Origin of the sequence: Allobranchiibius sp. GilTou38 (assembly GCF_017565325.1) — a bacterium.
Classification (GTDB): Bacteria; Actinomycetota; Actinomycetes; order Actinomycetales; family Dermatophilaceae; genus Allobranchiibius; species Allobranchiibius huperziae.
This window is the reverse complement of the sequence record NZ_JAGEKN010000017.1, coordinates 1-57,671: the sequence shown is the minus strand read 5'-3', so window position 1 is coordinate 57,671 and position 57,671 is coordinate 1. Positions and strand designations below refer to the sequence as shown.

Here is a 57,671-nt window from a genome sequence, read left to right as displayed (position 1 = left end):
CCTGAAGGGGCTTCGCGCGTTGTTGCGCGACCGGGACACCGGCACCCTCACCATCAAGAAGCGCGGGGTCTCCTTGGACGCCGACCAGCTGCGCCGACAACTGCGCCTGCAGGGCGATCGGACGACCACCATCGTCATCACCCGGGTCGGCGGCGCGCAGGTCGTGCTGGTTGTGACGCCGCTGTGACCGGCCGCCGCCGTCTCGCACCGCTCGCACTGCCCGTGGTGCTCGCGCTCGCCGCGTGTTCCGGTGGCGGCGACGCGGCATCGTCGGCGCGCGACTCGGCCGCCCAGGTCCGCACGACGAGCGCGACCCCGTCGGCTCAGGCGACACCGTCGACCTCCTCGACCTCGGCGGCACCTTCCACGTCCCGCGCCCACGGGTCGTCGTCCGGCACCCCGACGCGCACACCCACCCGCACCTCGACACCGTCGACGCGCGCGAGCGCGCGGTCCGAACCGGCCACCTGCATCGACTCGATCGTGGACCGGATGACGCCCGCGCAACGTGCCGGTCAACTGGTGATGGTGGGGATGACGACCGGCGGTGCCGGCGCCGTGCGGCGGGCGATCGCCGTATCGCACGTCGGTTCGGTCTACTACGCCGGCGGGTGGCAGGGGTCCGCGGCGGTGAGCGCCGCGTCGGCAGCCGTGCAGGCGCAGGCGAGCAGCACCGGCTCCCCCGGCCTGCTCATCGCCGCCGATCAGGAGGGCGGGCAGGTGCAGGAGCTGCGCGGCAGCGGATTCCCGGCCATCGCATCGGCCACGGCCCAGGCCCGGATGTCCCCGGCTGCGCGTACGGCGTACGCCGCGTCGTTCGCCCGGTCCCTGCGGGCCGCGGGTCTCAATCTCGACCTGGCACCCGTGGCCGACACCGTGCCCGCGGCGATCGGCACCCGGAACGCACCGATCGGCGCGTTCCACCGCGAGTACGGCAGCGACCCCAGGGTCGTCGCGGGGGCCGTCGGTGACGTGGTGCGCGGGATGCGGTCCTCTCAGGTGGCCGCCACGCTCAAGCACTTCCCGGGCCTCGGCCGGATCACCGACAACACCGACACCAGCTCGACCGGCATCACCGACCCGGTCGCGAGCACCACCGACCCCTACCTCGGGCCGTTCGCCGCGGGCATCAGCGCGGGCGCCCAGGCCGTGATGGTCTCCTCGGCGCGCTACCCGCGCCTGGACGCCCGACAGTCCGCCGTGTTCTCGCGCGCGGTGGTGACCGGGCTGCTGCGCGGCAGGCTGGGTTTCGCCGGGCTGGTCATCACCGACGACGTCAACACACCTGCCCTGGCGGTCACCCCGGTGGGCGAGCGGGCCGTGCGGTTCGTGCAGGCCGGCGGCGACGTGTTGTTGACCGCGGCGCCCGGCCTCGCCCCCGGGCTCACGCGCGGACTGCTGACGCGGATGACGGCGGACCGGGCGTTCGCCGGCGTCGTGCAGACCGCCGTACGACGGGTGCTCGCCACGAAGGCCGGCCTGGGCCTGCTCCGCTGCCGCTGAGGAGATCTCCGGACGGTGGGACTAGAGCGCCTGGACCATCTCCACCGGCATCGAAGAATCGGCGGGCAGCGCGAACGAACTGGGCGCGTGTCCGCGAGAGACGACCTGCGCGCCGAGTGCCGCGACCATCGCGCCGTTGTCGGTGCACAACCGCACCCGCGGCACCCGCAGGCTGATCCCGGCGTCGGCGCACCGCTGCTCGGCGAGCGCGCGCAGCCGGCTGTTGGCCGTCACTCCGCCGCCGATCTGCAGGTCGTGGATGCCGTACTCCAGGCAGGCGTCGATGGCCTTGCCGGTCAGCACGTCGGCCACCGCCTCGTTGAAGCTGGCGGCCACGTCGGCGATCGGGATCGGCTCCCCCGCCCGCTCGCGCTCCTGCACCCACCGCACGACCGCCGTCTTCAGCCCCGAGAAGGAGAAGTCGAATCGGTGCCGCTCCAGGTCCTTGCGCGCGGTCAACCCGCGGGGGAACGTGATGGCCCGCGGATCTCCTTGCGCCGCAGCCTGATCGATGCTCGGCCCGCCGGGGTAGGGCAGCCCGAGGAGCCGCGCGACCTTGTCGAACGCCTCCCCTGCCGCGTCGTCGACGGTCGCGCCCAGCGACTGCACGTCGTCGGCGATGTCGCGCACCAGCAGCAGATTCGTGTGGCCTCCGGAGACCAGCAGCGCGACCGTGGGCTCCGGAAGCGGGCCGTGGTCGAGCACGTCGGCGCAGACGTGAGCGCACAGGTGGTTCACTCCGTAGAGCGGCTTGCCGAGGGCCCACGCCACTGCCTTCGCGGCCGCGACGCCCACCATGAGGGCACCGGCGAGACCCGGACCCGAGGTGACAGCAACCGCGTCGACGTCCGCGAGGCGCGACCCGGCCTCGGCGCACGCGCGCTCGATGGTCGGGATCATCGCCTCCAGGTGCGCCCGGCTCGCCACTTCGGGCACCACGCCACCGAAGCGGGCGTGCTCCTGCACGCTGCTCGCGACGGCGTCGGCGAGCAGCGTGGTGCCGCGTACGAACGCGACGCCGGTCTCGTCGCACGAGCTCTCGATGCCGAGCACCAGGGGTCCCTCAGTCGACACGTGTCTCCTCCTGGCGCAGATGGCGCCGCATGACCAGCGCGTCGATGTCGCCCGGCTGGTAGTAGCGCCGGCGTACGCCGATCTGCTCGAAACCGTTGCGCTCATACAGTTTCCGGGCAGGGTCGTTGTCAGATCGCACCTCCAGCAGCACTACCGACACCGCGGCGGCGCTCGCCTGCGCGACCAGCTCCTCCAGCAGCAGCCGCCCGACGCCGGTGCCCTGCGCGCCGGGAGCCACGGCGATGGTCATCACGTCGGCGACGTCGCCGGCCACCGACAGCCCGGCGTACCCGACGACGCGGTCGTCGTCCTGCGCCACCAGGTAGACGCGTTGCGGGCGCCCGGCGAGCTCGCTCCACCAGGTGCGCGCGGACCAGGCGTCGTCGACGAAGAGGCGCTGCTCCAGCTCGACGAGGGTGTCGATGTCGGTCCAGCTCATCGGGCGCAGCCGCGCCGTCACGGCAGCACCGACTTCTGCTTGGCCGACGGCTGGGCATCCGGCTGCCGCAGGTAGAGCGGTGTGGGGGGCAGCAGTTCGCCGCCGTGCTCGAGCCGGTGCACCACGAGGCCGGCGAGCGCGCCGGCGTCGACGTCGGCCACCGGGACGACGGGGCCGAACTCGGCCGGATAGAGCAGAGGTCCACGTCCGGCGGCGGGCAGGGCGCGTAGGGCAGGGTCCAGCTCGGCCGGCACGCTGACCGCGGGCTCGCCGTGGCGCACGACGGCACCCGCCTGGACCGTGTAGCGCGCCCAGTAGACCTCCTTGCGCCGGGCGTCGGTGGCCACCAGAAACTCGCCATGTCCGCCGTACCCGGCTTGCGTGGCGATCTGGTGGGCGATCGCATCCAGGCTGCAGACCGCGTGCACCGGGATGCCGAGCGCCAGCCCGAGGGTCGTGGCCGTGACGATTCCGACCCGCAGGCCGGTGAACGGCCCAGGACCGACGCCCACGGCCACCGCGTCCAGGTCCTGGGGAGTCAGACCCGCATGCGCCATCACCGAATCGATGGTGGGAGTAAGGGTTTCGGCGTGACGACGAGCGTCCGGTACCGATTCGCTCGCGAGCGTCCGTGTCCCGTCGTGGACGGCGGCGGTGACGGCGGACGTCGCGGTGTCGATGGCCAGCAGCACGTGGCTCACGGTAACTCGGCGAGAAGCTGCTCGAACCGGGGACCGACCGCGCGGGCGCCCACGCGGCGGTCGAGGTCCCCGGTCAACTCCAGCTCGAGCCGCTGTGACGACAGGCTCTCGGCGATGCCGCCGCCCCACTCCACGACGGTCACGGCGTCCTCGAGCTCGGTGTCCAGGTCGACGTCGTCCAGCTCGGCCGGGCCGCTCAGACGGTAGGCGTCCACGTGCACCAGAGGCGGTCCCCCCACCAGCGAGGGGTGGGTGCGTGAGATGACGAACGTCGGCGAGGTGATCGGTCCGCGTACCCCCATCCCGCGGGCGATCCCCTGGGTGAGCGTCGTCTTGCCCGCTCCGAGACCGCCGGTGAGGATCACCAGGTCGCCGGCGCTCAGCAACGTGCCGAGACCGGCCCCCCACTCCTGCAGCGCGTCGGCCGTGGCGAAGGTCCACGTGCTCATGTCGCCGAGTTGCCCCGGGCCTTCGTGGCCGGACTGGGCCGGCCGGGCGCCGCCGGCACCCGTTGGACGACGCGGCGCGGGCGCTTCTTGGGGCGCGCCTGTCCGGCCAGGGCGCGGCAGGCGCGGTCGATCATGTCGATCAGGTGCTCGTCGACGATCTCGGGGTACTCCAGCGGCAGCACGTGCCCGGCGTTGCGCACCAGCACGTACTCGGCGCCGGGGATCGCGTCGACGATCGCCTCGGAGTGCGCGTCCGGGGTGATCCGGTCGTGGTCGCCGTGCATGACCAGGGTCTCGATGCCGATGAACTCGCGCAGGGCGTCGCGCTCGTCGTGCAGCATCAGGGACGACAGGTAGGCCGAGGTGGTGGACATCTTCGTCGCGAAGATCATGTCCGCCACCAGCCGCACGATCGACATCGGCACCGGCGAGGCGAAGGACCACCGGTGCACCAGGTAGCCCTCGAGGTCCTTGCCGGCGTGCCGGGTGCTGGTGACCAGCGCCTCCTGGTCCGACAGCCGCAGCATCGCGGCCGGTCCGAGCCGGTGCACGATCGTGCCCAGCTGTCGGCCCAGGCCGTAGTTGACGCTCGCCAGGTCGCCGGCACTGCTGGAGATGAACGCCGCGCCGATCACCCTCTCCCGCAACACATCCGGGTAGGCCGAGGCGAACGACATCATCGTCATGCCGCCCATCGAGTGACCGACCAGCACGATCGGCCCGGTCGGCGTGGTCTGCGCGATGACCGCGCCCAGGTCGCGCCCGAGCTGCCGCACGGTGTACGTCGAGTCCTCGGCCTCCTCGCTGCGGCCGTGACCTCGGACGTCCCAGAGCACCACGCGGTAGCCGGCGGCCCGCAGCATCCGGCGCTGGAACACCCAGACCGTGAGGTTGTGGGTGTAGCCGTGCGACAGGATCACCGTCGGGCGACTCTCGTGTCCCTCCGGCTCGTCGATCTCGACGTGCAGCGGCACGCCGTCCTCGGCGATGACGACGCGCTCCTCGTCGGGCACCTCGACGTAGTCGCCGGCGACGCCGAGGGAGATCGCCGTACGCCGCGCGCGCCAGAGGCGGTCGGCGGCGACCCCAGCGGCTGCCGCCACCGCCGCACCGGCGAGTCCTGCGCCGATGCCGAGGACCGAGCGACTGGGGCTCACTGCTGCTCCCCCAGGTGGACGCGCGGCAACCGGTTGCTCATTCGCGTCACGATCTCGTAGGAGATGGTGCCGGTGGCCTCCGCCCAGTCCTGCGCGGTCGGCGCGCCGTCCTCGCCAGCGCCGAAGAGCACGACGGGGTCGCCCGCGCTGACCGCGGCGTCGCCGACGTCCACGACGAACTGGTCCATGCACACGCGGCCGGCAATCGTGTAGCGCTTGCCGGCGACCTGCACCGGCCCGACGTTCGACCCGGCGCGCGGCACGCCGTCGGCGTACCCCATCGGCACGTCGACGACCGTCGTCTCCCGCTCCGGTGCGTAGGTGTGGCCGTAGCTGACGCCCTGGCCTGCCGGAATCCTCTTGACCAGTGCTGCATTCGCTATTGCCGACATGGCCGGACGCAGGCCGAACGAGGCCGGGTCACCCAGGTGCGGCACGGGGCTCAGCCCGTAGACGGCGAGGCCGGGGCGGACCATGTCCCAGGCCGCGGACGGCTGGGTGAGGGTCGCGGCCGAGTTGGACATGTGCCGCACCTCGATGGCGAACCCGGCCCGCTCCACGTCGCGCACCGCCTCGGCGAACTTCTCCTGCTGGGCGCGCACGGTGGGGTGCTCGGGGGCGTCGGCGAACGCGAAGTGGGTGAAGACGCCGACCACGTCGAGCGCTCCCTCGGCGGCGAGCGGCCCCGCGGCGCGTACGAGCTCGGTCCAGTCGGCGCCGTAGGCACCGTTGCGCGCCAGCCCCGTGTCGACCTTGAGCTGGACCCGTGCGGGGCGGCCGACCCGGCGAGCGGCGTCGGCAATGGCCTGCAGCGCCCACGGCGCGGAGACGCCGACATCGATCCCGCGCTGCACCGCCGGCTCGAAGTCGAGGCCGGGCACGTGCAGCCAGGACAGGACGGGGGCCTCGATGCCCGCATCGCGCAGAGCGACGGCCTCGGCCAGTTGGGCCACGCCGAGCCAGGTGGCGCCCCCGCGCAGCGCGGCGCGGGCGCTCGGCACCAGTCCGTGTCCGTAGGCGTCGCCCTTGACCACGGCCATCACCTGCGCGTCGCCGGACAGCTCCTTGAGGCGGGCGACGTTGTCGCGGATCGCGCCCAGATCGATCGTGAGTCGTGCGGGCTCGCAGGCAGGCAACGGATCGGTCATGACGCGCACAGTCTCGCATTGCAGCCATCGGAAGTGGCCGAGGCGGGGCGGGCCTGGGTGCGCGGGTGCAGGAAAGTGACCGTTCGGCCCACTCCCCACCCGCGTACCCAGCGAGGCCGCAGAAAGCGACCGCACGACCGACAACCCACGCACTGGTCGGGAAGTGTCAGCCCCTGCCGCTCCCGAGGCCCAGCACGACCGCGATCCCGAGGGCACTGCGCGGGTCGTAACCGGTGCGCCACAGCCCGCCGTGCACGGCCCGCACCGCCTCCTCCTGCCAGGGGGACGCCTGCGGTGCCGGGTCGGCGTAGAGGTCGTGCACCAGCAGGGCGGCCATCAGGGTCGCGCTGGTCGCGGGCGCGAAGACGGTCACGCCGAACCGGTGCGACCCGGCGTACGCCGAGGCGAGCAGCCTGTTTTTCAGCACCGAGCGGGTGCGAGTGGGCGGCGCGATGTTCATCGAGACCCGCACCCCCTCGGCCCGCGCGGCGATCGCCCGCCAACGGTGGATGCGTTTGGCGAGAAGGTAGTTCGGCCCCTGTTGCGGCACGACGCTGTCGTTGATGCCGGGGTCCTCGTCGGGCGCGTAGTTGCGCTGCAGCAGCCGCCCGCCGGACACCGCGCGACCGACCGGTCGCAGGCGACGCAGCGGCGTGCGTCGTTCGTACGCCGCCGTGGAGGCCTCGACCGCCTCCCGCGGCACCACGAAGATGTCGGTCGGGGTCGCGAGCCACGCCATCGACAGGTCACCTCGGGTGCGTTGCAGATGCGAGGTGAGTGCGTCGGCCGCGGCGGCCAGCCGCAGGTTGACCGCGCCGTCGGCGTAGAGATAGTTGCCGAGCACGAGATGACCGGGCTGACGGGCGATCCAGTCGGTCACCTGCGGCAGGTCGTGCAGCAGATCTGCGCCCGCGACCTCGCCGGCGGCAGTGTCGGCGACCGGGTAGGTGAGCTTCCCGGCGGAGTCCGACGCCAGGGTGAGCACCTCACGCCACAACTCGGGACGTGGCAGATCGAGCGCGGCCACGTGCCCGCCCCAGCGCAGGATCGAGTGCAGCGGCCCCATCTCGGAGCGGGCACCCAGGGTGACCAGGGTCCGGCCCGGCATCGAGAGCCACTCCGGGTGGTCCATGACCTGGACCACCGCCTGCTCGGCGCCCAGCTCGAGGACGCCGGCGGCGGTCCACGTGTGCAACCGGTCGCGCAGTTCCTCGCCCCGCAGCCGGCGACCGTCATACGGCAGCGTGAGTTCGGTCTCCTGCTCCGCGCCTCCCTCGACGGTCTGCGAACGCAGCGGCAGGGCCGGGCGGACGCTGCCCAACAGGTCGACGAGCGCCACCTCGCCGTCGTCGGTGGTCGCTCGCATCCGGCGTTGCACCGACACCAGGCCGTCACGGGCCATGCCGACGGCTGCGTCGGCGTCGGGGATGCCCGCTTCGACGAGGCGGTGGAAGTGGGTCAGGTAACCGCGGCGCCAGTTGGTCTCGCGGGCCACGGCGGTCCCGCCGACCGGGTCGGCGCCGCGCAGCGCGTCACCGACGACCGCCCGCCCGAAGGCGGAGGTGCTGCGCGTGCCGTCGACCTCGGGAAGGAGGATCCCCGTCCCGTCGCTCATCGCTCGTCCTCGTCGTCGTCGGTGGCGGCGGTGCGCAACAGGTAGGCGACCGTGCGGCCCAGCTCGTGGGCGACGTCGAGGGCCCGCACCGGGCCGCCGGGGTTGGCCCGGTCGGCCGCGACACCGTGCACCAACGCGGCCAGGCTTCCGGCGTCCAGCGGCGACAGACCGGCAGCGAGCAGAGCGCCGGCGAGGCCGCCGAGCACATCGCCGGACCCGGCGGTGGCGAGCCAGTTCGGACCGTCGGCCTGGCTGCGGATCGGCAGCCCGGAGGCGCTCGGCGGCACGACCACCGTGACGCTGCCCTTGAGCAGCACGGTGACGTGCAGGTGGTCCGCGACGGCCCGCGCGACCTGCACCGGTGCCCGGCGTACGGCGTCGTCGGCCAGCTCGCCGTCGTCGCCGGTGTGCCCCGCGACGGTCAGGTGCAACCGCCGGGCCAGGCGCAGCAGCTCTCCGGCGTGCGGGGTGAGCAGCGTCGGCGCATCCCGGGGAGCCTCCAGCAGATCCAGGCCGCCTGCGTCCAGCAGCAGGGGCAGGTCGGAGTCGAGCGCGTCACGGGCTGCCGACAGCTGCTCCGCCGAGGCGTCGGAGAGGTCCATGCCCGATCCGATCGCCCACGCCTGCACGCGCCCGATGCCGAAGACGGTCTCGGGCACCACCTGACGCAACAGCGCCGTGGGCGCGTCCGGTCCGACGTACCGCACCATCCCGGCGCCCGCAGTGACCGCGGCTGTCACCGACATCACGGCGGCGCCGGTGTAGTGCTCGCCTCCCGCGATGCTGCCGAGCACGCCGCGGGAGTACTTGTCGTCATCCGGGCCGGGCACGGGCCACAGCAGCCCGGCGTCCTGGTAGGTGAGTCGCTCGGCAGTCGGTGCGTCCGGCTCGGTGACGCCGATGTCGATCACGGTGAGCAGCCCGCACGCGGCCTGCGTCGCGGGCAGCAGGTGCACCGGTTTGAGGAGGCTGAAGGTGACGGTCTCGTCGGCGGTGAGCCGATCGGAGCCGACCAGTCCCGCGGGGTCGCACCCGGAGGGCAGATCGACGGCCAGCACGTACGAGCCGTCCCCGATGCGCTCCTGCAGTCGGGTCAGATGATCGGGCAGGCCGGGCCGGCCGCCGATCCCGAGGATCCCGTCGATGACCAGGTCGGCGTCGGCGAGTGCGTCCCGGACCGGATCGGGGATCTCGCCCTCACGCCACTCCAGCGCGACTGCGCCTGCCGCGACAGCTGCCCGCAACCCGCCTTCGTGCACCGTGTCCGCGGTCTGCACGAGCGCCACGTTGTGGCCGAGCCCCGCCAGATGCGCGGCGGCATAGAGCGCGTCACCGCCGTTGTCGCCCGCGCCCGCGAGCACGACGACCCGCACCCCGTCGCCGAGCCGGATCTCGGCCACCTGCGCCAGACCCTCGGCGGCTCGGGCCATCAGCGCGCCGTCGGCGAGACGCTGCCGGACGGCGTCCTCGGCGGCGCGTACGTCGTGCACGGAGTAGGCGCGGATCATGGTGCCCTTTCTTACTTCTCGGCGACGACCATGGCGGTGGCGAGGCCGCCGTCGTGGGAGATAGACAGGTGCGTGGCGCGCACACCGAGCTCGTCGGCTCGCTGCTGCAGGGTGCCGGTGAGCACCCACGACGGTGCGCCGGCGTCGTCCACGATGACCACCGCGTCGACCCAGCGCAACCACCCGGGCGCACCCAATGCCTTGGCCAGCGCCTCCTTCGCGGCGAACCGGCCGGCCAGGGAGTGCATCGGCAGGTCGCGCTCCGACGGTGCGAACAGCCGGGTCAGCAGCGCGGGCGTCGACTCCACGGCGCGGGCGAACCGGGCGATCTCCACCACGTCCACCCCGACGCCGACGATCACGCGGTCGCGCTCACTCGACGGTGACGGACTTCGCGAGGTTGCGCGGCTGGTCGACGTCCAGCCCCTTCGCGGTCGACAGCTCCAGCGCGAAGACCTGCAGCGGCACGACCGTCAGCAGCGGCTGCAGCATCGGGCTGGTGCGCGGCACCCGGATGACCTCGTCGGCGAACGGCACGACCGCCTCGTCGCCGTCCTGGGCGATGACCAGCGTGCGAGCGCCGCGGGCGCGGATCTCCTGGATGTTGGAGACGACCTTGCCGTGCAGGCCGTACGGCGTGTCCGGGCCGGGCACGATCACGAAGACGGGCTGGCCCGGCTCGATGAGCGCGATCGGCCCGTGCTTGAGCTCTCCGGCCGCGAACCCTTCGGCGTGGATATAGGCCAGCTCCTTCAGCTTCAGCGCGCCCTCCATGGCCACCGGGAAGCCGACCTGCCGGCCGAGGAAGAGCACCGAGCGGGTGTCGGCCATGAAGTAGGCGATCTCGCGCACCCGACCCAGCCGCCCGAGCAGCTCCTCGATCTTGGCGGGCACCTCCTGCAGCTCCGCGAGCACATCGCGAGCGCTGTCGGCGTAGGTGTCGCCCTTCAGCTGCGCCAGGTAGAGCCCCAGCACGTAGCAGGCGGTGATCTGCGCGAGGAACGCCTTGGTCGAGGCGACCGCGATCTCGGGCCCGGCGTGCGTGTAGAGGACCGCGTCGGACTCCCGCGGGATCGTCGAGCCGTGCGTGTTGCAGATGGAGATGGTGAGGGCGCCGAGGTCGCGGGCGTGCTTGACCGCCATCGCGGTGTCCATCGTCTCGCCCGACTGGCTGATCGAGACGACCAGCGTGCGCTCGCTGACGATCGGGTCGCAGTAGCGGAACTCGTGCGCGAGAGCCACCTCGACGGGGATCCGGGACCAGTGCTCGATGGCGTACTTGGCGACCATCCCCGCGTACGCCGCCGTGCCGCAGGCCACGATCGTGACACGATCGATGTCGCGCAGCTTCTCCTCCGGGATCCGCAGCTCGTCGAGCACCAGTCGTCCGGACTCGTCGGTGCGGCCGAGCAGCGTGTCGGCGACGGCGTGCGGCTGGTCGTGGATCTCCTTCTCCATGAAGGTGTCGTACCCGCCCTTCTCGGCGGCCGCGGCGTCCCAGGAGACGTGGAAGGCCTTGCCCTCCGCGGGCTTCCCGTCGAAGCCGACGACCGACACCGAGTCGGGGGTGATCGTGACGATCTGGTCCTGCTCCAACTCCAGTGCCTCGCGGGTGTGCCCGATGAACGCCGCGACGTCGGACCCGAGGAAATTCTCGCCCTCGCCGATGCCCACGACGAGCGGGCTGTTGCGCCGTGCTCCGACGACGACGCCGGGGTGGTCGGCGTGCACCGCCAGGAGGGTGAACGCGCCCTCGAGCTTCTGCACCACGTGGCGCATCGTCGAGGTGAGGTCGCCGTCGTACGACGCGTCCATCAGCTGCGCGACGACCTCTGTGTCGGTCTCACTGCCGAACTGCACGCCCTGGTCCTGCAGCCGCGTCTTGAGCGGGTGGAAGTTCTCGATGATGCCGTTGTGGATCAGTGCGAGCTTGCCGGCGGACCCGCCGCGGTGCGGGTGGGCGTTCTCGTCGGTGGGCCCGCCGTGGGTGGCCCAGCGGGTGTGGCCGATGGCGGTCCGCGACGGCGGAAGCGGCTCCCGCGCGATCAGCTCGGTGAGGTTGGCGAGCTTGCCCGACTTCTTGCGGACGTCGACGCGGGCACCCGCGCCGTCACCGTCGACGAGCGCCACACCGGCCGAGTCGTAACCGCGGTACTCGAGGCGCCCGAGGCCCTCCATGACCACGTCGAGGGCCCTTGCGTCGTCGGACCTGCCGACATATCCGACGATTCCACACATGGCCGCCAGCCTATGGCCCGTGCCCCCGCGGCCCCGGTAGAGGCCTCCTCGGGATGCGCTCCGGCGTGTCCCCCGTGCGGCCGCCTACGCCGCCCGCCCCGCAGACCGGTAAGAATGACGCCGTGCCGCGCAGCTCTGAGGTCTTCACCCCGTACGTCGAGCTGGACCGCGCCGCGTGGTCCCACCTGCGGGACGCCTCCCCCATGAGCCTGGACGCCTCGGACCTGCGACGGCTGCGCGGCACCGGTGACCGGATCGACCTGCAGGAGGTCGAGGAGGTTTATCTGCCCCTCTCGCGGCTGCTCAACTTCTATGTCGACGCCACCAAGGGCCTGCACCGGGTGACCGGTCGCTTCCTCGGCGAGCAGCAGGCGAAGGTGCCGTTCGTGATTGGGGTCGGCGGATCGGTCGCGGTGGGCAAGTCGACCACCGCACGGGTGCTGCGAGAGCTGCTCGCCCGGTGGCCCGGCACCCCCCGCGTGGACCTGGTCACCACCGACGGGTTCCTCTTCCCCAACGCCGAGCTCGAACGGCGAGGACTGTTGGCGCGCAAGGGTTTTCCCGAGTCGTACGACCGCCGGTCACTGGTGCGCTTCGTCGCGGACGTGAAGTCGGGTGCGGGTGAGGTCACCGCGCCGGTCTACTCCCACCTCACCTACGACATCGTCCCCGGCGAGCACATCACGGTGCACCGGCCCGACGTGCTGATCATCGAGGGCCTCAACGTCCTCGCCGCGCCGGACCCGCAGGCCGGCCGCGGCAACAGCCTGGCCCTGTCGGACTTCTTCGACTTCTCGGTCTACGTCGACGCGCGCGAGGAGGACATCCGCACCTGGTACGTCGATCGCTTCCTCGCGCTGCGCGCCACGGCGTTCGCCGACCCCGCGTCGTACTTCCACCGGTACGCCGCGCTCAGCGACGAGGAGGCCACGGCGCGGGCGCGGCAGATCTGGGCCGACATCAACGGCCCCAACCTGGCCGAGAACGTCCTGCCGACCCGCAGCCGCGCCTCCTTGGTGCTCACCAAGGGCGCGGATCACGGCGTACGCCGCGTCCGGCTGCGCAAGCTCTAGCCGGCCGGCACCCCACAGGGGCCCACGCCGCGCCCTCCCGGCAGCACGTACGGCGGTGCAGCGCCCACAAGGGCCCACGCGGTGCCGTTCCGTGGGATGTGGGTTCTCAGGCGGCCTGAACGACGAGCGCAACGCCGGGCTCGCGCGCCCGGGTGCAGGTTCTCGGCATCACGGTCACTTTCCTGCGCCCGCGCGGCGTGGCCAGGTGGGTTTTCGGCGGAGCGGTCACTTTCCGACTCAGGAGGTGAGCCGGGAGCGCGCGCCGGCCCGCGCGGATCCTGTCCAGGCACCCGAAGACGGGACCCGACAGCGCAGCCCACTCCTTCGGCGAGCTCAGTCGCGTCGAGCCGTCGCGTGACCCTCTGGGTCGCGGTCACCGTCGGCATCTGGGTCTCTGCGCGGTTCGGGTGATCCGGCGAAGGAGCCGTCCTCGTCCGAGGTGAACATTCCCTCGACCTCGTCGATGTCCATGTCGTCCTCGCGGACGTCGTCGTCGTGCTCGTCGTCGGTACGACGGCGACGCTCTCGAGCCCACAGGACGAAGAACACGCCCGACGCCAGTGCCAGCACGGCGAGCCCGCAGATGAGCGCCCCGAAGACGCTGTAGATGACGTGCGACGCGGACGTCGCGGGGGCGCCGTTGTTGTCGTCACCGTGGAAGCTCGGCGCCTGCGACAGCCCCCACTGCGCTCCCCCGACGGCTGCGAGCACTGCGAGGACCACGGCGACGGCCCAGTAGGCACCAGCGGCCCAGCGTCTTCCCAGAATCACCTGGTCCACGCTACGGCAGCGGTCGACCGCTCACTCACACGAACACACTGAGCAGCAGGACGAAGGCGAAACCGACCACCGAGATCACCGTCTCCATGAGCGACCAGGAGCGCAGCGTCTGACCCACGCTGAGGCCGAAGTACTCCTTGACGAGCCAGAAGCCGGCGTCGTTCACGTGACTGAAGAAGAGCGACCCGCAGCCGATCGCGAGCACGAGCAGGGACACGTGGGTGGTGCTGAGCGTGGCGGCCAGACCGCCGACGATGCCGGCCGCGGTGACCGTCGCCACGGTCGCCGAGCCGGTCGCCAGCCGGATGGCGACCGCGACCAGCCAGCCGAGCACCAGCACCGACAGGTGCGCGTCGGTCGCCCAGTCGGCGATGACCTTGGCGACGCCGGAGTCGACCAGCAGCTGCTTGAAACCGCCTCCCGCGGCGACGATCAGCATGATCCCGGCGACGCCGGCCAGACCGTCGCCGAGGGTGTCGCTGGTGCGCTGCCGGGTCATGCCGCTGCCCCGGCCGAGGACGACGTACGCGAACGCGACCGCCACGAACAACGCCACGCTCGGCGTGCCGATGACGTCGAGCACCGAGCGGAGGGTGTTGCCGTCCGCGAGCACCAGATTTCCGACCGCCGCGGGCAGCATCAGCACCACGGGGGTGAGCACGACGGCGAGCGCCGCGCCCGTCCGCGGCGTACGCGCGGTGGACTTCTCGGCGTCATCCGTGGCACGTGCACCGCCCGTGCCGCGCGCCGCCAACCCGGCGGCGTCCACCGGCACCATCTCGTTGATCACGCGAGCGAGCAGCGGGCCGGAGATGACCAACGTCGGCACGGCGACGAGCAGACCGAAGAGCAGGGTGTATCCCTGATCCGCGTGCAGGGCGCTGATGGCCGTCTCCGGCCCGGGGTGCGGAGGCACCAACCCGTGCAGGATGGACAGCCCGGCGAGGGCGGGGATCCCCACCAGCATCAGCGGCGTCTTGGTGCGCTGGGCGACCAGTACGACGATCGGCACCAAGATCACGACCCCGATCTCGAAGAACATCGGCAACCCGACCAGCGCGGCGATGAGCGCCATGCCCCACGGCAGCGCCCGGGCCGACATCCGTCCGACGACCGATTCCACCACCCGATCGGCGCCGCCGGAGACCGAGAGCAGCCGGCCGAGCATCGCGCCGAGCGCGATCAGCAGACCGACCGCGCCGGAGGTCGTGCCGAAGCCGTCCGTGAAACTCGTGATGGCGTCCGCGCCGGGGATCCAGGCCACCAAAGCCAGCACCGCCGACCCGCAGAGCAGTGCCAGGAACGGATGCAGTCGCACGGCCGCCACGAGCAGCACGACCGTGGCGATGCCCGCGAGGGCGGCCAAGATCAGCTGCAGGTGGCCCGCGGAGGAGATGGGGGCGTCGGCGGCGAGGACGGCGGCTGGCATGGACGCCACGCTATCGATGACGAAGGCCGCACCCCCGCGGTCGGGAGTGCGGCCTTCGACGGACGTCGGGGCAGCGGCGCGCCCCGATCGGTGTGGATCAGTACCAGTTGGTGGCCTGCGAGTGCGCCCACGCGCCGCAGGGCGAACCGTAGGAGCTCTTGATGTAGCCGAGACCCCACTTGATCTGGGTGGCCGGGTTCGTGCGCCAGTCGGCACCGGCGCTCGCCATCTTGCTGCCGGGCAGCGACTGCGGGATGCCGTACGCGCCGGAGGAGGGGTTGTCCGCGCTGGGGTTCCAGCCGGACTCCTTGTTCCACAGGCTGACGAGGCAGCTCATCTGGCCGGAGTTCCAGCCGTAGCTGGACAGCATGCTCGCGGCGATCGCCTGCGGGTTGCCACTCTGGACGACGGGCGCGGCGGTGGCAGGCGGCATGGCTGCCTTCTTCGCGATGGCGGCGCGCTGCGTGGCGGCGGCCTTCGCGGCTGCGGCAGCCTTGGCTGCAGCGGCCTTCTTGGCGGCGGCAGCCTTCTTGGCGGCGGTGCTCGACTTCTGCGCGGCAGCCTGGTTGGCGCGAGCAGCGGCGGCGAGGGTGGCCTGCCGGGCCAGCGACCGGGACGTGACGCTGCCGCGTGCTGCGGCGGCGCGCTTCATCAATGCGGCCTTCGCGGCCGTGTCAGCCGCGGAGTTCGCGGTGGCGGGCACCGTCGCCTGCTCGGAGCGCGTCAGCGCGTCGGTGTTCGACGCGCCGATCGTGCCGCTGGTCGAGGCGTACGCGGTGGCACTCATCGAAACGGTCGCGATCGCGGCGGAGGTGAGGACCGCAGGACGACGCAGCAGCTGAGCGCCGCCCCGCCGGGATGTGCGGTGACGGCCTACGTTGCGTGACATGGAGATGGAACAGCCTTTCGATGGGCGACACTCGGCACAGAAAAGCGGCCGGGTCGCAGCCGCTCACGGGAACCGATTCTTGCCGCTTCAACGGCGTTATCGAATCGAGACCAACAATCACCCTGCCTGACTACTTCACGCTTGTCCAATCGAGCCCCACCCTTCGCGAGCGGGAGCACCCCACCCGCCCCACGGCCCTCATCGGCACCACGGAAGCACGCACACTCACCGCATGGAAGAGCCCGGGTGCGGCCATCGGCCGCACCCGGGCTACGTCACTCAGGAATGGAGAATTCTCAGGCGTCGGGGCCTTCCAGCAGGTCGGTGACCAGTGCCGCGATCGGGCTGCGCTCGGACCGGTGCAGCGTGACGTGACCGAAGAGGGGGTTGCCCTTCAGCTTCTCGATGATCGCCGCGACCCCGTCGTGACGCCCGACGCGCAGGTTGTCCCGCTGGGCGACGTCATGGGTGAGCACGACCCGGGAGTTCTGCCCGATCCGGGACAGCACCGTGAGCAGCACGTTGCGCTCCAGGGACTGGGCCTCGTCCACGATCACGAACGCGTCGTGCAGCGACCGGCCCCGGATGTGGGTCAGAGGAAGCACCTCGAGCAGTTCGCGGTCGAGCACCTCCTCGACCACCTCGCGGGAGACGACGGCGCTCAGCGTGTCGAAGACCGCCTGGGCCCACGGGCCCATCTTCTCGTTCTCACTGCCGGGCAGGTAGCCCAGATCCTGGCCGCCGACGGCGTACAACGGGCGGAAGACGATCACCTTGCGGTGCTGGCGGCGTTCCATGACGGCCTCGAGGCCCGCGCAGAGGGCGAGCGCGGACTTGCCGGTGCCCGCGCGGCCACCCATGCTCATGATGCCGATGTCGGGATCCATCAGCAGGTCCAGCGCGATCCGCTGCTCCGCCGACCGGCCGTGCAGACCGAACGCGTCACGGTCGCCGCGCACGAGGCGCACGCTCTTGTCGGACATGACCCGGCCGAGTGCGCTGCCGCGCGGGCCGAGCAGCACCACACCGGTGTTCGTGGGAAGTTCGGCGGCCTGCGCCGACTCGACCTGGCCCGCGTCGTACAGCGCGTCCATCTCCTCGGCGGCCAGCTCGACCTCGGCGATGCCGGTCCAGCCGCTCTCCACGGCCAGCTCGGCGCGGTACTCCTCCGCGGGCAGTCCGACGGCGGAGGCCTTGACCCGCATCGGCAGGTCCTTGCTGACGACCGTGACGTCCGCGCCCTCGTTGGCCAGATTGCGCGCGACCGCGAGGATCCGGGTGTCGTTGTCACCGAGGCGGAAACCGGCGGGCAGCGACTGCGGGTCCGTGTGGTTGAGCTCCACCCGCAGGCTGCCGCGCTCCCCGATCGGCACCGGGGCGTCCAGGCGCCCGTGCTCGACCCGCAGGTCGTCCAGCATCCGCAGGGCGCTGCGCGCGAAGTAGCCCAGTTCCGGGTGGTGACGTTTGCCCTCCAGCTCGGTCACGACGACGACGGGGAGCACGACCTCGTGCTCGTGGAAGCGGTTCATCGCGCGTGGATCGGAGAGCAGCACCGAGGTGTCCAGGACATAGGTGCGGCGGGAGGGCACAGCTGCAGACGTCATGACCGACTCCTTCGCCGGCGCGGCACGGTGTCCGTGACCGGCAACTCGCGGAACGTGGCCGGGACCGGGCCCTTGCGGGTGCCGGTGCCGGCCCCCGATCCGCAGCGGGTTCGCTGCATCTGGTGGGCCTCCCGAACGCGGGGGCGTCGTGCCCTCGTGTCGAGTACGACGCTAAGGCGCCGAACCGTGAGAACGATGCAACCGGTGCCGTGTCGTGACCCGGATTCATCCGGCGTTAACACGCCGTCGTCACACCTGCCCCACCCGTCACATTCCTGCACATTTCGGCGTGCCTGCCGACCGCTCGGTGCCGGTTCGTACGACGGTGCTCAGGCGCCGAAGCGGCGCTCGCGCTCGGCGTAGGAGCGCAGTGCCCGCAGGAAGTCCACCCGCCGGAAATCGGGCCAGTAGGCCTCGCAGAAGTAGAACTCCGAGTGCGCGCTCTGCCAGAGCAGGAAACCGCCCAGCCGTTGCTCGCCGGACGTGCGGATCACCAGGTCCGGGTCGGGCTGGCCCTTGGTGTAGAGGTGAGCCGAGATGTGCTCGACGTCCAGGATCTGGGCGAGCTCCTCGATCGAGACGCCTTGGGCCGCGTGCTCGTGCAGCATCGACCGGACGGCGTCCGCGATCTCCTGCCGCCCGCCGTAGCCGACCGCGATGTTGACGATCAGGCCGGAAGTCTCCCGGGTCAGTTCCCCCGCTTCCTTCAGCACCTTCCGGGTGTGATCCGGCAGCAGATCGAGGGCACCCATGGGGTTGAGTCGCCACCGCCCGCGATCGGCGAGGTCGGCGACCACTCCCTCGATGATGGCCAGCAAGGAGTCCAGTTCGGATCCGCGCGCCGTCAGGTTGTCGGTGGACAGCAGCCACAGCGTGACGACCTCGACCCCGACCTCCTCGCACCACGTGAGCAGGGGCTCGATGTTGTCCGCACCCGCCTGCGTCCCGTGCGCCGCGTCGCCACCGCGGAGCTTCGCCCACCGCCGGTTGCCGTCCAGGATCACCCCGACGTGCCGAGGCAGATTGGCCGTCGGCAGCGACCGGGCGAGTCGACGTTCGTAGAGCCCGTACGCCAGATCGCGGACACCCCGCATCGCTAGCTCTCCCTCGTCGCTGCCCGGTCCGGGCGTTCGGCCCGTCGCGTGCCCAGGGTAGTCCGCCTCTTCGTGGCGAGGGGGTCAGCGGGCGTCCGGTGCTCGGTGCGGGCCGGTCGTGGGTGGAGTTCACCGATCCGTCGCCCGATGGTGTGGCTGTCGTCACCGCGAATGCACAGGCGCACGCCCTAGCATGACGAAGGTGATCCAGCCCATCAGCAACGCCGTCGAGACGGTGCAGCAGGAGGCCGCCGAACTGGTGCGCCTGGTCAAGCCCCGGTTGCGGGGCTGGCTGCACCTCGGGATGGTCCCGCTCACCCTGGCGGCGGCCATCGTGATGATCGTGCTCGCGCCGAGCGGCAAACCGCGCATCGGCGCCATCGTCTTCGGGGTCACGGCCCTGCTGCTCTTCACCACCTCCGCGATCTACCACCGAGGCACGTGGGGTCCGCGCGCCGGAGGCCTGCTCAAGCGGATGGACCACTCGAACATCTTCCTGATCATCGCGGGCACCTACACGCCGTTCGCACTGATGCTCCTGCCCCGTGCGCAGGCCACCACGTTGCTCGTGATCGTCTGGTCCGGCGCCATCGGCGGAGTGCTGTTCCGCACCCTGTGGGTGGGAGCCCCCCGATGGCTCTACACCCCGATCTACGTCGCGCTCGGCTGGGTGGCCGTCTTCTACTTCGTCCCGATGATGCACTCGGGCGGCGTGGTGGTGGTGACGCTGATCGCGGCCGGCGGCCTGCTCTACACCGTCGGCGCCCTCGTCTACGGCATCAAGCGCCCGAATCCCTCACCGCGCTGGTTCGGGTTCCACGAGGTCTTCCACGCCTTCACCGTGCTGGCGTTCGCGGCGCACTACACCGCGGCATCGCTGGCGATCTACACCCACCCCGGGGTCGCCTGAGGCGGTCAGCCCGGCAGATCCTCCGGACGTTTCCCGCCGGCCTCGGCCGACGCCTGCCCGCCGGCAGGTGCCCGGTCCTGCTGTGCCTTGCGGTCCGCCTCGTGCTGCATCCGCACGTTGCGCAGATGCCGGTTCATGCTGCGGTAGAGGAACCAGCAGGCCATCGCCAGCGCGAAGAGGATCAGGAACCCCCAGATTCCCGCCGTGACGTTGGTGGCCTCTTCCTCACCCACGGGCGGGCTCCGGGACGACGCGTGCGGCGACGTCGTCGATCACGAGATCGTGGGGGCCGCCCGACGCGAGCGCGTCGGCGTCCGCCTCAGTGCCGAGCCCGGCGAACAGGTCGTCCTCGTCGTCCGGCACAGGCACGTAGGACATCGCCAGATCCCATTCCTCGGTGGGCCAGATGGCGCCCTGCTCCTTGGCCGGGATCGCGAAGAACGACCCGTCCGGATCGATCTGCGTGGCATGGGCGAGCAGCGCGCGCTCGCGGACGGGGAAGTAGTCGGCGCACTGGATCCGGGTGGTGACGCGACCCTCCGGTCGGTCCTCCCAACGCTTCATCCACTCACCGAACGGCGATTCCTTGCCCGCGGCGAGCAACGCCTCGTGCATGGCGAGCATCTTGCCCCGGGAGAAGCCCCGGTCGTAGTAGAGCTTCAGCGGCTGCCAGGCGGGCCCGGCGCCCGGGTACGCCGACGGGTCGCCTGCCGCGCGGAAGGCCGCCACGGAGACGTTGTGGCACATGATGTGGTCGGGGTGGGGATAGCCGCCGTTCTCGTCGTACGTCGTCATGACGTGCGGGCGGAACGCGCGCACCACCCGCACCAGCGCCTCCGTGGTCACCTCGAGAGGCTCCAGGGCGAAGCAGCCCGCGGGTAGATCGGGCAACGGGTCGCCCTCCGGCAGACCGGAGTCGACGAAGCCGAGCCAGGTGTGCTGCACCCCGAGGATCTCCTGGGCCGCCGCCATCTCGCGGCGGCGCACCTCCGGCATGTCCCGCAGGATCTCGGCATCGTCCTTCAGCCGGGGATTGAGGATGTCGCCACGCTCGCCGCCGGTGCAGGACACGACCATCACGTCATGCCCCTCGGCGACGTAACGGGCCATGGTCGCCGAGCCCTTGCTGGACTCGTCGTCGGGATGCGCATGCACTGCCATCAGGCGCAGGCTGCCGGTCATCGTCACCTCATCGACACACGTTCACGAACACTTAAGAACAGCGCCTAGTCTTGCATCCCATGCCGATCCCTCGACCCGCGCCCGGACAGGGCAAGTGGTGGCTCATCGGCACCCTGGGGGTGCTGGTCATGAGCGCCTTCGCCATCTGGTTCGGGATCGCCGCCACTCGTGGCGTGCAGTGGTCCGACGCCGGCCACGACATCGTGAGCGACACCCGGGTGCAGGTCACCTTCGACGTGATCAACCAGAACGGCAAACCGGTCAGCTGCACCATCGAGGCGCAGGACAACGAGCACTCCCAGGTGGGGGTGACCACGGTCGATCTGCCCGCCACCCGCAAGGACGTCGTGCGCTACATCCGGACCGTCCGCACCGTCACGCGGGCGGTCACCGGCACCGTGGACAGCTGTCACTACCGCTGATCTCGACACCATGTCGCAACCCGGAACGAACGTGACATCCGGCATATGCGAGCTAAACTGGTAGATCGCATCTGGGTCCGGCCCCCGGCGCGCCACGAGACATCTCGGGCGATCCGGGTCCGGACCGCTTCATTACTCGGGCGGACAGGGCACGTGACGAAAACGGCCCGCCCGCGGGCCGCGTCCCGGCCCAGACACCCCGCACCACATCATCTGTCGCACAGCAAGGAGAAGGTCCGTGACGAGCACCACTGACGCCAGCTTCCTGACCCAGGAGGCCTACGACCGGCTCAAGGCTGAGTACGACCACCTCACCGGCGCAGGACGCACCGAGATCTCCCGCCAGATCGAGGAGGCCCGCGAAGAGGGTGACCTCAAGGAGAACGGCGGCTACCACGCCGCGCGCGAGGAGCAGGGCAAGATGGAGCTGCGCATCCGCCAGCTCGACGCCCTGCTGCGCGACGCCGTGGTCGGTGGGCCCTCCGTCAAGGAGGGCACGGTGGCCCCCGGCATGGTGGTGACCGTGGAGATGTTCGGCGAGACCGAGCACTTCCTTCTCGGCAGCCGCGAGATCGTCGGCGACTCCACCGACCTCGACGTCTACAGCGAGAAGTCCCCGCTCGGTTCGGCGATCAACGGCAAGTCGGTCGGCGAGACCACGTCGTACGAGGCGCCCAACGGCAAGAGCATCGAGGTCAAGATCACGCAGGCCACGCCCTACAAGTGAGCGCCCGCGCCTGACCCGACGACGACAGGCCCGCTCCCCCGGTGCCGGGAGAGCGGGCCTGTCGCTGTGGGGGCCGGCCTACTTGGCGACGGCCTTCTTGTAGGTCGTCGTGGCCAGCGGCACGAAGATCGCCAGGATCGCCGCCACCCAGATCACGGTGTAGAGGTCGGCGTGCCGCAGCGCCCAGGTGTAGCGGATCGCGTCCAGCTGCTGCTGGTGGGTGCCGGCCACCTTCAGCGCGAACAGGTTGCCGAAGTGGTCCCGGGCCGAGTAGGTGATGGTCGAGACCGGGTTCCACCCGGCGATCGACTTCAGCGGACCCGGCAGCGCCTGCGCGCTGGTGAACGTGTTGGCGATGAAGGTCAAGGGGAAAATCACCATGAACGAGGCGTTGTTGACGATCTCCGGGGTGCGCACCTTCAGCCCGACGTAGGCGAACAGCCAGCTCACCGAGTAGGCGAACAGCAACAGGAGCGCGAAGCCCCAGACGGCGTCCAGGACCCCGGTGCGGATCCGCCAGCCGATGATCAACCCCGTCACCGACATCACGATCAGCACGATGACGTTGTTGAGCACGTCGGACAGGGTGCGCCCGAACAGGACCGCGCCGGGGTGCATGGGCAACGTGCGGAACCGGTCGATGACGCCCTTCTGCATGTCCTCGGCCATCCCGAACCCGGTGATGGTCGCGCCGAAGACCAGCGTCTGGGTGAAGATCCCCGCGATGAGGAACTCCCGGTAGCCGCTGGCGTTGCCCGGGCCGGCGAGGCTGCCGAAGATGTAGCCGAAGAGCAGCACGAACATGATCGGCTGCAGCGTGGTGAAGACCAGCAGGTCGGGGACCCGCTTGATCTTGATCAGATTGCGCCGGGCGACGGTCAGCCCGTCGCTGAAGAACGTGGTCATCGCGATGCCCCCTGGGTGTCCTTGCTGGTGGCGGCGGACCCGTCGTCGTCCGCGGCCTCCTCGGCCGCGTGGCCCGTCATCGCCAGGAAGGCGTCGTCGAGCGTGGGACGCCGGATGCCGATGTCCTGCACCTCGATGCCCGCATCGTCGAGCCGTCGTACGGCGACCAGCAGGTCGCGCGTGCCGCCGGACACCCCCACGGTGACGCGCCGGCTGTGGTCATCGGAGGTGGCGTCTCCCCCGGCGATCGCCGCGAGCAACCCGGCGGTCTCGCCCACCCGTGCGGGGTCGAGGACCGTCACCTCGAGACGCTCGCCGCCGGCCTGCACCTTCAGCTCATCGGACGTGCCCTCGGCGATGACCACACCGCGGTCGACCACCACGATGTTGTCGGCGAGGCGGTCGGCCTCCTCCAGGTACTGCGTGGTCAGCAGCACCGACGTGCCCGCGCGGACCAGCGTGGTGATGACGTCCCACATGTCACCGCGGCTGCGCGGGTCCAGCCCGGTGGTGGGCTCGTCCAGGAAGATCACCGGTGGACGCGCCACGAGTGCCCCCGCCAGGTCGAGCCGCCGGCGCATGCCCCCGGAGTAGGTCTTGGCCGGGCGGTCGGCCGCCTCGTCCAGCCGGAAGTCCTGCAGCAGCTCCCGGGAGCGCGCGCGGGCATCCCTCTTGGACAGGTGGTAGAGCCGGCCGATCATCTCCAGGTTCTCGTAGCCCGTGAGGTACTCGTCGACCGCGGCCGACTGACCGGACACCCCGATGCAGCGGCGCACGGCCGCCGGATCCTTGATCACGTCCTGTCCGGCGACGGTCGCGTGCCCCGCGTCCGGCCGGATCAAGGTGGTCAGCATCCGCACCGTGGTGGTCTTGCCGGCGCCGTTCGGCCCCAGCACCCCCAGCACCGTCCCCTCCGGCACGTTCAACGACACCCCGTCGACAGCCTTGACCGCCTTGTAGTGCTTCACCAGACCTTCGGCGAAGACGGCGTCCCCCATGCTCAGACCTCCTCTTGGCGTGACGTCCGGCGCGGCCGGAGACTGCCCACGAACCCTCGGGGGACCGTCACGTGCGGCCATGGTGCCAGGTCGCGGTGACAACCCAGCGGATCGCACGCCGATCGATCCTTCGCAGTATCCGGGCTCACCCGAGTGCCTGCTCCAGATCCGCCACCAGGTCCTCGGCATCCTCGATCCCGACGGACAGCCGGATCAGGTCGCCCGGGACCTCCAGCTCGGTGCCGGCGACGCTGGCATGGGTCATCCGCCCGGGGTGCTCGATGAGCGACTCGACCCCGCCGAGGGACTCCCCGAGGGTCCACAGCTCGGTGCGCCCGATCGCGTCGACGGCGTGCTGTTCGCCGCCGGCCAGCTGGAAGCTGACCATCCCGCCGAAGCGCTTCATCTGACGGGCCGCGATGTCGTGCCCGGGGTGGGAGTCGAGGCCGGGGTAGTAGATGTTGGTGACGTCCTGGCGCGACTGCAGCACCTGGACGATGCGCTCGGCGTTGTCACAGTGTCGTTCCATCCGCAACGACAGGGTCTTCAATCCCCGGAGCACCAGCCACGAGTCCATCGGGCCGGAGACCGCACCGAGACCGTTCTGGTGGAAAGCGATCCGCTCGGCGGCGTCCTCGAACGCCGGGACTGCGACGTGCTCCGCCACCACGACGGCGCCACCGACGACGTCGCTGTGACCTCCGGCGTACTTGGTGGTCGAGTGGATCACGATGTCCGCGCCGAGGCTGAGCGGCTGCTGCAGGTAGGAGGAGGCGAACGTGTTGTCGACGACCAGCAGCGCACCGGCCTCGTGGGCGATGGCGGCGATGGCGGCGATATCGGCGATGCCGAGCAGCGGATTGGTCGGCGTCTCGACCCACACGAGCTTGGTGACGCCCGGGCGGATCTCGCCGCGGATGGCGTCCGCATGGGCGACCTTGGCGAGGCTGTAGTCGACGCCCCACGGCTTGACGATCTTGTCGACGAGCCGGAACGTGCCGCCGTATGCGTCGGTCGGGATGATCATGTGATCGCCCGGGCGCAACAGCCCCCGCAGGATCGCGTCCTCGGCAGCCAGACCCGAGGCGAAGGCGAATCCTCGCGCCCCGCCTTCCAGCTCGGCGATGCACTGCTCCAGTGCGGTGCGCGTCGGGTTCGCCGAGCGGGAGTACTCGTAACCCTCTCGCAGCCCGCCGACGCCGTCCTGCTTGTAGGTCGATGTCTGGTAGATGGCCGGTACGACGGCGCCGGTGCGGGGATCGGGTTCCTGGCCGGCATGGATGGCGCGGGTCGAGAAACCATGATTCGAAGAGCTCATGCCGGCAAGGCTACGGCCGTCCCTGTCGGCCCGGTGTCAGCTGCCCGGCCGGTAGGGACCGAGCACACAGAACTCGTTGCCCTCGGGGTCGGCGAGCACGGCCCAGCCCTTGTCACCGTTGCGGCGGTCGTCGACGATCGTCGCCCCCAGCGCGAGGATCCGGTCGACCTCCTCGTCACGGCTCCGGTCGGTCGGACGCAGGCACAGGTGCATCCGGTTCTTGACCGTCTTGGGCTCGGGGACCTTCAAGAAGAGCAGGAAACGGTCGTCCGGACCGCGTAGCCCGTCCTCCTCGGCACCCGGATCGGCGTCGTACTCGGGGTCGATGACGAAGTCGTCCAGCACCTGCGCCCACCACCGGGTCTGGGTGTAGGGGTCGGCGGCGTCGATGCAGAAGTTGGATGCGCGGGATGCCATCCGAGCAGGCTGCCAGCCGAGGGCCGTCAGGACAACGGGTTACTTCGCCGCCCTTACAGGGCCGAGTTCAGCGCCTGCCAGTCGATGCCGTCCGGTGCACGGTCGACGATGGTCTGCAGCAGACCCAGGCGGGCCGCGCGCAGTCGCTCGTCCGGCGCCATCACCAGGACCTCGTCGAAGAACCGGGTCAGCGGCCCCACGAGCACGGACGCGTCGGGCAGCCATCCGGGGATGGCGTCGGCGCGGTGGTCGGGCAGCGCCGCGACGAGGCGCTCCAGGTCGACCTCGGCCGGGTCGACCAGGACGCTCGCGTCGTACGCCGCTGGCGTGCCCGCGGGCACGATGCGGGTGATCCGCTGGACCGCCTCGACCAGCGTGGCCAGCCTCGGGTCGGTGCGGGTCTTCTCGATATCTCCCAGAGCCGCCTGGGCCTTGCCCGGCGATGCGGAGAGGGGAGCCACGGCGTCGGCGAGTCTGGCATCCACGCCCTCGTCGCGTAGCTGCTGGATCAGTCGGCCGACGGTGAACTCCCGGGCGGCGGAGACGGCTTCGTCACCGACCTCGATCCCCTGCTCTCGCAACCGCTTCGCAGCCGCGGTGAGTCCGGAATCGACCGTGACCCGGGAGAGCGCCTCGTGCTCGCGCAGGATGCTGATGACTCCGAGGGCTGCCCGGCGCAGGGCGAACGGGTCGGATGAGCCGGTGGGCTTGGCGCCGAGGGCGAACATGGCGGCCAGCAGGTCGAAGCGGTCGGCGAGCGCCAGCACCGCACCGGGCACGGTGCGCGGGATCGCTCCACCGGCGCTGCGCGGCTGCTCCATCTCGGCCAGCGCGTCGGCGACGGCCCGGCTCTCACCAGCGCGCAGCGCGTACTCGCGGGCCATGGTGCCGGCCAGCGACGACAGCTCGATGACCATCTGCGAGGCCAGGTCGAACTTGGCCAGCTCGCCCGCGCGGGTGAGCGTCGACCGGTCATCGGAGCCCAGCTCGAGGTCCCCGGCCAGCGCGGACGCCACGTCGGCGATCCGGTGGGCGCGCTGCGCCACCGAACCCAGCCGGTTCTCGAAGGTGAGCTTGCCGATGCCGGACCGCAGGTCGGCGAGCGGTGTCTGCAGATCCGCGTCGTAGAAGAACGCCGCGTCCTCGTACCGCGCGCGCAGCACCTTCTCGTTGCCCTCGCGCACCACGTCGTCGTCGCACACGCCGTTCGCCATGGTGACGAAGTAGGGGCGCAACGATCCGTCGGCGTTCCGCACCGGCAGGTAGCGCTGGTGCTTGCGCATCACGGTGGTGAGGATCTGCTCGGGCAGCTTCAGGTAGCGCTCCTCGAAGCTGCCGAGGATGCCGCGTGGCTGCTCGACCAGGTTGGTGATCTCGTCGACCAGGGCGGCCTCGTCCTCGAAGTCCACGACGCCGCCGACGGTCGCGGCGAGTGCGGTGGCCTGCGCCACGACCGAGCTGCGGCGCTCCGCGGCGTCGAGCACGATGCCGCGCTCGGCCAGGATCGGCGCCAGGGTCTGCGCGTTGTCGACCCGCACGAGGGGGTCGGCGTCACCGCGCTTGGTGTAGGTGGTGCGGCCGGTGCGCAGCAGCGACACCTGAGCCGGCACGACCAGCGCGCCCCACAGCGCGACGACCCATCGGATGGGACGGCTGTAGGTCAGCTCGGGATCGGACCAGCGCATGTTGCGGTCGGCGCGCAGCTCGCCGACCGTGGTCGCGACGAGGTCGCCGAGGACGCTCAGGGCGTCGCGGCCCGGCTGGTCGATGCGTACCGCCACGTGCTCGGCGCCGTCGAACTCGGCGCGGACCAGGTCGGCGACGTCGACCTTCTGACCGCGGGCGAAGCCCTGGGCGGCCTTGGTGGGGTTGCCCTCGTCGTCGTACGCGGCGCCGACCTTGGGGCCCTTGCGCATCGTCTGTGCGTCCGGCTCGTACGCGGAGACGTCCTGCACGTGGGCGACGATCCGGCGCGGGGTGCCGAGCACCGACACCTCGCCGTGGGTGAGCCGGCTGGCGGCGAGACCGTCGGTGAGCAGGCTGCGTACCTGCTCCACCGCCTGCCCGACGACATGCGGAGGGAGCTCCTCGACGCCGATCTCGAACGCGAAGTCCTCGGCCGGTGCGTCGGCGCTCACGGTGTCCTGCTCTTGCTCACCCTGGTGGGGCGGCATGACCGCGGCACCGGTCAGGACCGGGGCGGCGTCGGACTTCAGCAGCGGGTAGTCCAGCTCGGCGCGGCGCTCGACCCACAGGGCCGCGACGTCGCGCGCGAGCGCCCGCATCGTCGAGAACGCCTGTGCGCGCTCGGTCGTGGAGATGGCGCCGCGGGAGTCCAGCACGTTGAACGCGTGGCTGCTCTTCAGCACGTAGGTGTGCGCCGGCACCGGGAGACGGGCCTCGACCAAGCGGCGCGCCTCGGCCGTGTAGCGCTCGAAGAGTTCGCGATTCGTCGGCACGTCGGCGTCGTCGAGGTAGTACCTCGACATCTCGTACTCCTGCTGGCCGAATGCCTCGCCGTAGGTGATGCCCGGCGCATAGAGCATGTCCTTGAAGTGGCTGACGCCCTGCTGGGCCATCATGATCCGCTCGATGCCGTAGGTCAGCTCCACGCTCACCGGGTCGAGGTTCTGGCCGCCGACCTGCTGGAAATAGGTGAACTGGGTGACCTCCATGCCGTCCAGCCACACCTCCCAGCCCAGGCCCCACGCGCCGATCGCAGGCTGGGCCCAGTTGTCCTCCACGAACCGCACGTCGTGCGCGTGCAGGTCGATGCCGAGGGCCGCCAATGACTCCAGGTAGAGCTCCTGCGGGTTGCCCGGGTCGGGCTTGAGGATCACCTGGAACTGGGTGTGCTGCTGCAGGCGGTTGGGGTTCTCGCCGTACCGGCTGTCGTCCGGGCGCACGCTCGGCTCGACGTACCCGACCCGCCAGGGCTCCGGTCCGAGCACTCGCAGCAGCGTGGCGGGGTTCATGGTGCCCGCACCCACCTCGGTGTTGAAGGGCTGGACCACCATGCAGCCACGGTCGGTCCAGAACTTCTGCAGGGTGAGCAGGGCGTCTTGCACGGTCAGCACGTGGGCAAGGCTATCGACGGGCGGCGACGCCACCGAATCGGTTTGCGGCGACGTGAGGGTTCTGCGTCCGTGGCCAGTGCTGCCGCTCTGGCCACGGACGCAAACCGGCCACGTCGCGCCCTGCCGGGTGCGGAAGGTTTACGCGGCCCCGGTCGTTGCACAGACATGATCTTCGGTTTCGGACGAGTTGGCACCATGGTCTCCCCCGACGAGGCACTGCCCGGGCGCTCGACGCCCATGGAGCATGTGCCCGCGACGCACGCGGTCCTCGGCACGCCGCTGAAGGGCCCGTGGCCCGACGGCACCCAGGTGCTGTACGTCGCGATGGGCTGCTTCTGGGGGGCCGAACGGTTCTTCTGGCAGGCGCCGGGCGTGGTGACCACTGCTGTCGGGTACATCGGCGGCATCACCCCCAACCCGACGTACGAGGAGACCTGCACCGGGCGGACGGGGCACACCGAGGCGGTGCTCATCGCGTACGACCCGAAGCAGACGGACGCGGAGCACCTGCTCAAGATCTTCTGGGAGAACCACGACTCCACGACCAAGTACCGCCAGGGCAACGATGTCGGCACCCAGTACCGCTCGGCGATCTACTGGACCACGCCCGAGCAGGAGGCGGCCGCCAAGGCCACCCGCGCGGCGTTCCAGCAGGTCCTGACCGAGCACGGCCACGGCGAGATCAGCACCGAGCTCGCCCCGGCCGGTGAGTTCTACTACGCCGAGGCCTACCACCAGCAGTACCTGCACAAGAACCCCGGCGGCTACTGCAACCACGGCCCCAACGGGCTGACCTGCCCGATCGGTCTGCTGCGTCAGGACGAGGTGCCCAGCCAGCAGTCGGTGCTGCCGCCGACCACCTGATCCAGCGGTCGAGAAGTCACTTCGGGAGGGTTGCGCGTCGCTGCGACCCTCCCGAACCGACATCTGGACACCGCTCTAGGGCTCGGCGAGCACTTCCGTCAGACAGCGCCGCGCCATGGCGACCATCGTGGGGTTGGTGTGCAGGTAGTACGGCAGGGCGATCACGGCCTGCGACACGGCCAGGCCGCGGGCGCGCAGCCAGACCGGCCCCCCGACAGCGACGCCGAGCGCGCGCAGGTAGGTCGCTCTGCGCGGGCCGTCGAAGACGAACCACGCGGCCGTGACGTCGTACGCGGGATCGCCCGTCGCGATCGCGCCGAGGTCGAGCAGCCCGACGAGACGCCCCTCACGGACGAGCAGGTTGCCCGGAATCAGGTCGGCGTGCAGCCACACCGGGCGTCCGTCCCACGTCGGTGCCGCGAGCGCCACCTCCCAGATCTCGCGTGCGGTGTCGGTCAGCCCGGTGCACCGGGATAGTGCCTCGCGAAAGTCGCTGTCACGTATGCCGATCGGACCGCCGCGCGATCCCCTGAGCACGCCTGCCGGCGGCGCGTCCTGCGAGTGCGACCACAGCGAGCGCACGCAGTCGCCCAGCGCGGTGGCTGCCTGCTCGCTGTCTCCGACGGCGACCTCCTGCGCGTCACGCCCGTCCAGCCAGCGCACGATCGCCCACGGGTAGGGGTAGCCCGGTCCCGCCGCACCGACCGCCTCGACCATCGGCGTCCGCAGCGAGGCCCTCGCCGAGAAGGCCGGACCCCAGCGGATCTCCTTCACCAGGCTCGGCACCGACCCCTCGTGCAGAGGGAACCGAGCGGCGTGTCGCTCGCCCAGTCGGAACACGGCGTTCTCGGTGCCGCCGGAGCGGACCTGCCGGATCGGCAGCTCGGCGTACGCCGGGAACTGGCGGGCCACCAGGTCGGCGACGAGCGCCGGATCGATGCGCGTCTCCCTTCCGTGCATCACGCGCGCCATCCTGTCGTGCCGGTCCGTAGCGCCGTGAGCGCCTTTCCGCGCCTCCTCTGCATAGGTGATGAATGCACCTAGCATGGGCAGGCGACGATGCGAAGGAATGCGATGACGGCGACCACGACGTACTCCGACTCTGCCGAACGGCTCGATGCGCTGCCGGTCTCAGGTTGGCATCGACGGATGACCGCGATCGTGGGGATCGGGTCGTTCTTCGACCTCTACGAGGTGTTCCTCGGCGGCGTGCTGGCGACGGTGCTCGCGGAGCAGTGGGGTCTCGGCACCACGGGCAAGGCCATGGTCATCGCGGCGGCGTTCGCCGGGATGTTCGTCGGTGCACTGGCCATGTCGAGCCTCGCCGACCGGATCGGGCGCCGCAAGGTGTTCATGCTCAACCTCGCGTCGTACTCGGTGCTGTCGATCGCGGCCGGCTTCTCCCCGAACCTGACCGTATTCGTGATCCTGCGCTTCTTGTGCGGAGTCGGGATCGGCTCCGAACTGGTGCTGGTGGACACCTACCTGGCCGAGTTCCTGCCGGGCCGGGTGCGCGGTCGGTACATCTCGTGGGCGTACGTCGTGGGCTTCCTCGGGGTGCCACTCGCGGCGCTGATCGGCGCGCGGGTCGTGGCGAAGCACCAGATCCTCGGCCTCGACGGCTGGCGCTGGCTGCTGATCGCCGGCGGCCTCGGGGCGGTCTTCGTCTTCGCCGCGCGCACCCTGCTGCCGGAGTCGCCGCGCTGGCTGGAGTCGCGTGGGCGCCACGCCGAGGCGGACGCCATCGTGTCCGACATCGAACGCCGCAGCGGCGCGGTCCCCGCCGCCCGCACCGAGCAGCCGCACACCCAGCCCGCCGACGCGCCGGTCGAGGCGCGCCGTGTCCCTCTGCGTGTGCTCCTCGGCGTGGAGTACCGCCGGCGCACGGTGATGCTCGCGGTGTTCAACGTCCTGCAGACCGTGGGTTATTACGGATTCGGGACCCTTGCTCCCCTGGTGCTGAAGAGCAAGGGCTACAACGTCACCGACTCGCTCGGTTTCGCGGCGCTGTCGTTCCTGGGGTATCCGATCGGCGCGCTGGTCGCGGTGCCGATCGTGGAGCGTGTCGAGCGCAAGTTCCTGATCATCGTGGCGGCCGTGCTGATGGCGCTGTTCGGCATCACCTTCGGGGTCGCCACGAACACCGCGGTGATCGTGTCCGCGGGCTTCCTGCTGACCGTGTCGAGCAACGTCTTCTCCAACGCCTACCACGTCTACCAGGCGGAGATCTTCCCCACGACCGTGCGATCGAGCGCGGTCGGCAGCTGCTACTCGCTCTCCCGGCTGACCTCGGCGGTGCTGCCGTTCATCGCGGTCAGCGCGCTCGACCACTTCCACGCGGGCGGCGTCTTCGCGGGGTCGGCGGTCATCATGGCCGTGCTCTGCGTGGACATCGGGCTCTTCGGACCGCGCACCACCGGACGCAGCCTGGAGGACGTCAACGAGCGGGTGGCCGAGGTCGCGGCCGTCAGGTAGACGCCGCCGGGGCTTGCGCGGCCCGCCTCCGCTGCCTGGTCAGGGGTGCGTCGGATGCCTAAGGTCGATGAGATGAAGATGAGCGACGCCCTCGAGACGGCATTCAGCGCACAGATCACCCTGGAGCTGCGCGCGTCGATCGTCTACCGACAGCTGGCGATCGACATGGGCAAGCTGGATCTGCCGGGGGTCTCCGCGTGGTTGCGCCATCAGGCGGACGAGGAGATCGTGCACGCCAACAAATTCATCGACCACGCGAGCGACCGCGACAACCGCCCGGTCATCGGCACCATCGACGGCCCGGACGCCGAGCCCGTCTCCTCCGTGCTGCGCTGCTTCGAGCTCGCCCTGCAGCACGAGCAGAAGGTCTCCGCCTCCATCCGCGAGCTCTACCGGACCGCGGAGTCCGAGGGCGATCTGGACTCCCGGCCGCTGCTCGACTGGTTCCTGGCGGAGCAGATCGAGGAGGAATCGACCGTCGACGCGATCATCGGCCGTCTGAAGCGGATCGACGACGACGGGCCGGGCCTGCTGCATCTGGACGAGGAACTCTCGCGGCGCGGCAACGTGTCCGCGGGAGCCTGACCGGCGTCAGCCGCGGGCCCGCGCGTAGCGCTCGTAGACCACCGGCCCGAACGTCCTGGTCTCGATCAGATCGAGCCGCAGATCCGTGGTGACCGGTGGCAGCAACGGTGTGCCTCCGCCGACGACGATCGGGTAGCGGAAGATCCGGAACTCATCGACGAGGTCGAGCTCGATCGCCTGGGCGGCCAGGTCGGCACCACCGATCTCGACGTCCCGGCCGGTGGCGGCGAGCGCTGCGATCTCCTCGGCGACCGATCCCTCGGCGAGCCGGGCATTCCCCTGGACGCGCTCGAGCGTGCGGCTGAAGACGACCTTCGGCAGGGCGCTCCACACGTCGGCGAACGCCGCGTAGAGCTCGGTCTCGCGCAGCGACGGGTCGGTCTCCCACACGAGCATGGTCTGGTAGAGCTTGCGCCCGCACAGGTGGGCGCCGAGTTCCCGCACGCGCTCCAGGTGGAAGGCGAACAGCTCATCGCTCGGCGCCGACCAGTCGAAGGCGCCCCGTCGGTCGGCGATGAAACCATCCATCGAGGCGCCGATGGAGTAGAGCAGCATGGCGTCACGCTAGTCGGACGGGGCACTTGCGTCTTTCGAACGCGTGTTCGATCATGGAGAGATGCTGCCTCCCCCACCGGTGACCTCGCGTGACGAGACGGTCGCCCACCTGCACGACCTGCTGCGTCGCGAGACCGGCGGGCAGAAGAGGCAGGCGGGACAGGTCCGGCAGAGCTCAGCTGTGCCCGCTCTGCCCGGCGTACCGGTGCATCCCGACCTGCGCGACAGCTTCCCCACCGGGCTGCGGCTCGGCAGCGTCTACACCCTCTCCGGCTCGACCACCGTGGCCATGGGTCTGCTGGCCGAGCCGACCAGGACCGGATCCTGGTGTGCCGCAGTAGGACTGCCGCACTTCGGGGTAGAGTCGGCCGCCGCCTGGGGCGCCGACCTGACCCGACTGGTCCTGGTGCCGCACCCCCCGTCGCAGGACTGGGTGAGCGTGGTCGCCGCCCTGACCGAGATCGCCGATCTGATCCTCACCTCCCGCCCGCCGCACGTGACCCCGGGTGAGGTCGAGCGGTTGCACGCCCGGCTGCGCATCCGGCGTACGACGATGATCGTGGCCGGCGCCTGGCCCCGGGCGGCCGCGCACATCGAGGCCGTGACGACCGGCTGGGACGGCCTCGGCCAGGGGTACGGCGCGCTGATGCGTCAGCGGCTGAGGATCACCGTCACCGAGCGGCATCGGGAGCGCACCGCCGACCTCGGCTGGCCAATACAAGCAGCACAGGCAGTACAGGCAGTAGAGGCATGGCCGGCATGAGCAGGATGCTCCCGGCGACCTCGACGCCGGTGCGGGTGCTGGCCCTCTGGTGGCCGGGCTGGTCGCTGGTCGCCGCGCAGGAGGCGGCCGGCGCGCCGGCCGACGCGCCGCTGGCGGTCGTGGCCAAGGGGATCGTGCTGGCCTGTTCGGCGGCGGCCGCCGCCGAGGGCGTCACCGAGGGCCTGCGCATCCGGCACGCCCAGGCCAGGTGCCCGGATCTGCAGGTCCTGCTCCACGACCCGGAGGTCGAGCAGCGCGCCTTCGAGCCCGTCCTGCGCGTCATCGAGCAGCGCGCTCCCCTGGTGCAGGTGATCCGGCCGGGACTGGCCGCGGTGCGTGCCGTCGGGATGGCCCGGTTCTACGGCAGCGAGGCGGCAGCGGCCGATGCGCTCGCCGCCGCCGTGCAGGAGGAGTTCGACCACGACGTACGGCTTGCCGTGGCCGACGGACTCTTCACCGCCGAGCAGTCCGCCTACGCCACCACCGGCGAGGTGCCCTGGCTGCAGGTGCCGCCCGGCGGGTCCACCTCCTTCCTGGCCGGTCTGCCGGTGACCGTGCTCAGCGCAGCGGTGGACGACGCCCATATGCCGAACATGTTGCGCCGCATGGGGATCCGCCATCTCGGAGAATTCGCCGCCCTTCCCCGAGGTGACGTGCACGCGCGCTTCGGGGCCACCGGTCTGCGCGCCCACCAGCTGGCCTGCGGCGAGGACGCGCCGGCCATCTCACCCCGGTCGGTGCCGCTCGACCTCGACCTGCGGGTCATCTGCGATCCGCCGGTGGGCGACGTCGAGCAGCTGGTCGCGCTGTGCACCCCGGCCATCGACCGGCTCATCACCGCACTGATGGAGCATGCCCTGGTCTGCAACCAGATCCGGCTCACCCTGCACACCGAGGCCGGCCTGGTGCACGAACGACTCTGGCGTCATCCGTGGCAGTTCACCGGGGCGGAGCTGCTGGACCGGGTGCGGTGGCAGCTCGATGAGTTCTCCGCCGAGACCAGCGAACGGTACGACGCCGTCACCCTGGTGACGATGGCGCCGGAATCGCTGGAGAGCGCCTCCCACCACGCCGAGGGGCTGTGGGGCGACCGGCCGGACGAGCACGTGGTGCGCACCGTGACCCAACTACAGGCGCGCCTCGGTCACGACGCGGTGCTGTCGGTCAGCGTCGGCGGCGGCCGGTTGCTCGACGAACGCCGGGTGCTGCGGCCGTGGGGTGAGGCGATCCCGACGTCCGCGCAGCGTCGTACCGACCAGCCGTGGCCGGGGTCGCTGCCCGGCCCGGCGCCGTCGACGGTCTTCGCGCAGGCCCGCCCCGCGGTGGTGCTCGATTCCGAGGAGGCCGTCGTACGCGTCGACCGGCGCGGCGGCCTGTCGATGCCACCGGCCACCCTGCGCCTCGGCGACGGCCCGGCGCGCCGGGTCACCGCCTGGGCCGGCCCGTGGCCGATCCAGCAGAGATGGTGGCGCAACCCGTTGAACGTCAACAGATTCCAGATGATCGACGACCACAACGAAGCGTGGCTGCTGCTGGCCGGCGGCGAGCACTGGTGGACCGAGGCGCGCTATGACTGAGGAGACCCGCGACCGTGGGATTCAGTAACCCGCCGATCCCGTGGTCGGACCTGGAGCGGCTGCTGTCGGAGGGCACCAGGCCCGCCCAGCGACCGGCGTACCCCGCCGACGGCGGTGACGGACCGGCGTTCTCGCGCAAGCGCACCGCGTTCGAAGCACCGACGCTGCCACCGGAGGACGACGTCGACGACGGGCCGGTGGTGCCCTACGCCGAGCTGCACGCGCACTCCCACTACAGCTTCCTGGACGGCGCCTCTTCGCCGGAGGAACTGGTCACCGAGGCGGTCCGGCGACGGCTGCGGGGCATCGCGCTGACCGATCACGACGGCCTCTACGGCGTGGTGCGGATGGCCGAGGCGGCCGAGGCGTTCGGCGACATCGACACCGTCTTCGGCGCCGAGCTGTCCCTCGATCTGACCGCGCCACAGAACGGTATGCCCGACCCCGAGGGCAGCCACCTGCTGGTGCTGGCCCGCGGTCAGGAGGGATACCACCGGTTGGCCGGAGCCCTCACCGACGGGCACCTGGCGCCGGGGTCGGAGAAGGGCCGACCGATCTACGACCTGGCGTCGCTGGCCGATACCGCGGCAGGTCACTGGACGGTGCTCACCGGCTGCCGCAAGGGGATGGTCCGGCAGGCGCTGGAACGCTCCGGTGACGACGCGGCCCTCGCTGAGGTGCGCCGGTTGCAGGACCTCTTCGGTGCCGCCAACGTGCTCGTCGAGCTCACCGATCACGGCGACCCTGCAGACAGTCTGCGCATCGACCGACTGGCCGAGATCGCCCGCCGCGTCGGCGTCGACACGGTGGCGACCAACGCGGTGCACTACGCCGCTCCCGACCGGTTCCGGCTGGCGAGTGCGCTGTCCGCGGTCCGGGCCCGTCGCAGTCTGGAGGATCTCGACGGGTGGCTGCCGAGCAGCGACCAGGCGCACATCCGCAGCGGCGCCGAGATGCGGGCACGCTTCGCCCGGTTCCCCGGCGCGGTCGAGCGCACCGCCGACATCGCCGCCGACCTGGGTTTCCGGCTGCGCTCCGCCAGCCCGCGACTGCCTCGCCAGGAGGTGCCCGACGGGCACACGCCGATGAGCTGGCTGCGCGAGCTCACCTGGCAGGGCGCCGCGCAGGCGTGGAAGGAGCTGACCCCGGCCCACCGGGAGCGACTCGAGCACGAGCTGCAGGTGATCGAGGCCAAGGACTTCCCGGGCTACTTCCTCATCGTGCACGAAATCGTCAGCTTCGCGCACGAGCAGGGGATCCTCTGTCAGGGAAGGGGATCCGCTGCCGCGTCGGCCGTCTGCTACGCCCTCGGCATCACGGTCATCGACCCGATCTTCTACGGCCTGCCCTTCGAGCGGTTCCTGTCCGAGCTGCGCGAGGAGGCGCCCGACATCGACGTCGACTTCGACGCCGGACGCCGGGAGGAGGTCATCCAGCACGTCTACGCGAAGTACGGCCGCCGCAACGCCGCCCAGGTCGCCAACGTCATCACCTACCGCCCCAAGAACGCCGTGCGCGACATGGCCAAGGCCCTTGGGCACAGCCAGGGACAGCAGGACGCCTGGTCCAAGCAGGTCGAGCGGTGGGGCGGGCAGATCGACAGCACCGACCACGACATCGCTCCGGCCGTCGTGGAGCTGGCCAGCCAGGTGCTCACCTTCCCCCGGCACCTGGGCATCCACTCCGGCGGCATGGTGCTGACCGACGAACCGGTCGGCAACGTCTGCCCCATCGAGCCGGCCCGGATGACCGATCGTACTGTCCTGCAATGGGACAAGGACGACTGCGCATGGATGGGGCTGGTCAAGTTCGACCTGCTGGGCCTCGGGATGCTGGCCGCCGTCCAGCACACCTTCGACCTGGTGGGCACCCACTTCGGGCAGGTGTGGCGGATGGAGACGATCCCCCGCAACGAGCCCGGTGTCTACGACATGCTGTGCCGCGCCGACTCGATCGGTGTCTTCCAGGTGGAGAGCCGTGCGCAGATCGGCACCCTTCCCCGCCTGAAGCCGCGCTGCTTCTACGACCTCACGGTCGAGATCGGGCTGATCCGCCCGGGTCCCATCCAGGGCGGTGCGGTGCACCCGTACATCCGGCGTCGTACCGGCGAGGAGGCGGTCACCTACCCGCACCCCCTGCTGGAGGACGTCCTGGAGCGCACGCTCGGCATCCCGCTCTTCCAGGAGCAGCTGATGCAGATGGCCACCACCGTCGGCAACTGCAGCACCGCCGACGCCGACCTGTTGCGCCGAGCGATGGGATCCAAGCGGGGTGTCGAGAAGATCGAGACGCTCAAGGCCAAGTTGTACGACGGGATGGCCGCCAACGGGATCGCGCCGGAGACGGCCGACGAGATCTACAACAAGATCGAGGCATTCGCGAACTTCGGCTTCGCGGAGTCGCATTCCCTCAGCTTCGCGGTGCTGGTCTATGCGAGCTCGTGGCTGAAGCTGCACTACCCGGCGGCGTTCCTGGCGTCGTTGCTGCGTGCCCAGCCGATGGGTTTCTACTCACCGCAGACCTTGGTCGGTGACGCCCGAAGACATGGCGTCAACGTGCTACAACCAGACATCCATCGTTCGAACGTCTATGCCGACCTGGAGGCTGAGGACGGTGCCACTCACGGCATGGGCGGCGGCATGGAGTCCTGCCTGCAGGACTACCAGCAGGACGAGATCGGCGAGTTCGACGCGACACGACCTCCGGACACCGAGCGGCACCGCCGCGACAGGCAGCACAGCGTGCGCCTCGGCCTGGACGACGTCTCGGCGCTCGGCCAGGAGGTCGCCGAGCGGATCGTCGCGTGCCGGGAACGGGACGGCAGATTCGCCGACCTGAGCGACCTCGCCAGGCGTGCCGAACTGGACACCGAGCAGATGGAGGCGCTTTCGCTGTCCGGAGCGCTCGATGACTTGTCCGGTTCGCGACGTGGTGCGCTGTGGCAGGCAGCCGATGCCACGGCGATCAAGCAGGGCCAGCTCGACATCAACGTGCCCTACCAGCCCCCGCTGCTGCCGGAGCTCACCCTGGGTGAGCTGTTGATCCATGATCTGCAGGCCACCGGCATCAGCCCCGCGGACCACCCGATGCGGCACGCCCGCACGGTGATGCGCGAGCGGGGCGTCCTGCGCACGAGTGACCTGCTCACGGTCGAGTCCGGTCGGCGCATCGAGGTGGCCGGGGTGGTGACCCACCGGCAGCGGCCGGCGACCGCGAGCGGCATCACGTTCCTCAACCTCGAGGACGAGACCGGCCTCATCAACATCATCTGCAGCCGGGGCGTCTGGCACCGCTACCGCGTCATAGCCCGGTCCGCATCCGCCATGATCATCCGCGGCGTGCTCGAACGGTCACCGGAGAACATCGTCAACGTGGTCGCCGACCGGTTGGAGAAGCTGCCGATCGCCGTGGAGCTGACCTCCCGCGACTTCCGCTGACGACGTGGGAGTGGATGCGCGCTCGATCGGGCACGCACGTGCTCCCGATGTCAGGAACAGGCCGCGACGAGTGCTTTGAAGAGCCGCAGGTCGTCGCCCTGCTCGGGGTGCCACTGCACCCCGAGCCGCCACCGTGCCGACGGGTCGTGGATGGCCTCGACCACTCCGTCCTCGGCGCGGGCCACCACGTCGTACCCGGGACAGGACGCGACGCCCTGATGGTGGTACGTCGGGCACGTCACCTCGGCGCCGAGCAGCGCGGCGAGCGGAGTCCCCTGCCCCACCAGCACCCGGTGGGAGGACCACTTCCCCGGTGACGGCGAATGCCTCTCGTGGCCCACGTCATCCGGCAGATGCTGATTGAGTGTGCCGCCGGCCGCCACCGCCATCACCTGCATCCCCCGGCAGATCCCGAGCGTCGGCACGTCGAGATCCCGCCCGACCTGTGCCAGCAGCAGCTCGCTGACGTCGCGATCGGGCCGAGCCTCCTGAGCGGCGGGGTGCGGCTGCGCGCCGTACCGGGCCGCCTCGACGTCGGCGCCGCCGGAGAGGATCAGACCGTCGACCCGTCCCAGCACCCGCGCGGCCCATTCCTCGTCGGCGTCGGGCAGCGGTGGCACCACCAACGGGATGCCGCCGGCCGCGATCACCTTCTCGGCATAGGTCGCCGGCAGCGTCACGCTCAGTTGGGCGCGCCAGACGTCGCGGTCGACGGGTTCCAGGTACGGCGTGATGCCGATGACCGGCCTGCTCACAGCGGGGTCACGTACGCGCCCGAGATGCCGCCGTCGACCAGGAAGTCGGTGGCGGTGATGAAACTGGACTCGTCGGAGGCCAGGAAGAGTACGGCGTTCGCGATCTCCTCCGGTTCGCCGAACCGGCCTACCGGCACGTGCACCAGCCGGCGCGCGGCACGCTCCGGATCGGCGGCGAAGAGCTCCTTGAGCAGCGGAGTGTTGACCGGCCCGGGGCACAGGGCGTTGACCCGCACCCCGTCGCGTGCGAACTGCACCCCCAGCTCACGCGACATCGCGAGGACCCCGCCCTTGCTCGCCGTGTAGGAGATCTGCGAGGTGGCGGCTCCCATGATCGCGACGAATGACGCCGTGTTGATGATGGATCCGCGCTTCTGCTCGATCATGTACGGCAGCACGGCCTTGCAGCACAGGTAGACGCTGGTCAGGTTCACGTGCTGCACGCGCTGCCACGCGTCGATCCCGGTGGTGAGGATCGAGTCGTCGTCGGGCGGTGAGATGCCGGCGTTGTTGAACGCGACATCGACGCTGCCGTACGCCGACTTGGCGGTCGCGAACAGCGCCTCGACCTGCTCGGCATCGGTCACGTCGGTGCGCACGAATCGCCCGTGCACCTCGTCAGCGACGCGCTCGCCGGTCTGCTCGTCGATGTCGGCGATGACCACGGACGCGCCCTCCTGCGCGAACCGGCGGACGGTGGCCAGCCCGATGCCGGAGCATCCTCCGGTGACGACGGCGACCTTGTCCTGCAGCCTTCCAGGCATCGAATGTCCATTCTTTCGGGGTCAGTGGGCGGTGGAGATGAAGACGTTCTTGGTCTCGGTGAACGCGTCGAGCGCGTCCGGTCCGAGCTCACGACCGAGGCCGGAGGACTTGAAGCCGCCGAACGGCGTCGAGTAGCGCACCGCCGAATGGGAATTGACCGACAGATTGCCCGCGCGCACGCCCCGCGCGACGCGCAGTCCGCGACCGAGGTTGTCGGTCCAGATCGAGCCCGCCAGACCGTACGCCGTGTGGTTGGCCATCGCGATCGCATCCGCTTCGTCCTCGAACGGCAGCACCGAGACCACCGGACCGAAGATCTCCTCCTGCCACAGCGGGTCGCTGGTGCCGGTCGGCACGACCACGGTCGGCGGGTACCACCAGCCGGCCCCGTCGGGCGCGTCACCGCGGAATGCGATCTGCACCGCTGAGTCGGCGTCCTCGACGAAGCCGCGCACCCGCTGCCGTTGGGTGTCGCTGATGAGCGGCCCCATGTCGGCATCGCCGTTCAACGACGGGTCCTGCACCCGGACCGCCTGCACCGCCGGCTCCATGGATTCCATGAAGCGGTCGAAGACGCTGCGCTGCACCAGGATCCGGCTCCGCGCGCAGCAGTCCTGCCCGGCATTGTCGAAGACCGCACCGGGTGCGGCAGCCGCCGCGGCGTCGACGTCGCAGTCCGCGAAGATGATGTTGGCGCTCTTGCCGCCGAGCTCGAGCGTCACCCGTGTCAGATCGTCGGCCGCCAGGGCCATCAATCCCTTGCCGACCGCCGTCGACCCCGTGAAGCAGACCTTGCGCACGTCCGGGTGGGTGACGAACCGCTGACCCACGACCGGTCCCTCACCCGGTACGACGTTGAGCACCCCCTCCGGCAACCCGGCCTCGAGGGCCAGCTCGGCCAGCCGCAGCGCGGTGAACGGGGTCAGTTCGGCAGGTTTCACCACGACCGTGTTGCCCGCGGCCAGCGCCGGCCCGACGGCCCAGCCGAAGATGGGCATCGGGAAGTTCCAGGGCACGATGACGCCGACCACGCCCAGTGGCTCCTGGAAGGTCAGATCGATCCCACCGGCAACCGGAATCTGCTTGCCGCACAGTCGTTCCGGGGCCGCGGCGTAATAGTGCAGAACGTCGCGCACGTTGCCCGCCTCCCACATCGCGTTGCCGCGGGTGTGGCCGGCGTTCTCGATCTCCAGCTCGGCCAGCTCGGCCAGATGGGCGTCGACGACGTCGGCGAACCGCCGCAGCAGACGTCCACGGTCGGCGGGGTCGACGCGGGCCCAGGCCGGTGCCGCGGCGTGCGCACGGGCGATGACCGCGTCCGTCTCCTCCAGGCTCGCATGGTGGACCGCCCGGATCGTCCGGCCGGTCGAGGGGTTGATGACGTCGTACGGCGTGCTCACAGTCGCTCGAACCCCCGCTTGCGCTCCCAGTCGGTGACCGCGGCGCCGAAGGCGGCGATCTCGACCTCGGCCGCGTGGGTGTAGTGCTCGACGACGTCGTCGCCGAATGCCGCTCGTGCCACGTCGGATTCGAATAGCAGTCGTCGTGCCTCGTCCAGCGTCGTCGGCACCTTCGGCGCATCGCTGGTGTACGCGTTCCCCTCGAACGCCGGCTCGAGCTCGAGTTCGTTCTCGATGCCGTACAGGCCACCGGCGAGCATCGCTGCCGTCGCCAGGTAGGGGTTCACATCGCCTCCGGGCAGTCTGTTCTCCACCCGCAGCGACGGGCCGTGGCCGACCACACGCAGAGCGCAGGTGCGGTTGTCGCGGCCCCACGCGACGGCGGTCGGCGCGAACGAACCGTCGGCGAATCGCTTGTAGGAGTTGATGTTCGGCGCGTAGAAGCAGGTGAACTCACGCGCTGTCGCGAGCAACCCGGCCAGGAAGTGGTCGAAGAGCCTGCTGTGGCCCCCGTCGCGCACGTCGTCGGCGAACACCATGGCGCCGTCGGCCCCGCGCAGCGAGAGGTGGATGTGGCAGCTGTTCCCCTCACGCTCGTCGTACTTGGCCATGAAGGTCAGCGACCGCCCGTGCCGCGCGGCGATCTGCTTGGCGCCGGTCTTGTAGACGACGTGGTTGTCGCAGGTGCGCAGCACCTCGTCGTAGAGGAAGCCGATCTCGTGCTGCCCGGGGTTGCACTCGCCCTTCGCGCTCTCGACGACCATGCCCGCGGACCACATCTCATTGCGGATGTCGCGCAGCAGCGGCTCCACCCGACTGCCGCCCACGATCGAGTAGTCGATGTTGTAGCGGTTGGCCGAGGTGAGCCCGACGTACTGCGCGTCCCAGGCCTGCTCGTAGGTCTGCTCGAAGACGATGAACTCAAGCTCGGTGCCGGCGTACGCCGACCACCCGGCTCGCGCAGCCCGCTCCACCTGCGCGCGCAGCACCGACCGGGGTGCCTCGCGCACCGGTCCACGGTCGTCCAGCCAGGCCAGATCGCACTGGATGGTGGCGCTGGTCGGCTCTCCCGGCGTGCGCCGCAACGTCGTCAGGTCCAACTCGAAGAGAAAGTCTCCGTATCCCCTCTCCCAGGACGAGATCGCATAGCCGGCAACGGTGTTCATGTCGACGTCAACGGCGAGCAGATAGTTGCAGCCCTCGGTGCCGTCGGCGAGCGCATGCTCCAGGAAGTAGTGGGCGTGCAGCCGTTTGCCCTGCAGTCGGCCCTGCATGTCGGTGAAGGCGACGATGACGGTGTCGATAGTGCCCGCCTCGATCTGGGCGCGCAGCTCCTCCAGCGTTAGTGTGGGTGCGGTCATCGCGGCCCTTCTCTCCGGCTCGGGTGTCTCGTCAACGGCTCATCCGATCAGCCCGATGAGCAGTTCGGCGGTCGCGTCGCAGTGCTGCCGCATGGCGTCCCCCGCCTCCACCGCGTCGGCGCGCAGGACCGCGTCGACGATGCGGGCGTGCTGAGACTGCGAATGCTCGATGTTGCGCGGCAGCACCGGGATCGCGGTGAGCAGATCACCGAGGGCGGCCTGCGCCCGGGTCACCGACTCGGCCAGCAACGCACTGCCGGACACAGTCGCGAGCGCCAGGTGCAGGCGGGAGTCGGCGATCCGATGCTCGCTGGTGCCAACGGTGTTCGCGGCATCGCCGAGGCACTGTGACAGCCATGCCCGCTGTTCGTCGTCGAGGGTCCGCTCCGCGGCAGCCTCCACGGCGCCGGCCTCGACGAGCCGCCGGAAACGCAGTACGTCGGCCACGTCGTACTCCACTGCCGGTCGTACGCCGGGCGCGTGCGTGCCGTCGTAGGTCACGACCGTGCCGCCACCACGACCGCGGGTGGTGCGCACCAGACCGGCGTCGCGCAGCGCCGCGATCGCGTCCCGCAGCGTCATCCGGCTGACACCGAGCCGTTCGGACAGTTCGCGCTCGGGCGGCAACTGCTCGCCGTCGGCGAAGACGCCCAGTCGGATCGCCGTCGCGAGTTGCCCGACGACGGCCTCGAAGACGTTCCCGACCGCCGGCTGCAGGGTGAACTCCTGCAGATCCCGGTAGGGCATGAGGTGCGGCACGGCTGACACGCGGCCAGTCTCACCACCGCGGCGCCCGCCGTCAATGGTTTGGAAATGGACCTTTTTCCTCAGATCCATCGACCGGGGCCGATCGGCGCCACTAGCCTCGCGCACAACGACTCTCGCACCAGGAGCCCCCATGGCCGATGACGCCGCACCCCTGTCCGACGACGACGCGCTCCTCGCCACGCTCGGCTACAAACAGGAGTTGAGCCGCAGCTGGTCCAGCTTCTCCAACTTCGCGATCTCCTTCTCGATCATCTCGATCCTGGCCGGTTGCTTCACCACCTTCGGGCAGGCGTGGAACAACGGCGGGCCGGTCGCGATCTCGTGGGGCTGGCCGATCATCTCCGCGTTCATCCTCATCATCGGCCTGACGATGAGCGAGCTCGTCTCGGCGTACCCGACCTCCGGCGGCATCTACTGGTGGGCCTCGAAGATGGGCGGCCCCGGCGCGGGCTTCTTCACCGGCTGGCTCAACTTGATCGGGCTGCTCGCCGTGACCGCGTCCGTCGGGTACGGCGCAGCCACCTTCCTCGACCTGACGCTCGACACGATGAGCGCATCGTGGGCCAAGCACTCCGGCCTGAAGACGGTGTTCGTGCTCTTCGTGGTGATCATGGTGCTCGCGGCGCTGGCCAACATCTTCAGCGGTCACCTGCTCGCGGTGCTCAACAACATCTCCGTCTGGTGGCACGTGGCGGGCGCGGCCATCATCATCGCGGTGCTGATCATCATCCCTGACAAGCACCAGAGCGCGAGCTTCGTCTTCACCGACCGGATCAACAACTCCGGCTATCTGGACAACAAGTACTGGTTCCTCGTCCTGCCGCTCGGCTTCCTGCTCACCCAGTACACGATCACCGGATTCGACGCCTCCGCCCACCTGTCGGAGGAGACGCAGGGTGCCGCGAAGGGGGCCGCCCAGGGGATCTGGCGCTCCATCTTCTACTCGGCGATCGGCGGGTACGTGCTCCTGCTGGCGTTCGTCTTCGCCGTACAGGACCCGAAGGGTGTGACCAAGGGCGGCGGCGCCGTCGACATCATCTTCGGACAGGCACTGCCGCAGAAGTGGCACGTGCTGATCCTGGTCATCTCGACGGCCGGCCAGCTCTTCTGCGCCACCGCCTGCCTCACGAGCGCGTCGCGGATGACGTTCGCCTTCAGCCGCGACCGCGGCATCCCCGGGTCGAGACTGCTCTCCAAGGTCAACCCGCGCACGCGCATCCCTGCCAACGCGGTGGTCTTCGTGACCGTGATCGGCATCCTGATCACCCTGCCGGCCCTGGTCGAGGTCGACGTGAACGGCGCCCCCGTGCCGGTGGCGTTCTACGCGGTCACCTCGGTGGCCGTCATCGGGCTCTACCTCGCGTTCGCGATCCCGATCTTCCTGCGCTGGAGGATGCGCGACGGCTTCGAGCCCGGTTCCTGGACGCTCGGATCGAAGTACAAGTGGATGAACATCGTGGCGGTGGCCGAGATCGCCGTCATCTGCGTCTACTTCATCCTGCCGTTCACGCCGACGGCCATCCGCGGCAACAAGGGCTTCTCGTTCAAGTACGTCAACTACGCGCCCGTCCTCACGATCGGCAGCCTGCTCGTCCTCGCGATCTGGTGGTTCGCGTCGGCTCGGCACTGGTTCACCGGCCCGAAGCACACCATCGACGAGGCGGTCACCGAGGCGTTCGAGAGCTAGCCGGCGCCCCGCCGGGTCACACGGATCGGGGCCGCCGGATCCGGCCGTGGGGGTCGTGGCGTTGCCGCACGCTCCGCAGTCGTTCCTCCTCGTCGTCCGCGAACGCGCCGGGCACGGTGGTCTGGCCGTCACGGAAGGATGCCGCCGCCCGTCCCGTGTCGACCGGCTGCACGGCAGCCCGTACGACGTCGATCGCCTGCTCGACGGTGCGGCGGTCGTCGGCGGTCGGCGCCGGTCCGACCACGTGCAACAGGAACGGACCGGCTGGGCTCGTCATCGCTCCGTCGGCATGCGCGGCGACCGTCGTCGCGATGTGCCGGATCTCCATCTCGGCCAACGGTGCGTCGTCGCCCACGCCCAGCGCGCTGAGGATGGCCAACGCATGGGCAGGAGTCGACGCGGTCAGCCAACCCCCGTCGCCGATCGCCGGCACGGTGTCGGGCGGATCGAGGTGGATGACCGCCAGGCGCTTCTCGTCGCACGGCCCCGTCGTGTCGATCGCCGGCTCCGGTGCCGCGCGCAACGCGCGTTCCAGCGGCTCGAAACCAGCCTCGCCGCTCACCGAGGCCGCCGACAGGTGCACGACCCGGTGGCCTCGCAGCGCCTCCGGTACCACGGGTGCGTCCGGTGCCTTGAGGAAGCCGATGGCGCTGGTCAGCGTCTCATCGATCTGCCCCAACGCACCGGTCCACGCTGCGACGACGGATTCGGCCTCGGCGATCGGCCACAGCCGGTACCCGGCCCACAGGTCCGGCACCGCGACCAGGTCGATCTCGACCGATGTGACGATGCCGACCCCTCCGGCGCCCCGGAAGGCCCACAGCTCCTCGGGGTGCTCCTGCTCGTCGGCGACCTGCGGCTCGCCGTCGCCGTCCACGAACTCGACGCGTCGCAGCGATGCACTCGCCATTCCGTGCGCGCGGGTCAGCCACCCGATCCCACCGGACAGGGTGTAGCCGACGACGCCGACGTCCGGCGCGGTCCCGGCCAGACCGAGCAGCCCGTGGGTCGCGGCCTCGGCATTCACCTCCGCCCAGGTCGCGCCGGCCTCGACCCGCGCGGTGCGTGCCGAAGGGTCCACCGAGACGCCGTTCATCCGGCGGGTGTCGATCAGCAGCACGTCATCGCCGACGATGCCCGCAGCACCGTGCCCCGTCGCCTGCACGGCCACGCCGAGTCCGGCATCCGCCGCCGCGCGAACTGCCCTGCGTACGTCGTCGGCGCAGGTGGCGGCGACGACCGCGACCGGATGCTGATCCGCGGTCGCGTTGCGCGGCTGTGTCGCGATGTCGTATTCGTCGTCGCCCGGACGCCGTAACGCCGAGCCGACGGCCCGGTCGAGGTCATCGACGATCTGTTCCGTGGTCATCGCACCACCCGCTGTTCCGATCGATCCTTCGCAGGACGTCGGGTCGGCGTCCCGCGCGACCCGAGATCTCGAGGCTATCCACCCGACCTGCACCTCCGTGAGGTCTTGCGCGATCCCGCCCGTCAGAGACGAGGGTCCACCGGCTCCGATTCCAGCGCGAGGACGGCGAAGACGGCTTCGTGGACGCGCCATAACGGCTCACCCCGAGCCAGCCGCTCCAGCGACTCGAGCCCGAGGGCGTACTCGCGTAGCGCGAGGGAGCGCTTGTGGCCCAGGTTGCGGTCGCGCAGGCGGGTGAGGTTCGCGGGGTCGGTGTAGTCGGGGCCGTAGATGATCCGGAGGTACTCCCTGCCGCGGACCTTGATGCCCGGCTGCGCGAGGCCACGTCGAGCACGGGCGAGGTTGGCGAACGGCTTCACGACCATGCCCTCGCCGCCTGCAGCGGTCAGCGACTCCCACCACTCGACCCCGGCGGCGACCGAGGCGTCGTCGTTGGTGTCGACGCGTTGGCGACGCGTCGTGCGCATCAGATCGGGCGCAGCACCCACGAGGCGATCGGCGAGGTCCAGGTGCCACAGGTGGTCACGGTCGTGGTGAGTGCGGCCCTGCGTGGCGAGGACCTGGAACGGTGCCACGGCGACACCGTCGAGCCCGTCGGTGGGCCAGCAGTAGCGCCGATAGGCCTCGGTGAACGCCTGGGCGTTGTCGGCGCGCACGCAGGTGCGATCCAGCAGGTCGCCGACCTCGACCCCCCGAGCCTGGGCAGCCCGCAGGCCCTCCGCCGCCGCGGGAAGGACGTGCCGCGCCGCCGCGCCGACCGCGGCGTACTGGTCGCGCAGCAGGTCGACCGCCTTGGCCGACCAGGGCACGATCTCGGTGTCGAGCAGGAGCCAGTCGCTGTCCAGCTCCTCCCAGAGGCCCGCCGAGGTGACGGCATCCCGTACGCCGGTGAGGAGGTTCTCGGTGGTGGGGCGGTCGAAGAAGGAGCGCCCGGTGCGGGTGTACGCCGCTCCAGACTCGCCGTCCGTCGCGCCGAACCGGCGCTCCGCGACCTTCTCGTCGCGACAGACCAGGACGACCGCCCGCGACCCCATGTGCTTTTCCTCGCACAGCAGCTCGGTGACTCCGACCGAGGCGTACGCGGAGAACGCCTCGTCGGGGTGCTCGAGCAGTGCGTCGCGGGAGGAGGTCGGCGGCGGAGCCATCGTGGGCGGCAGGTAGGGCAGCCAGCGAGGGTGCAGCGCGAACCGGCTCATCACCTCGAGTGCGCCGGCGGCGTTCTCCTCCCGGACGGTCACCCGGCCGTGATGGGCGGTCTGCACGATGCGCTTGCCGAGGACATCGCGGATGTCGAGTTGGTCGCGATCCCGTTGACCGGGCATCGGCGTCTCCTCGGCGACCGGGAACGGCTTGGCGGGTTCGTACCAGACCCGCTCGGCCGTGACCTGGACCGACTCCTTCTCCGGGTACCGCAGCGCGGTCAGCCGTCCGCCGAAGACGCAGCCGGTGTCGAGGCAGAGGGTGTTGGTGACCCATTCCAGCTCGGGCGTCGGGGTGTGCCCGTAGAGCACTATCGCGGAGCCGCGGTAGTCCTCGGCCCAGGGGTAGCGGACGGGCAGACCGAACTCGTCGGTCTCGCCGGTGGAGTCGCCGTACAGCGCGAAGCTGCGCACCCGGCCGGACGCGCGACCGTGATAGGCCTCCTTCAGCCCGGCGTGAGCGACGACGAGCCTGCCGTCGTCGAGAACGAGGTGCGACACCAGGGCGTAGCAGAACTCGGCCACCTCCGTCCGGAACTCGGGGGTCTCATCGGCGAGCTGGGCGAGGGTCTGCTCCAGGCCGTGGCTGACCTGCACGGCGCGCCCGCCGAGCGCACGCACCAACTTGTTCTCATGGTTTCCGGGTACGCACAGCGCATGGCCGTTGCTGACCATGCCCATCACCAGCCGCAGCACGCCAGGGCTGTCCGGACCGCGGTCGACGAGGTCGCCGACGAAGACCGCCCGCCGCCCGGCCGGGTGCGTGGCGTCGACCGGGCGCGCCTGGTCGTCGCGGACGAGCGCGTAACCGAGCTGCTCCAGCAGCGTCTCCAGCTCCGAGCGGCAGCCATGGACGTCGCCGATGACATCGAACGGGCCGTGTTGGTCACGCAGGTCGTTCAGCAGCTTCTCGCGGGTGATCGTCGCCGCGGCGACCTCCTCGACGCCGGAGAGGACATGGACCGTGCGGAACCCCTCCCGCGACAGCCCCCGCAGGGACCGGCGCAGCTGGTCGCGGTGGCGGCGTACGACCCGCGCGCCGAAGTCACGGTCGGGTCGCTCGGCGTTGCGTGCGACGCAGACCTGCTCGGGGAGGTCGAACACGATCGCGACCGGCAGGACGTCGTGGGACTTGGCCAGCTCGACCAACTGCCGCCTGGCCTCGCGCTGCACATTGGTCGCATCCACGACCGTGAGACGACCGGCGGCCAGGCGCTTGCCGGCGATGAAGTGCAGGACGTCGAAGGCGTCGCCGGAGGCGGACTGGTCGTTCTCGTCGTCCGCCACCAGGCCGCGGCAGTAGTCGCTGGAGAGCACCTCGAAGGCACCGAAGTGCTCGCGGGCGAAGGTGGACTTGCCCGACCCTGATGCACCGATGAGGACCACGAGGCTGAGCTCGGGGACCGCGAGCTGCGTCATGACACCTCCGGAGCGGGCTGATCGCTGCGGGTGAAGACCGCCATCTGGGTCGGCGGGCCCACGGTCGGGTCGTCCTCGCCCACGGGAAGCAGGATGGGGGCGTACCCGGTGCGTCGGCCGACCCCGGTGACCCAGTCGGAGAACTCGGCCCGGGTCCACTCGAAGCGGTGATCCCTGTGCCGCATCGTGCCCGCGGCGAGCCGCTCGTAGCGTACGTTGTGCTCGACGTTGGGAGTCGTCACGATGACGGTGCGCGGCCGGGCGTGCCCGAAGACCGTGCTCTCGAGGGCGGGCAGGCGATCGGTGTCGAGGTGCTCGATGACCTCCGTCAGCACGATCGCGTCGTAGCCGTTCAGCCGGTCGTCCGTGTAGGTCATCGAGGACTGGAGCAGTCGCAGTCGGGCGCGCTGGCTGTCGGGCATCCGATCCAGGTGCAAGCGCCGTTCGGCCAGTCCCAGGGCGCGGCCGGAGACATCGACGCCGACGACCTCGCTGAAACGGGGGTCCCCGATCAGTTCGCGGAGCAAGGCTCCTTCGCCGCAGCCGAGGTCGACGACACGTGCGGCCCCCGCGGCACGGAGCGAGGAGAGCACCGCTTCCTTCCGTTGTACGACGAGGGGACGACGAACGGGTGTCTCCTCACTCGGTGCCTCCTCGACGGACTCGGTTCGCAGGTCATCGACTTCGGCCAGGCGGGAGACGGCGGTCGCGACGAGGTCTGGCTGGTGGGCCAGGTAGCGGCGGGTGATCAGTTCGCGGGCCGGGTGGGCCGGCAACCAGTCGCCGGCGGCGCGGACCAGCTTCTCGACCTCGTCCTGCGAGACCCAGTAGTGCTTGGAGGAGTCCAGCACCGGTAGCAGCACGTAGAGATGGGACAGCGCCTCGGCCAACACCTGCGTGCCGCGCAGGCGAAGGTCGACGTAGTGCGAATCGCCCCAGGCGGGCAGTTCCTCGTCGAGCGGCAGGGCCTGCGCCGTCACCGCCCAGCCCAGCGGTTCGAAGAGCGCGCGGACCATCTCGGCGCCGCCTGACGCGGGCAGCACCGGCACGCGTATCTCCAGGTCGCGGCTCTGGCCGAGCAGCTCCGGCCGGGCGTCGCATCGACCTGCCATCGCTGTGCGGAAGACCTTTCCCAGCGCCACCGCGAGCATCGAGGAGCCGGCGTAGGGACGGTCGTTGACGTACTGGCTCAGCGCGAAGGCGTCCCCGCCGTACCTCCGGCCGCGCACCAGCGCGACCGGGTCGACCTCGAGCATCAGGGCCACGGTGCAGCGCTCGTCATTCGCCTCCGGATAGAACACGTGGGCCACCCCGGCCGACACCGAGAACTGCTGAGCGCGGTCCGGGTGTTTGTGCAGTAGGTAGCCCAGCGCGGTCGCATCCCCGCCCGAGGAGGTCAGCGTCAGGTACACCGGCGCCATTGTCCACGAAAGGCAGCCCGATTGAGGTCGGGCGGGCCCTTCCGGCCTGTCTGATCAAGGCGGCTGCGCAACCTACCGTGGGGGTATGACGAATCGGCTCGCCTCCGCGACCAGTCCCTACCTGCTGCAGCACGCCGACAACCCGATCGACTGGCAGGAGTGGTCCACCGACGCGCTCGACGAGGCGCGCCGGCGCGACGTGCCGATCCTGCTGTCGGTCGGGTACGCCGCGTGCCACTGGTGTCACGTGATGGCGCACGAGACGTTCGAGGACGCGGGTGTCGCGCAGATCGTGAACGCGGACTTCGTGGCGATCAAGGTGGACCGGGAGGAACGCCCCGACATCGACGCGGTCTACATGGACGTCACGATGGCGCTCACCGGCAGCGGTGGATGGCCGATGACCTGTCTGCTCACCCCCGCCGGGGATCCGTTCTTCGCCGGCACGTACCTGCCGCGCGGGCAGTTCCTGCGCCTGCTCGACGCCGCGACGCAGGCCTGGACCGACCGCCGTGACGACGTCGTGCAGTCCGGCGCCACCATCTCCGGCAAGCTGCGCGAGGTCGTCACCGCCGAGTCGCAGCCGGTGGACCACGCGCTGGTGCGCCGCAGCGTGGACGCGATGGCCCGCCGGTTCGACACGGTCAACGGCGGGTTCGGCGGTGCACCGAAGTTCCCCACGACCTCCAGCCTGGAGTTCCTGCTGCGCGCCGCCGCGCTGACCGGCGACGAGCACCCTCGCGCGATGGCCGCCCAGACCCTGGAGCGGATGGCGCGCGGTGGCATCTACGACCAACTGGGCGGCGGGTTCGCGCGCTACAGCGTCGATGCCCGCTGGGTGGTGCCGCACTTCGAGAAGATGCTCTACGACAACGCGCAGCTGGTCCGCGTCTACGCCCATGCCTGGTGCGCCACCGGCGATCCGCTCTTCCAGCGGGTCGTCGGCGAGACCATCACCTTCATGCTCCGTGAATTACTCACGCGGACAGGGGCCTTCGCGTCATCTCTGGACGCCGACACGGAGGGTGTCGAGGGACTCACCTACGTCTGGACGCCCGCGCAGTTGACCGACGTACTCGGCGAGGACGACGGCGCCCGCGCCGCTCGACTGTTGTCGGTGACCCAGGCGGGCACCTACGAGCACGGCGCCTCCACGCTGCAGCTCGCCGAGGACGGTGACGTGGACACTGCCGATGCTGCGTGGTGGGAGCGGACGCGGTCGCTCCTGCTCGAGGCGCGGGGCGAGCGTCCGCAGCCGGGCCGTGACGACAAGGTGGTCGCGGCGTGGAACGGGCTCGCGATCGGCGCGCTGGCGGAGGCCGGCGCGGTCTTCGGCCGACGGGAGTGGGTCGACGCCGCGTCGCGGTGTGCCCGCGCGGTGTGCGACGTGCACCTGGTCGAGGGTCGGCTGCGTCGTACGTCGCGCGACGGCCGGGTCGGCACCACGCCGGCGGCCGCGGATGACCTGGGTGACCTTGCGGACGGGCTGCTGACTCTGCACCAGGTCGAGCCGACCGCCGGCTGGCTCGACCTGGCCGGCACTCTGTTGGATACCGCGCGGGTCCACCACCGTGACGACCTCGGAGGCTTCTACGATGCGGCCGACGATGCCGAGCAGCTCATCGTTCGGCCCCGCAGCCCGGTCGACGGCGCGGAGCCGGCGGGCGGATCCGCACTCGCGGGGGCGCTGTTGTCGTACGGCGCACTCACCGGCGACCCCGCGCCGTTCGCGGAGGCAGCAGCGGCCGTCGGCGCCGTCGCGCACCTGGCCGGCCGCGATCCGGTCATGGTGGGCCACGCGCTCGGCGTCGGGGTCGCGCTGTTGCACGGCCCGGTGCAGGTCGCGGTCGTCAGCAGCGAGCGGCACGACGGGACGGCCGGGCTGGTCGCAGCGTCCTGGCGTTCGACCGCTCCGGGCCGCGTCACCGTCAGCGGCCGGCCCGACGATCCGGCCCAGCCGCTGTTGGTCGACCGCCCCTTGGTCGACGGCCGCGCGGCGGCCTATGTCTGCCGCCGCTTCGTGTGCGACGCGCCCGTCACGACGGTCGACGCGCTGCGCGAGGCGCTCGGCCGACCGGTGCCGACGTCAGGAGCCGCCGAGTAGCCGGGCTCCGTTGTGCCACAGCACGTCCCGCATCCAGTCGTCCCCCAGATCCAGTCGCGTCAGCGCGGTCAGCTGGTGCGCGTACGGGTAGGGGATGTTGGGGAAGTCCGAACCCAGGACGATCTTGTCCTGCAGCTGCGGCAACCTCGACCGGTAGGACGGTGACGTCGGCGCCTGCTCCTCCGTGAAGTCGGTGACCGCCATGGTCGTGTCCAGATGCACCCGCTCGTACTGCAGCGCGAGGTCGGCGAACTCGTCGTACTCCGGCATGCCCAGGTGGGCGATCACGAACACGAGCCGCGGGTACCTTCTGAGTACCCTGGCGATGCCCTCGACCCCGGTGAATTCGCCGGGCAGCGGCGCCGACCCGGCATGGATCACGATCGGGACGCCGGCCTCCTCCAGCAGCGCCCATGCGGGGTCGAGCAGCGGATCGTCCGGCGCGAACCGGCCCACCTGCACGTGCACCTTGAACAGTCGTGCGCCCTGGGTCAGCGCGTCCCCCACGTAGTCCCCCACGTCCGGCTCGGGGTAGAGCGTCGCGCAGTGGATCACGTCGGGCACCCGCCGCGCGAGGTCCGCGCTCCAGTCGTTCAACCAGCGCGCCATGCCCGGTCTGTGCGGATAGGTCAGCGCCGGTATCGGCGACACCCCGAAGGACCGCACGATGCGCAGCCGGGTCGCCTCGTCGAAGCGGTACTGGATCGGCCACGGCCGGCCGTAGTTCTCTTCGGCAGCATCGAAGTAGGCCCACACCTTGCGCAGCATCGGCTCGGGCAGGAAGTGCACGTGGATGTCGGCCAGCCCGGGAATGCCGAGCGCCTGCAGGTACGCCGGGATTCCCGCGTCGTCGACCGGGCCGGGCGTCGTGGGCATGGCCCGACGATAGAGGAGCGCGCCTCAGCCCTGCGGTCGCACGAACGGGAACGCCAGTGTCGCCCGGATGCTCGCGCCCGTCAGCATCATGACGACACGGTCCACCCCGAGTCCGAGGCCACCGGTCGGGGGCATCGCGAGCTCGAGCGCCGACAGGAAGGCCTCGTCGATCTGCATGGCCTCCAGGTCTCCCGCCGCGGCCGCGATGGACTGCGCGGTCAGGCGCTGGCGCTGGTCGACCGGATCGACCAGCTCGCTGTAGGCAGTGCCGATCTCGGCACCGAACGCCACCAGATCCCAGCGTTCCGAGAGCGCCGGGTCGGTGCGGTGGGTACGGGTCAGCGGCGAGGTCTCCAGCGGGAAGTCGGTGTAGAACGTCGGGAACTGCGTCTGCTTCTCCACCAGCGCGTCGTAGAGCGCGACGACCAGCATGCCGACGCTCGACTGTGCCGGAGCGGCCACCCCGTGCCGGGCGCAGACTGCTTCGATCTGGTCGCGCGAGGTGGCCGTGGTCAGCTGCTCCCCCACTGCCTCGGACACGGCGGCGTGGACCGTCTTGACCGGCCACTCGCCGCTCAGGTCGACCTCGTAGGTCGTGCCGTCGCCGTCCGTGCGCTGCGCGACCGGTCGGCCGTTGACCGCCACGGCGACCCGCAGCAGCACCTCACGGGTGAGCACCCGCATGGTGTTGTAGTCGCCGTACGCCTCGTAGGCCTCCAGCGAGGTGAACTCGGGATTGTGGGTGGCGTCGACGCCCTCGTTGCGGAAGTTGCGGTTCAGCTCGAAGACCCGCTGCATGCCGCCGACGGCAAGTCGCTTCAGGTAGAGCTCCGGGGCGATCCGCAGATAGAGATCCATCCCGTACGCGTTGATGTAGGTCTTGAACGGGCGCGCGGTGGCGCCGCCGTGCACCGCCTGCAGCATCGGCGTCTCGACCTCGCAGAAGTCGCGCGCCTGGAACGCCTCGCGCAGCGCGCGCACGCCGACCGAACGGCGTCGCAGCAGATCCAGGGAGTCGGGGCTCACGAGCAGTTCCAGGGACCGCTGCCGGCTGCGGACGTCGTCACTGAGCGACGACCCCAGGGTGGGCAGCGGCCGCAGACACTTGGCCGCCATCGCCCAGTGGTCGAGCAGCACGGACAGTTCACCGTTGCGTGACGTCGCGACGGGCCCCGTCACGCTCACCAGGTCACCGAGATCGACGCTCTCTCGCCACAGCGCCCGCGCCGGGTCCGGCGTGTGCGCGGCGGTCACCATGACCTGCACCCGCGCGTTCTCGTCGTCCAGCACCGCGAACGTCACACCGCCGAGGTCGCGCACGGCGCGGATCCGCCCGCAGACCGACACCACGTCCTCGGTCACCGTGTCCGGTGCCAGGTCGGCGAACCGGTCGCGGATCTCGCGGACCCGGTGGGTGCGAGGGACCTGCACCGGGTAGCCCGGCATCCCCGCGTCCTCCAAGGCCTGCAGCTTCGTACGACGCACCCGCTGCTGCTGGGTCAGCACCGCGGTGGGCGGCGCCGGGACCAGCAACCGACGCTCCTGCTCGCACACCCGCTCGACGAAGTCGGGCTCCGGACGCGGCGGCTGCACGTCGGAGGGTCGCGGCCCGGTCAGCAGTCGGGGGCCCACCATTGGGACGAATCCCTCGGCGATCCCCATGGCCAAGCCCGCGCGGGGCACCGTGAGCGCCGGGTCGTAGCAGAGCAGCCGGGGCACCCAGGTCGGGTGGTACTTGTCGTTGGAACGGTAGAGCGTCTCGAGCTGGTAGAAGCGCGACGCGAACGACAGGGCGGCGTCGGTCACCTTGGTGACCGGGCCCGCGCCGACCTGGTCGGCGTTGTCGAAGACGCTGCGGAACACCGCGAAGTTCAGGGAGATGCGCCGGATCCCGTACTCGGGGCCCTCTTCGACGAGCTTGGCGACGAGGAACTCGTTCAAACCGTTCTCGGCGTCCCGGTCGCGGCGCATCAGGTCCAGTGAGACCCCGCGCACGCCCCACGGCACGAAGGACAGGAAGCCACGGATCTCACCCTGCGCGTCGTGCGCGGTGATGATCACGCACCGCCCGTCGGCCGGGTCGCCCAGCCGGTTCAACGCCATGGAGAAACCGCGTTCGGTCTCATCACCGCGCCACCGCTCGGCGAGGCGCTCGATCTCGACGAGCTCGTCCGCGCTCAGCTCGCTGTGCCGGCGCACCCGTGTCGTGTACCCGGCCCGGGAGATGCGGGTGACCGCCTGGCGCACCGGGCGCATCGACCGGCCCCGCAGGCTGAAGGTGTCGGTGTCGAGGATCGCCTCGTCGCCGAGCGCGAACGCGCGCAGGCCGGCCTCGACGTAATGAGTGGTCCCTGTCTCGCTGCTGGAGAGGACGGCGGCGTACCACCCGTTCTCCCGACACTCCTGCAACCAGCGGGTGATCACATCGGGCCACGCGGCGCGGTCGCCCACGGGGTCCGCGCTCGCGACACAGGTCGTGCCCTCGGTGCGGTAGGTCAGCGCCGCCCGCCCGTCCGTGGAGAAGATGACGCTCTTGTCGCGTCGGGTGGCGAAGTAGCCGAGCGAGTCGTCCTCGCCGTGTTCCAGCAGCAGCCTGCGAACGGCCAGCTCCTCGTCGGCCGACTGCATCGGTTTGCCGTGGCCGGAGCGCCAGAAGACCAGGATCGACAACAGCAGGGCGACACCGGACATCAACCCGGCCAGCCCGAAGATCCAGGGCGGTCCGACGTGGTTGTCCAACCCGAACGTCCCCGCCGGGCTGCTGACACCGAAGGTCGAGCGCAGTGCCCAACGGCCGCGCTCCCGCATACCGACCAGGGACCCGGGCGCGGCCGCGGTCAGCGCGGCGGTGATGACGAACGAGGTCAACAGACCGACCGCCAGCACCGCGAAGGCGGAGCGCCGGGACCGGGGCGCGAGCTTCGCCGGGAAGCCGCGCCGGCTCGCCACGACCAGGACCAGGACGGCGACGCCGATGATCAACGCCGGGACCGTGACGTAGCGGGAGGTCGTGAATTCGATGTACTCCCGCTCGCTCACACCGAACGCCGGGCGGCGACCCAGCCCGGAGAGCGGCCCGTGAAGGACTGCCCGCCCTTCGTCGACCTTGCCGGCGATGACCACCACGGCGCTGTAGAAGACATTGAGCACCATGACGACGACGACCACGGTGTGTGCCGCGCGTAGGCGGCGCCGCGCGGCTCCCGCGAGCGCGAACAGCAGGCAGATGAGGAAGATGCTTGGCTCGACCGGCATGTTGAGCAGGCCGAGGGCATCGGAGACCGCTCGGATGAACAGGCCGTCGGGGAACAGGATCGCCAGGAGGGAGAAGAACGCGCTGATCAGTAGCAGCCGGCCCACCCAGCTCGCGACGCGCTCGCGCCACGGCGGGCGCGGAGTCTCGCGGCTCGCGCTCGCTCCGCCGTACGCGTTGAAGGAGCCCTTGAAGAGCCGCGCCGTCGCGCCCTGGGTCATTCGTACCCCCATGTCATGGTGACGCGACGATATCCCAGCCACCTGAACAGAGCTGGAGAATGAGCCCGACCAAAAAAAGAAGGCCCGGTAACGCAGCTG

Annotated in this window: 49 protein-coding genes (1 of these 49 running past the window's edge); 14 read left to right on the top strand and 35 right to left on the bottom strand. The window is 70.6% G+C overall.

What is annotated here, in order from left to right; translation table 11 throughout:
• Window positions 1-187 carry the 3' portion of a class I SAM-dependent methyltransferase gene (locus tag JOB34_RS16810; RefSeq protein ID WP_208053783.1) on the top strand. 1,037 nt of this gene lie to the left of the window's left edge, so the window shows 187 of its 1,224 coding nt (coding positions 1,038-1,224); its start codon lies beyond the left edge, outside the window; its stop codon occupies window positions 185-187.
• Window positions 188-323: 136 nt separating this feature from the next.
• On the opposite strand, the gene JOB34_RS16805 is transcribed toward JOB34_RS16810, so the two are convergent.
• A complete protein-coding gene (locus JOB34_RS16805; protein ID WP_208053782.1) occupies window positions 324-473 on the bottom strand; it encodes a hypothetical protein in 150 nt (49 codons plus the stop codon).
• 19 nt (window positions 474-492) lie between these two features.
• On the opposite strand from JOB34_RS16805, the gene JOB34_RS16800 reads away from it, so the two are divergent.
• Window positions 493-1,503, top strand: a complete 1,011-nt coding sequence (locus tag JOB34_RS16800) for a glycoside hydrolase family 3 N-terminal domain-containing protein (protein WP_243758301.1) — start codon at window positions 493-495, stop codon at window positions 1,501-1,503.
• A gap of 21 nt (window positions 1,504-1,524) precedes the next feature.
• On the opposite strand, the gene tsaD is transcribed toward JOB34_RS16800, so the two are convergent.
• From tsaD to glmS, 10 genes are all read right to left on the bottom strand, one after another.
• Entirely contained in the window at window positions 1,525-2,577 is a 1,053-nt protein-coding gene (gene tsaD, locus JOB34_RS16795) for a tRNA (adenosine(37)-N6)-threonylcarbamoyltransferase complex transferase subunit TsaD (protein WP_347813913.1), read from the bottom strand.
• Entirely contained in the window at window positions 2,567-3,016 is a 450-nt protein-coding gene (rimI, locus tag JOB34_RS16790; RefSeq protein WP_208053780.1) for a ribosomal protein S18-alanine N-acetyltransferase, read from the bottom strand. The genes tsaD and rimI overlap by 11 nt, the downstream gene beginning before the upstream one ends.
• 17 nt (window positions 3,017-3,033) lie before the next feature.
• Window positions 3,034-3,717: a tRNA (adenosine(37)-N6)-threonylcarbamoyltransferase complex dimerization subunit type 1 TsaB gene (gene tsaB, locus JOB34_RS16785; protein ID WP_347813912.1), complete on the bottom strand. Its 684-nt coding sequence runs from the start codon at window positions 3,715-3,717 to the stop codon at window positions 3,034-3,036.
• Window positions 3,714-4,166, bottom strand: a complete 453-nt coding sequence (gene tsaE, locus JOB34_RS16780; protein WP_208053779.1) for a tRNA (adenosine(37)-N6)-threonylcarbamoyltransferase complex ATPase subunit type 1 TsaE — start codon at window positions 4,164-4,166, stop codon at window positions 3,714-3,716. The genes tsaB and tsaE overlap by 4 nt, the downstream gene beginning before the upstream one ends.
• Window positions 4,163-5,323 (bottom strand): alpha/beta hydrolase, encoded by a 1,161-nt coding sequence (locus JOB34_RS16775; protein ID WP_208053778.1) that lies wholly within the window; start codon window positions 5,321-5,323, stop codon window positions 4,163-4,165. Before JOB34_RS16775 ends, tsaE begins: the two co-directional genes overlap by 4 nt.
• Entirely contained in the window at window positions 5,320-6,471 is a 1,152-nt protein-coding gene (gene alr / locus JOB34_RS16770) for an alanine racemase (protein ID WP_208053777.1), read from the bottom strand. The genes JOB34_RS16775 and alr overlap by 4 nt, the downstream gene beginning before the upstream one ends.
• Before the next feature lie 166 nt (window positions 6,472-6,637).
• Window positions 6,638-8,086, bottom strand: a complete 1,449-nt coding sequence (locus JOB34_RS16765) for a hypothetical protein (RefSeq protein WP_208053776.1) — start codon at window positions 8,084-8,086, stop codon at window positions 6,638-6,640.
• Complete coding sequence (locus JOB34_RS16760) at window positions 8,083-9,594, bottom strand: bifunctional ADP-dependent NAD(P)H-hydrate dehydratase/NAD(P)H-hydrate epimerase (RefSeq protein WP_208053775.1); 1,512 nt, start codon at window positions 9,592-9,594, stop codon at window positions 8,083-8,085. The genes JOB34_RS16765 and JOB34_RS16760 overlap by 4 nt, the downstream gene beginning before the upstream one ends.
• A gap of 11 nt (window positions 9,595-9,605) precedes the next feature.
• Window positions 9,606-9,956, bottom strand: a complete 351-nt coding sequence (locus JOB34_RS16755; RefSeq protein WP_179479194.1) for a holo-ACP synthase — start codon at window positions 9,954-9,956, stop codon at window positions 9,606-9,608.
• A 10-nt stretch (window positions 9,957-9,966) separates the two neighbouring features.
• Window positions 9,967-11,832, bottom strand: coding sequence for a glutamine--fructose-6-phosphate transaminase (isomerizing) (glmS, locus tag JOB34_RS16750; protein WP_208053774.1), 1,866 nt, complete (start codon window positions 11,830-11,832; stop codon window positions 9,967-9,969).
• Window positions 11,833-11,954: 122 nt separating this feature from the next.
• Here glmS and coaA point away from each other — a divergent pair, with 122 nt between their 5' ends.
• On the top strand, window positions 11,955-12,905 hold the full coding sequence (gene coaA / locus JOB34_RS16745; protein ID WP_233763398.1) for a type I pantothenate kinase: 951 nt from the start codon (window positions 11,955-11,957) through the stop codon (window positions 12,903-12,905).
• 333 nt (window positions 12,906-13,238) lie between these two features.
• Here coaA and JOB34_RS16740 read toward each other — a convergent pair whose 3' ends face one another.
• The 5 genes from JOB34_RS16740 to JOB34_RS16720 form a co-directional block, all read right to left on the bottom strand.
• Window positions 13,239-13,676, bottom strand: a complete 438-nt coding sequence (locus tag JOB34_RS16740; RefSeq protein ID WP_208053772.1) for a hypothetical protein — start codon at window positions 13,674-13,676, stop codon at window positions 13,239-13,241.
• Window positions 13,677-13,710: 34 nt separating this feature from the next.
• Window positions 13,711-15,114: a gluconate:H+ symporter gene (locus tag JOB34_RS16735; protein ID WP_208053771.1), complete on the bottom strand. Its 1,404-nt coding sequence runs from the start codon at window positions 15,112-15,114 to the stop codon at window positions 13,711-13,713.
• Window positions 15,115-15,211: 97 nt separating this feature from the next.
• Window positions 15,212-16,003 carry a hypothetical protein gene (locus JOB34_RS16730; RefSeq protein ID WP_208053770.1) on the bottom strand — a complete coding sequence of 264 codons (792 nt, stop codon included), beginning with the start codon at window positions 16,001-16,003 and terminating at the stop codon, window positions 15,212-15,214.
• Window positions 16,004-16,299: 296 nt separating this feature from the next.
• Window positions 16,300-17,607 (bottom strand): PhoH family protein, encoded by a 1,308-nt coding sequence (locus JOB34_RS16725; protein ID WP_208053769.1) that lies wholly within the window; start codon window positions 17,605-17,607, stop codon window positions 16,300-16,302.
• A 329-nt stretch (window positions 17,608-17,936) separates the two neighbouring features.
• On the bottom strand, window positions 17,937-18,701 hold the full coding sequence (locus JOB34_RS16720) for an isoprenyl transferase (RefSeq protein WP_179479178.1): 765 nt from the start codon (window positions 18,699-18,701) through the stop codon (window positions 17,937-17,939).
• A 202-nt stretch (window positions 18,702-18,903) separates the two neighbouring features.
• Here JOB34_RS16720 and JOB34_RS16715 point away from each other — a divergent pair, with 202 nt between their 5' ends.
• Entirely contained in the window at window positions 18,904-19,611 is a 708-nt protein-coding gene (locus tag JOB34_RS16715) for a hemolysin III family protein (RefSeq protein ID WP_347813911.1), read from the top strand.
• 5 nt (window positions 19,612-19,616) lie between these two features.
• Here JOB34_RS16715 and JOB34_RS16710 read toward each other — a convergent pair whose 3' ends face one another.
• Window positions 19,617-19,844, bottom strand: coding sequence for a hypothetical protein (locus tag JOB34_RS16710; protein ID WP_208053767.1), 228 nt, complete (start codon window positions 19,842-19,844; stop codon window positions 19,617-19,619).
• Window positions 19,837-20,793: a mycothiol conjugate amidase Mca gene (mca, locus tag JOB34_RS16705; protein WP_208053766.1), complete on the bottom strand. Its 957-nt coding sequence runs from the start codon at window positions 20,791-20,793 to the stop codon at window positions 19,837-19,839. Before mca ends, JOB34_RS16710 begins: the two co-directional genes overlap by 8 nt.
• 59 nt (window positions 20,794-20,852) lie before the next feature.
• Between mca and JOB34_RS16700 the strand changes: the two genes are divergently transcribed.
• Both JOB34_RS16700 and greA read left to right on the top strand, forming a co-directional pair.
• Window positions 20,853-21,215: a DUF4307 domain-containing protein gene (locus JOB34_RS16700; RefSeq protein ID WP_179479168.1), complete on the top strand. Its 363-nt coding sequence runs from the start codon at window positions 20,853-20,855 to the stop codon at window positions 21,213-21,215.
• Window positions 21,216-21,453: 238 nt separating this feature from the next.
• The gene (gene greA, locus JOB34_RS16695) at window positions 21,454-21,942 is read left to right on the top strand and encodes a transcription elongation factor GreA (protein WP_208053765.1); all 489 of its coding nucleotides are present in this window, start codon (window positions 21,454-21,456) and stop codon (window positions 21,940-21,942) included.
• Window positions 21,943-22,020: 78 nt separating this feature from the next.
• On the opposite strand, the gene JOB34_RS16690 is transcribed toward greA, so the two are convergent.
• The 5 genes from JOB34_RS16690 to JOB34_RS16670 all read right to left on the bottom strand — a co-directional run bounded on the left by JOB34_RS16690 (window position 22,021) and on the right by JOB34_RS16670 (window position 28,658).
• Window positions 22,021-22,848 carry an ABC transporter permease gene (locus tag JOB34_RS16690; RefSeq protein WP_208053764.1) on the bottom strand — a complete coding sequence of 276 codons (828 nt, stop codon included), beginning with the start codon at window positions 22,846-22,848 and terminating at the stop codon, window positions 22,021-22,023.
• Complete coding sequence (locus JOB34_RS16685) at window positions 22,845-23,846, bottom strand: ATP-binding cassette domain-containing protein (RefSeq protein ID WP_208053763.1); 1,002 nt, start codon at window positions 23,844-23,846, stop codon at window positions 22,845-22,847. Before JOB34_RS16685 ends, JOB34_RS16690 begins: the two co-directional genes overlap by 4 nt.
• Before the next feature lie 145 nt (window positions 23,847-23,991).
• Entirely contained in the window at window positions 23,992-25,164 is a 1,173-nt protein-coding gene (locus JOB34_RS16680; protein WP_208053762.1) for a cystathionine gamma-synthase, read from the bottom strand.
• A gap of 36 nt (window positions 25,165-25,200) precedes the next feature.
• Window positions 25,201-25,581, bottom strand: a complete 381-nt coding sequence (locus JOB34_RS16675; RefSeq protein ID WP_179479159.1) for a VOC family protein — start codon at window positions 25,579-25,581, stop codon at window positions 25,201-25,203.
• A gap of 53 nt (window positions 25,582-25,634) precedes the next feature.
• Window positions 25,635-28,658, bottom strand: a complete 3,024-nt coding sequence (locus JOB34_RS16670) for a glycine--tRNA ligase (RefSeq protein WP_208053761.1) — start codon at window positions 28,656-28,658, stop codon at window positions 25,635-25,637.
• Window positions 28,659-28,853: 195 nt separating this feature from the next.
• Between JOB34_RS16670 and msrA the strand changes: the two genes are divergently transcribed.
• Complete coding sequence (gene msrA / locus JOB34_RS16665) at window positions 28,854-29,522, top strand: peptide-methionine (S)-S-oxide reductase MsrA (RefSeq protein ID WP_208053760.1); 669 nt, start codon at window positions 28,854-28,856, stop codon at window positions 29,520-29,522.
• A gap of 75 nt (window positions 29,523-29,597) precedes the next feature.
• On the opposite strand, the gene JOB34_RS16660 is transcribed toward msrA, so the two are convergent.
• A complete protein-coding gene (locus JOB34_RS16660) occupies window positions 29,598-30,482 on the bottom strand; it encodes an aminoglycoside phosphotransferase family protein (RefSeq protein ID WP_243758308.1) in 885 nt (294 codons plus the stop codon).
• A 114-nt stretch (window positions 30,483-30,596) separates the two neighbouring features.
• Between JOB34_RS16660 and JOB34_RS16655 the strand changes: the two genes are divergently transcribed.
• Together JOB34_RS16655 and JOB34_RS16650 are read left to right on the top strand one after the other, a co-directional pair.
• Complete coding sequence (locus JOB34_RS16655; protein WP_243758299.1) at window positions 30,597-31,997, top strand: MFS transporter; 1,401 nt, start codon at window positions 30,597-30,599, stop codon at window positions 31,995-31,997.
• Window positions 31,998-32,069: 72 nt separating this feature from the next.
• On the top strand, window positions 32,070-32,582 hold the full coding sequence (locus JOB34_RS16650; protein WP_179479153.1) for a ferritin: 513 nt from the start codon (window positions 32,070-32,072) through the stop codon (window positions 32,580-32,582).
• 6 nt (window positions 32,583-32,588) lie between these two features.
• Here JOB34_RS16650 and JOB34_RS16645 read toward each other — a convergent pair whose 3' ends face one another.
• Window positions 32,589-33,137 (bottom strand): dihydrofolate reductase family protein, encoded by a 549-nt coding sequence (locus JOB34_RS16645; RefSeq protein WP_208053757.1) that lies wholly within the window; start codon window positions 33,135-33,137, stop codon window positions 32,589-32,591.
• Between the two features lie 61 nt (window positions 33,138-33,198).
• Here JOB34_RS16645 and JOB34_RS16640 point away from each other — a divergent pair, with 61 nt between their 5' ends.
• The 3 genes from JOB34_RS16640 to JOB34_RS16630 are packed head-to-tail and all read left to right on the top strand — an operon-like array spanning window position 33,199 to window position 38,914.
• A complete protein-coding gene (locus JOB34_RS16640; protein ID WP_208053756.1) occupies window positions 33,199-33,900 on the top strand; it encodes a hypothetical protein in 702 nt (233 codons plus the stop codon).
• Complete coding sequence (locus JOB34_RS16635; protein ID WP_208053755.1) at window positions 33,897-35,477, top strand: DNA polymerase Y family protein; 1,581 nt, start codon at window positions 33,897-33,899, stop codon at window positions 35,475-35,477. The genes JOB34_RS16640 and JOB34_RS16635 overlap by 4 nt, the downstream gene beginning before the upstream one ends.
• Window positions 35,478-35,491: 14 nt before the next feature.
• Window positions 35,492-38,914, top strand: coding sequence for an error-prone DNA polymerase (locus tag JOB34_RS16630; protein WP_208053754.1), 3,423 nt, complete (start codon window positions 35,492-35,494; stop codon window positions 38,912-38,914).
• Window positions 38,915-38,964: 50 nt separating this feature from the next.
• Here the strand turns inward: JOB34_RS16630 and JOB34_RS16625 are convergent, their stop codons facing one another.
• From JOB34_RS16625 to JOB34_RS16605, 5 genes are read right to left on the bottom strand one after another with little or no spacing between them, the layout of a single operon-like run.
• Complete coding sequence (locus JOB34_RS16625) at window positions 38,965-39,669, bottom strand: gamma-glutamyl-gamma-aminobutyrate hydrolase family protein (protein ID WP_208053753.1); 705 nt, start codon at window positions 39,667-39,669, stop codon at window positions 38,965-38,967.
• Entirely contained in the window at window positions 39,666-40,433 is a 768-nt protein-coding gene (locus tag JOB34_RS16620; protein ID WP_208053752.1) for a 3-oxoacyl-ACP reductase, read from the bottom strand. The genes JOB34_RS16625 and JOB34_RS16620 overlap by 4 nt, the downstream gene beginning before the upstream one ends.
• A gap of 21 nt (window positions 40,434-40,454) precedes the next feature.
• Window positions 40,455-41,834 carry an aldehyde dehydrogenase family protein gene (locus JOB34_RS16615; RefSeq protein ID WP_208053751.1) on the bottom strand — a complete coding sequence of 460 codons (1,380 nt, stop codon included), beginning with the start codon at window positions 41,832-41,834 and terminating at the stop codon, window positions 40,455-40,457.
• The gene (locus JOB34_RS16610; RefSeq protein ID WP_208053750.1) at window positions 41,831-43,195 is read right to left on the bottom strand and encodes a glutamine synthetase family protein; all 1,365 of its coding nucleotides are present in this window, start codon (window positions 43,193-43,195) and stop codon (window positions 41,831-41,833) included. The genes JOB34_RS16615 and JOB34_RS16610 overlap by 4 nt, the downstream gene beginning before the upstream one ends.
• Window positions 43,196-43,234: 39 nt before the next feature.
• Entirely contained in the window at window positions 43,235-43,963 is a 729-nt protein-coding gene (locus JOB34_RS16605; protein WP_347813910.1) for a GntR family transcriptional regulator, read from the bottom strand.
• A 130-nt stretch (window positions 43,964-44,093) separates the two neighbouring features.
• Between JOB34_RS16605 and JOB34_RS16600 the strand changes: the two genes are divergently transcribed.
• Window positions 44,094-45,650, top strand: a complete 1,557-nt coding sequence (locus JOB34_RS16600) for an amino acid permease (RefSeq protein ID WP_208053749.1) — start codon at window positions 44,094-44,096, stop codon at window positions 45,648-45,650.
• A gap of 16 nt (window positions 45,651-45,666) precedes the next feature.
• Here the strand turns inward: JOB34_RS16600 and JOB34_RS16595 are convergent, their stop codons facing one another.
• The 3 genes from JOB34_RS16595 to JOB34_RS16585 all read right to left on the bottom strand — a co-directional run bounded on the left by JOB34_RS16595 (window position 45,667) and on the right by JOB34_RS16585 (window position 51,109).
• A complete protein-coding gene (locus JOB34_RS16595; protein WP_208053748.1) occupies window positions 45,667-47,019 on the bottom strand; it encodes an FAD-binding oxidoreductase in 1,353 nt (450 codons plus the stop codon).
• Between the two features lie 122 nt (window positions 47,020-47,141).
• On the bottom strand, window positions 47,142-49,697 hold the full coding sequence (locus JOB34_RS16590; protein WP_208053747.1) for a polynucleotide kinase-phosphatase: 2,556 nt from the start codon (window positions 49,695-49,697) through the stop codon (window positions 47,142-47,144).
• The gene (locus JOB34_RS16585) at window positions 49,694-51,109 is read right to left on the bottom strand and encodes a 3' terminal RNA ribose 2'-O-methyltransferase Hen1 (protein WP_208053746.1); all 1,416 of its coding nucleotides are present in this window, start codon (window positions 51,107-51,109) and stop codon (window positions 49,694-49,696) included. Before JOB34_RS16585 ends, JOB34_RS16590 begins: the two co-directional genes overlap by 4 nt.
• Before the next feature lie 94 nt (window positions 51,110-51,203).
• On the opposite strand from JOB34_RS16585, the gene JOB34_RS16580 reads away from it, so the two are divergent.
• Window positions 51,204-53,222 (top strand): thioredoxin domain-containing protein, encoded by a 2,019-nt coding sequence (locus tag JOB34_RS16580; protein ID WP_208053745.1) that lies wholly within the window; start codon window positions 51,204-51,206, stop codon window positions 53,220-53,222.
• Here the strand turns inward: JOB34_RS16580 and JOB34_RS16575 are convergent.
• Both JOB34_RS16575 and lysX read right to left on the bottom strand, forming a co-directional pair.
• Window positions 53,205-54,098 carry an amidohydrolase family protein gene (locus JOB34_RS16575; protein ID WP_208053744.1) on the bottom strand — a complete coding sequence of 298 codons (894 nt, stop codon included), beginning with the start codon at window positions 54,096-54,098 and terminating at the stop codon, window positions 53,205-53,207. The genes JOB34_RS16580 and JOB34_RS16575 overlap by 18 nt on opposite strands.
• Before the next feature lie 24 nt (window positions 54,099-54,122).
• Window positions 54,123-57,572 (bottom strand): bifunctional lysylphosphatidylglycerol synthetase/lysine--tRNA ligase LysX, encoded by a 3,450-nt coding sequence (gene lysX, locus JOB34_RS16570; RefSeq protein WP_208053743.1) that lies wholly within the window; start codon window positions 57,570-57,572, stop codon window positions 54,123-54,125.
• Window positions 57,573-57,671 lie beyond the last annotated feature (99 nt).

Coding starts and splice junctions, on each gene's coding strand:
- JOB34_RS16805 (WP_208053782.1), bottom strand. CDS start 473: ATGCAGGTGGCCGGTTCGGACCGCGCGCTCGCGCGCGTCGACGGTGTC.
- JOB34_RS16800 (WP_243758301.1), top strand. CDS start 493: ATGACGCCCGCGCAACGTGCCGGTCAACTGGTGATGGTGGGGATGACG.
- rimI (WP_208053780.1), bottom strand. CDS start 3,016: ATGAGCTGGACCGACATCGACACCCTCGTCGAGCTGGAGCAGCGCCTC.
- tsaE (WP_208053779.1), bottom strand. CDS start 4,166: ATGAGCACGTGGACCTTCGCCACGGCCGACGCGCTGCAGGAGTGGGGG.
- alr (WP_208053777.1), bottom strand. CDS start 6,471: ATGACCGATCCGTTGCCTGCCTGCGAGCCCGCACGACTCACGATCGAT.
- JOB34_RS16765 (WP_208053776.1), bottom strand. CDS start 8,086: ATGAGCGACGGGACGGGGATCCTCCTTCCCGAGGTCGACGGCACGCGC.
- JOB34_RS16760 (WP_208053775.1), bottom strand. CDS start 9,594: ATGATCCGCGCCTACTCCGTGCACGACGTACGCGCCGCCGAGGACGCC.
- glmS (WP_208053774.1), bottom strand. CDS start 11,832: ATGTGTGGAATCGTCGGATATGTCGGCAGGTCCGACGACGCAAGGGCC.
- JOB34_RS16735 (WP_208053771.1), bottom strand. CDS start 15,114: ATGCCAGCCGCCGTCCTCGCCGCCGACGCCCCCATCTCCTCCGCGGGC.
- JOB34_RS16730 (WP_208053770.1), bottom strand. CDS start 16,003: ATGTCACGCAACGTAGGCCGTCACCGCACATCCCGGCGGGGCGGCGCT.
- JOB34_RS16725 (WP_208053769.1), bottom strand. CDS start 17,607: ATGACGTCTGCAGCTGTGCCCTCCCGCCGCACCTATGTCCTGGACACC.
- JOB34_RS16720 (WP_179479178.1), bottom strand. CDS start 18,701: ATGCGGGGTGTCCGCGATCTGGCGTACGGGCTCTACGAACGTCGACTC.
- mca (WP_208053766.1), bottom strand. CDS start 20,793: ATGACCGGCAGCCTGCGCCTGATGGCAGTGCATGCGCATCCCGACGAC.
- JOB34_RS16700 (WP_179479168.1), top strand. CDS start 20,853: ATGCCGATCCCTCGACCCGCGCCCGGACAGGGCAAGTGGTGGCTCATC.
- JOB34_RS16690 (WP_208053764.1), bottom strand. CDS start 22,848: ATGACCACGTTCTTCAGCGACGGGCTGACCGTCGCCCGGCGCAATCTG.
- JOB34_RS16685 (WP_208053763.1), bottom strand. CDS start 23,846: ATGGGGGACGCCGTCTTCGCCGAAGGTCTGGTGAAGCACTACAAGGCG.
- JOB34_RS16680 (WP_208053762.1), bottom strand. CDS start 25,164: ATGAGCTCTTCGAATCATGGTTTCTCGACCCGCGCCATCCATGCCGGC.
- JOB34_RS16675 (WP_179479159.1), bottom strand. CDS start 25,581: ATGGCATCCCGCGCATCCAACTTCTGCATCGACGCCGCCGACCCCTAC.
- msrA (WP_208053760.1), top strand. CDS start 28,854: ATGGTCTCCCCCGACGAGGCACTGCCCGGGCGCTCGACGCCCATGGAG.
- JOB34_RS16660 (WP_243758308.1), bottom strand. CDS start 30,482: ATGCACGGAAGGGAGACGCGCATCGATCCGGCGCTCGTCGCCGACCTG.
- JOB34_RS16655 (WP_243758299.1), top strand. CDS start 30,597: ATGACGGCGACCACGACGTACTCCGACTCTGCCGAACGGCTCGATGCG.
- JOB34_RS16650 (WP_179479153.1), top strand. CDS start 32,070: ATGAAGATGAGCGACGCCCTCGAGACGGCATTCAGCGCACAGATCACC.
- JOB34_RS16645 (WP_208053757.1), bottom strand. CDS start 33,137: ATGCTGCTCTACTCCATCGGCGCCTCGATGGATGGTTTCATCGCCGAC.
- JOB34_RS16640 (WP_208053756.1), top strand. CDS start 33,199: ATGCTGCCTCCCCCACCGGTGACCTCGCGTGACGAGACGGTCGCCCAC.
- JOB34_RS16635 (WP_208053755.1), top strand. CDS start 33,897: ATGAGCAGGATGCTCCCGGCGACCTCGACGCCGGTGCGGGTGCTGGCC.
- JOB34_RS16620 (WP_208053752.1), bottom strand. CDS start 40,433: ATGCCTGGAAGGCTGCAGGACAAGGTCGCCGTCGTCACCGGAGGATGC.
- JOB34_RS16610 (WP_208053750.1), bottom strand. CDS start 43,195: ATGACCGCACCCACACTAACGCTGGAGGAGCTGCGCGCCCAGATCGAG.
- JOB34_RS16600 (WP_208053749.1), top strand. CDS start 44,094: ATGGCCGATGACGCCGCACCCCTGTCCGACGACGACGCGCTCCTCGCC.
- JOB34_RS16595 (WP_208053748.1), bottom strand. CDS start 47,019: ATGACCACGGAACAGATCGTCGATGACCTCGACCGGGCCGTCGGCTCG.
- JOB34_RS16590 (WP_208053747.1), bottom strand. CDS start 49,697: ATGACGCAGCTCGCGGTCCCCGAGCTCAGCCTCGTGGTCCTCATCGGT.
- JOB34_RS16580 (WP_208053745.1), top strand. CDS start 51,204: ATGACGAATCGGCTCGCCTCCGCGACCAGTCCCTACCTGCTGCAGCAC.
- JOB34_RS16575 (WP_208053744.1), bottom strand. CDS start 54,098: ATGCCCACGACGCCCGGCCCGGTCGACGACGCGGGAATCCCGGCGTAC.
- lysX (WP_208053743.1), bottom strand. CDS start 57,572: ATGACCCAGGGCGCGACGGCGCGGCTCTTCAAGGGCTCCTTCAACGCG.